The 55,894-nt window shown below is 62.5% G+C and carries 53 protein-coding genes and 2 pseudogenes (2 of these 55 running past the window's edge); 36 read left to right on the forward strand and 19 right to left on the reverse strand.

Annotated elements, in window-relative coordinates:
* Positions 1-110 (reverse strand): annotated as a pseudogene (gene folE2, locus ACZ3GY_RS20245) (GTP cyclohydrolase FolE2); it reaches 787 nt to the left of the window's first position.
* 82 nt (positions 111-192) lie between these two features.
* On the opposite strand from folE2, the gene dksA reads away from it, so the two are divergent.
* The 3 genes from dksA to ACZ3GY_RS20260 are packed head-to-tail and all read left to right on the forward strand — an operon-like array spanning position 193 to position 2,472.
* The gene (dksA, locus tag ACZ3GY_RS20250) at positions 193-597 is read left to right on the forward strand and encodes an RNA polymerase-binding protein DksA (RefSeq protein ID WP_463563071.1); all 405 of its coding nucleotides are present in this window, start codon (positions 193-195) and stop codon (positions 595-597) included.
* A 28-nt stretch (positions 598-625) separates the two neighbouring features.
* Positions 626-1,828, forward strand: coding sequence for a zinc metallochaperone GTPase ZigA (gene zigA, locus ACZ3GY_RS20255; protein ID WP_465911750.1), 1,203 nt, complete (start codon positions 626-628; stop codon positions 1,826-1,828).
* Positions 1,828-2,472 (forward strand): DUF1826 domain-containing protein, encoded by a 645-nt coding sequence (locus tag ACZ3GY_RS20260; protein WP_463565967.1) that lies wholly within the window; start codon positions 1,828-1,830, stop codon positions 2,470-2,472. The genes zigA and ACZ3GY_RS20260 overlap by 1 nt, the downstream gene beginning before the upstream one ends.
* A 203-nt stretch (positions 2,473-2,675) precedes the next feature.
* Here ACZ3GY_RS20260 and ACZ3GY_RS20265 read toward each other — a convergent pair whose 3' ends face one another.
* A complete protein-coding gene (locus ACZ3GY_RS20265; RefSeq protein WP_463563073.1) occupies positions 2,676-3,029 on the reverse strand; it encodes an NADH:ubiquinone oxidoreductase in 354 nt (117 codons plus the stop codon).
* 99 nt (positions 3,030-3,128) lie between these two features.
* Here ACZ3GY_RS20265 and ACZ3GY_RS20270 point away from each other — a divergent pair, with 99 nt between their 5' ends.
* Positions 3,129-4,088, forward strand: coding sequence for a CobW family GTP-binding protein (locus ACZ3GY_RS20270; protein ID WP_465911751.1), 960 nt, complete (start codon positions 3,129-3,131; stop codon positions 4,086-4,088).
* Between the two features lie 8 nt (positions 4,089-4,096).
* On the opposite strand, the gene ACZ3GY_RS20275 is transcribed toward ACZ3GY_RS20270, so the two are convergent.
* From ACZ3GY_RS20275 to ACZ3GY_RS20285, 3 genes are all read right to left on the reverse strand, one after another.
* Positions 4,097-4,528 (reverse strand): DUF3301 domain-containing protein, encoded by a 432-nt coding sequence (locus ACZ3GY_RS20275; RefSeq protein WP_465911752.1) that lies wholly within the window; start codon positions 4,526-4,528, stop codon positions 4,097-4,099.
* An 86-nt stretch (positions 4,529-4,614) separates the two neighbouring features.
* Entirely contained in the window at positions 4,615-6,309 is a 1,695-nt protein-coding gene (ybaL, locus tag ACZ3GY_RS20280; RefSeq protein ID WP_465911753.1) for a YbaL family putative K(+) efflux transporter, read from the reverse strand.
* A gap of 188 nt (positions 6,310-6,497) precedes the next feature.
* The gene (locus ACZ3GY_RS20285; RefSeq protein ID WP_463563077.1) at positions 6,498-6,980 is read right to left on the reverse strand and encodes an acyl-CoA thioesterase; all 483 of its coding nucleotides are present in this window, start codon (positions 6,978-6,980) and stop codon (positions 6,498-6,500) included.
* Between the two features lie 152 nt (positions 6,981-7,132).
* Between ACZ3GY_RS20285 and ACZ3GY_RS20290 the strand changes: the two genes are divergently transcribed.
* Entirely contained in the window at positions 7,133-7,864 is a 732-nt protein-coding gene (locus ACZ3GY_RS20290; protein ID WP_465911754.1) for a tetratricopeptide repeat protein, read from the forward strand.
* Positions 7,865-8,003: 139 nt separating this feature from the next.
* Here the strand turns inward: ACZ3GY_RS20290 and ACZ3GY_RS20295 are convergent.
* A pseudogene (locus ACZ3GY_RS20295) lies at positions 8,004-8,219 on the reverse strand (glutamine synthetase family protein); the annotation flags it as partial.
* Between the two features lie 292 nt (positions 8,220-8,511).
* Here ACZ3GY_RS20295 and ACZ3GY_RS20300 point away from each other — a divergent pair.
* Positions 8,512-10,275 (forward strand): cation:proton antiporter, encoded by a 1,764-nt coding sequence (locus ACZ3GY_RS20300; RefSeq protein ID WP_465911755.1) that lies wholly within the window; start codon positions 8,512-8,514, stop codon positions 10,273-10,275.
* Between the two features lie 146 nt (positions 10,276-10,421).
* Here ACZ3GY_RS20300 and ACZ3GY_RS20305 read toward each other — a convergent pair whose 3' ends face one another.
* From ACZ3GY_RS20305 to uvrD, 4 genes are all read right to left on the reverse strand, one after another.
* Complete coding sequence (locus tag ACZ3GY_RS20305; RefSeq protein ID WP_463563080.1) at positions 10,422-10,829, reverse strand: SMI1/KNR4 family protein; 408 nt, start codon at positions 10,827-10,829, stop codon at positions 10,422-10,424.
* Between the two features lie 289 nt (positions 10,830-11,118).
* A complete protein-coding gene (locus ACZ3GY_RS20310) occupies positions 11,119-11,976 on the reverse strand; it encodes a Tim44 domain-containing protein (RefSeq protein ID WP_463563081.1) in 858 nt (285 codons plus the stop codon).
* A 205-nt stretch (positions 11,977-12,181) separates the two neighbouring features.
* Positions 12,182-13,279: a TRAP transporter substrate-binding protein gene (locus ACZ3GY_RS20315; RefSeq protein WP_463563082.1), complete on the reverse strand. Its 1,098-nt coding sequence runs from the start codon at positions 13,277-13,279 to the stop codon at positions 12,182-12,184.
* Between the two features lie 144 nt (positions 13,280-13,423).
* On the reverse strand, positions 13,424-15,625 hold the full coding sequence (gene uvrD / locus ACZ3GY_RS20320) for a DNA helicase II (protein WP_465911756.1): 2,202 nt from the start codon (positions 15,623-15,625) through the stop codon (positions 13,424-13,426).
* 526 nt (positions 15,626-16,151) lie between these two features.
* Between uvrD and ACZ3GY_RS20325 the strand changes: the two genes are divergently transcribed.
* From ACZ3GY_RS20325 to ACZ3GY_RS20380, 12 genes are all read left to right on the forward strand, one after another.
* Positions 16,152-16,667: a MaoC family dehydratase gene (locus tag ACZ3GY_RS20325; RefSeq protein ID WP_465911757.1), complete on the forward strand. Its 516-nt coding sequence runs from the start codon at positions 16,152-16,154 to the stop codon at positions 16,665-16,667.
* Positions 16,668-16,745: 78 nt separating this feature from the next.
* On the forward strand, positions 16,746-17,741 hold the full coding sequence (gene dctP / locus ACZ3GY_RS20330; RefSeq protein ID WP_465911758.1) for a TRAP transporter substrate-binding protein DctP: 996 nt from the start codon (positions 16,746-16,748) through the stop codon (positions 17,739-17,741).
* Positions 17,741-18,316 (forward strand): TRAP transporter small permease, encoded by a 576-nt coding sequence (locus tag ACZ3GY_RS20335; protein ID WP_465911759.1) that lies wholly within the window; start codon positions 17,741-17,743, stop codon positions 18,314-18,316. Before dctP ends, ACZ3GY_RS20335 begins: the two co-directional genes overlap by 1 nt.
* Positions 18,317-18,325: 9 nt before the next feature.
* Positions 18,326-19,597 (forward strand): TRAP transporter large permease, encoded by a 1,272-nt coding sequence (locus tag ACZ3GY_RS20340; protein WP_465911760.1) that lies wholly within the window; start codon positions 18,326-18,328, stop codon positions 19,595-19,597.
* A gap of 11 nt (positions 19,598-19,608) precedes the next feature.
* On the forward strand, positions 19,609-21,000 hold the full coding sequence (locus tag ACZ3GY_RS20345; RefSeq protein WP_465911761.1) for an MmgE/PrpD family protein: 1,392 nt from the start codon (positions 19,609-19,611) through the stop codon (positions 20,998-21,000).
* A 32-nt stretch (positions 21,001-21,032) separates the two neighbouring features.
* The gene (locus ACZ3GY_RS20350; RefSeq protein WP_465911762.1) at positions 21,033-22,184 is read left to right on the forward strand and encodes an acyl-CoA dehydrogenase family protein; all 1,152 of its coding nucleotides are present in this window, start codon (positions 21,033-21,035) and stop codon (positions 22,182-22,184) included.
* Positions 22,181-23,350, forward strand: a complete 1,170-nt coding sequence (locus ACZ3GY_RS20355) for a CaiB/BaiF CoA transferase family protein (RefSeq protein ID WP_465911763.1) — start codon at positions 22,181-22,183, stop codon at positions 23,348-23,350. Before ACZ3GY_RS20350 ends, ACZ3GY_RS20355 begins: the two co-directional genes overlap by 4 nt.
* 1 nt (position 23,351) lies before the next feature.
* Positions 23,352-24,122 carry a GntR family transcriptional regulator gene (locus ACZ3GY_RS20360; RefSeq protein WP_465911764.1) on the forward strand — a complete coding sequence of 257 codons (771 nt, stop codon included), beginning with the start codon at positions 23,352-23,354 and terminating at the stop codon, positions 24,120-24,122.
* Positions 24,115-25,317 carry an MFS transporter gene (locus ACZ3GY_RS20365; RefSeq protein ID WP_465911765.1) on the forward strand — a complete coding sequence of 401 codons (1,203 nt, stop codon included), beginning with the start codon at positions 24,115-24,117 and terminating at the stop codon, positions 25,315-25,317. Before ACZ3GY_RS20360 ends, ACZ3GY_RS20365 begins: the two co-directional genes overlap by 8 nt.
* Positions 25,318-25,372: 55 nt before the next feature.
* On the forward strand, positions 25,373-26,170 hold the full coding sequence (locus tag ACZ3GY_RS20370; protein ID WP_465911766.1) for an HpcH/HpaI aldolase/citrate lyase family protein: 798 nt from the start codon (positions 25,373-25,375) through the stop codon (positions 26,168-26,170).
* A gap of 16 nt (positions 26,171-26,186) precedes the next feature.
* Entirely contained in the window at positions 26,187-26,765 is a 579-nt protein-coding gene (locus ACZ3GY_RS20375; RefSeq protein ID WP_465911767.1) for a TetR/AcrR family transcriptional regulator, read from the forward strand.
* A gap of 104 nt (positions 26,766-26,869) precedes the next feature.
* Entirely contained in the window at positions 26,870-28,072 is a 1,203-nt protein-coding gene (locus tag ACZ3GY_RS20380; protein ID WP_465911768.1) for an OprD family porin, read from the forward strand.
* An 85-nt stretch (positions 28,073-28,157) separates the two neighbouring features.
* Here ACZ3GY_RS20380 and ACZ3GY_RS20385 read toward each other — a convergent pair whose 3' ends face one another.
* Positions 28,158-28,805 carry a hypothetical protein gene (locus tag ACZ3GY_RS20385; protein WP_465911769.1) on the reverse strand — a complete coding sequence of 216 codons (648 nt, stop codon included), beginning with the start codon at positions 28,803-28,805 and terminating at the stop codon, positions 28,158-28,160.
* A 315-nt stretch (positions 28,806-29,120) separates the two neighbouring features.
* Here ACZ3GY_RS20385 and ACZ3GY_RS20390 point away from each other — a divergent pair, with 315 nt between their 5' ends.
* Both ACZ3GY_RS20390 and ACZ3GY_RS20395 read left to right on the forward strand, forming a co-directional pair.
* Positions 29,121-30,548 carry a hypothetical protein gene (locus ACZ3GY_RS20390; protein ID WP_465911770.1) on the forward strand — a complete coding sequence of 476 codons (1,428 nt, stop codon included), beginning with the start codon at positions 29,121-29,123 and terminating at the stop codon, positions 30,546-30,548.
* Between the two features lie 360 nt (positions 30,549-30,908).
* A complete protein-coding gene (locus ACZ3GY_RS20395; protein WP_465911771.1) occupies positions 30,909-31,283 on the forward strand; it encodes a hypothetical protein in 375 nt (124 codons plus the stop codon).
* 101 nt (positions 31,284-31,384) lie between these two features.
* Here ACZ3GY_RS20395 and ACZ3GY_RS20400 read toward each other — a convergent pair whose 3' ends face one another.
* Complete coding sequence (locus ACZ3GY_RS20400) at positions 31,385-32,287, reverse strand: alpha/beta hydrolase (RefSeq protein WP_465911772.1); 903 nt, start codon at positions 32,285-32,287, stop codon at positions 31,385-31,387.
* Positions 32,288-32,501: 214 nt separating this feature from the next.
* Between ACZ3GY_RS20400 and ACZ3GY_RS20405 the strand changes: the two genes are divergently transcribed.
* A complete protein-coding gene (locus tag ACZ3GY_RS20405) occupies positions 32,502-33,752 on the forward strand; it encodes an MFS transporter (RefSeq protein WP_465911773.1) in 1,251 nt (416 codons plus the stop codon).
* Positions 33,753-34,024: 272 nt separating this feature from the next.
* On the opposite strand, the gene ACZ3GY_RS20410 is transcribed toward ACZ3GY_RS20405, so the two are convergent.
* From ACZ3GY_RS20410 to betC, 3 genes are all read right to left on the reverse strand, one after another.
* Positions 34,025-35,590 (reverse strand): SulP family inorganic anion transporter, encoded by a 1,566-nt coding sequence (locus tag ACZ3GY_RS20410; RefSeq protein WP_465911774.1) that lies wholly within the window; start codon positions 35,588-35,590, stop codon positions 34,025-34,027.
* Positions 35,591-35,838: 248 nt separating this feature from the next.
* A complete protein-coding gene (gene choX / locus ACZ3GY_RS20415; protein WP_465911775.1) occupies positions 35,839-36,768 on the reverse strand; it encodes a choline ABC transporter substrate-binding protein in 930 nt (309 codons plus the stop codon).
* 100 nt (positions 36,769-36,868) lie between these two features.
* The gene (betC, locus tag ACZ3GY_RS20420) at positions 36,869-38,377 is read right to left on the reverse strand and encodes a choline-sulfatase (protein WP_465911776.1); all 1,509 of its coding nucleotides are present in this window, start codon (positions 38,375-38,377) and stop codon (positions 36,869-36,871) included.
* A gap of 112 nt (positions 38,378-38,489) precedes the next feature.
* On the opposite strand from betC, the gene ACZ3GY_RS20425 reads away from it, so the two are divergent.
* From ACZ3GY_RS20425 to pbpG, 3 genes are all read left to right on the forward strand, one after another.
* A complete protein-coding gene (locus ACZ3GY_RS20425; protein ID WP_465911777.1) occupies positions 38,490-39,443 on the forward strand; it encodes a choline sulfate utilization transcriptional regulator in 954 nt (317 codons plus the stop codon).
* Positions 39,444-39,526: 83 nt separating this feature from the next.
* Positions 39,527-40,390: a carboxylate/amino acid/amine transporter gene (locus tag ACZ3GY_RS20430; RefSeq protein WP_465911778.1), complete on the forward strand. Its 864-nt coding sequence runs from the start codon at positions 39,527-39,529 to the stop codon at positions 40,388-40,390.
* A gap of 174 nt (positions 40,391-40,564) precedes the next feature.
* Positions 40,565-41,470 carry a D-alanyl-D-alanine endopeptidase gene (gene pbpG / locus ACZ3GY_RS20435; RefSeq protein WP_465911779.1) on the forward strand — a complete coding sequence of 302 codons (906 nt, stop codon included), beginning with the start codon at positions 40,565-40,567 and terminating at the stop codon, positions 41,468-41,470.
* Positions 41,471-41,475: 5 nt separating this feature from the next.
* Here pbpG and ACZ3GY_RS20440 read toward each other — a convergent pair whose 3' ends face one another.
* On the reverse strand, positions 41,476-42,378 hold the full coding sequence (locus ACZ3GY_RS20440; RefSeq protein WP_225836492.1) for a LysR family transcriptional regulator: 903 nt from the start codon (positions 42,376-42,378) through the stop codon (positions 41,476-41,478).
* Positions 42,379-42,595: 217 nt separating this feature from the next.
* Here ACZ3GY_RS20440 and ACZ3GY_RS20445 point away from each other — a divergent pair, with 217 nt between their 5' ends.
* Entirely contained in the window at positions 42,596-43,207 is a 612-nt protein-coding gene (locus tag ACZ3GY_RS20445; RefSeq protein WP_465911780.1) for an NAD(P)-dependent oxidoreductase, read from the forward strand.
* 131 nt (positions 43,208-43,338) lie between these two features.
* Here ACZ3GY_RS20445 and ACZ3GY_RS20450 read toward each other — a convergent pair whose 3' ends face one another.
* On the reverse strand, positions 43,339-44,637 hold the full coding sequence (locus ACZ3GY_RS20450) for an Nramp family divalent metal transporter (RefSeq protein WP_465911781.1): 1,299 nt from the start codon (positions 44,635-44,637) through the stop codon (positions 43,339-43,341).
* Between the two features lie 353 nt (positions 44,638-44,990).
* On the opposite strand from ACZ3GY_RS20450, the gene ACZ3GY_RS20455 reads away from it, so the two are divergent.
* The gene (locus tag ACZ3GY_RS20455) at positions 44,991-45,941 is read left to right on the forward strand and encodes a 2-hydroxyacid dehydrogenase (RefSeq protein ID WP_465911782.1); all 951 of its coding nucleotides are present in this window, start codon (positions 44,991-44,993) and stop codon (positions 45,939-45,941) included.
* A gap of 69 nt (positions 45,942-46,010) precedes the next feature.
* Here ACZ3GY_RS20455 and trpA read toward each other — a convergent pair whose 3' ends face one another.
* Both trpA and trpB read right to left on the reverse strand, forming a co-directional pair.
* Positions 46,011-46,820, reverse strand: a complete 810-nt coding sequence (trpA, locus tag ACZ3GY_RS20460; protein WP_463563097.1) for a tryptophan synthase subunit alpha — start codon at positions 46,818-46,820, stop codon at positions 46,011-46,013.
* Positions 46,817-48,028 (reverse strand): tryptophan synthase subunit beta, encoded by a 1,212-nt coding sequence (gene trpB / locus ACZ3GY_RS20465; RefSeq protein WP_465911783.1) that lies wholly within the window; start codon positions 48,026-48,028, stop codon positions 46,817-46,819. The genes trpA and trpB overlap by 4 nt, the downstream gene beginning before the upstream one ends.
* 356 nt (positions 48,029-48,384) lie before the next feature.
* On the opposite strand from trpB, the gene ACZ3GY_RS20470 reads away from it, so the two are divergent.
* The 10 genes from ACZ3GY_RS20470 to ACZ3GY_RS20515 form a co-directional block, all read left to right on the forward strand.
* The gene (locus tag ACZ3GY_RS20470; RefSeq protein WP_465911784.1) at positions 48,385-49,230 is read left to right on the forward strand and encodes a transporter substrate-binding domain-containing protein; all 846 of its coding nucleotides are present in this window, start codon (positions 48,385-48,387) and stop codon (positions 49,228-49,230) included.
* A 10-nt stretch (positions 49,231-49,240) separates the two neighbouring features.
* Positions 49,241-49,897 (forward strand): amino acid ABC transporter permease, encoded by a 657-nt coding sequence (locus ACZ3GY_RS20475; protein ID WP_465911785.1) that lies wholly within the window; start codon positions 49,241-49,243, stop codon positions 49,895-49,897.
* 11 nt (positions 49,898-49,908) lie between these two features.
* A complete protein-coding gene (locus tag ACZ3GY_RS20480) occupies positions 49,909-50,544 on the forward strand; it encodes an amino acid ABC transporter permease (protein ID WP_225836476.1) in 636 nt (211 codons plus the stop codon).
* A gap of 4 nt (positions 50,545-50,548) precedes the next feature.
* Positions 50,549-51,355, forward strand: a complete 807-nt coding sequence (locus ACZ3GY_RS20485) for an amino acid ABC transporter ATP-binding protein (RefSeq protein WP_463563102.1) — start codon at positions 50,549-50,551, stop codon at positions 51,353-51,355.
* A complete protein-coding gene (locus ACZ3GY_RS20490; protein ID WP_465911786.1) occupies positions 51,352-52,584 on the forward strand; it encodes a M20 family metallo-hydrolase in 1,233 nt (410 codons plus the stop codon). Before ACZ3GY_RS20485 ends, ACZ3GY_RS20490 begins: the two co-directional genes overlap by 4 nt.
* A gap of 27 nt (positions 52,585-52,611) precedes the next feature.
* Entirely contained in the window at positions 52,612-53,322 is a 711-nt protein-coding gene (locus tag ACZ3GY_RS20495; RefSeq protein ID WP_465911787.1) for a DUF1989 domain-containing protein, read from the forward strand.
* A gap of 143 nt (positions 53,323-53,465) precedes the next feature.
* Entirely contained in the window at positions 53,466-54,074 is a 609-nt protein-coding gene (locus ACZ3GY_RS20500; RefSeq protein ID WP_172138482.1) for a cupin domain-containing protein, read from the forward strand.
* A gap of 97 nt (positions 54,075-54,171) precedes the next feature.
* Positions 54,172-54,840, forward strand: coding sequence for a DUF3592 domain-containing protein (locus ACZ3GY_RS20505; protein ID WP_465911788.1), 669 nt, complete (start codon positions 54,172-54,174; stop codon positions 54,838-54,840).
* Between the two features lies 1 nt (position 54,841).
* Positions 54,842-55,735, forward strand: a complete 894-nt coding sequence (locus ACZ3GY_RS20510) for a LysR family transcriptional regulator (protein ID WP_465911789.1) — start codon at positions 54,842-54,844, stop codon at positions 55,733-55,735.
* A 96-nt stretch (positions 55,736-55,831) separates the two neighbouring features.
* A protein-coding gene (locus tag ACZ3GY_RS20515; RefSeq protein WP_465911790.1) for a DUF3060 domain-containing protein crosses the window boundary here: on the forward strand, positions 55,832-55,894 show its start. The gene runs 438 nt beyond the window's last position; the window shows 63 of its 501 coding nt (coding positions 1-63); the start codon lies at positions 55,832-55,834; its stop codon lies off the right edge, out of view.

A 55,894-nucleotide genomic window follows, 5' to 3' on the forward strand; every position in this document is an offset into this window, starting at 1 on the left:
CCTATCCGCACGGGCAGAGCAATGCCGCGCATACCGACCCAGTCGAGGGTGGCGGCGGAGTTGGCGCTGCGCTGTGCGGCGATATCGGGCAGGTTGGTCTGGAGGCTCATTGATCACCTTTGCTTGGCGTGCATGACGATTTGGCTTTAAATGTTATATTATAACACTTAAAGTTAATCCAGTGAGCCCACCATGACCGCCGATGAACTGCTTGCCCTGCCGCCCCAGGACTACATGAACGAAGCCCAGCAGGGTTTCTTCCGGGATCTGCTGATCCGTCAGCGTGAGGAGTTGCAGCAACGCATCGACGATGAATTCGGCGCGCTGCGCGAACAGGAGCGGCCCGCCGACGAGGCCGACATCGCCAGCCGCGAAGAGCAGCACCAGTGGCAGATGCGCCTGCTGGAGCGGGAAAAGAAGTTGCTCGACAAGATCGATGAAGCCCTCGAGCGGCTAGCCCATGGTGAGTACGGCTGGTGCCGCGAAACCGTTGAGCCGATTGGCCTGCGTCGCCTGCTGCTGCGGCCCACGGCCAGCCTGTGTATCGAGGCGAAAGAGCGCGAAGAACAGCGCGAACGCCACAAACGCTCCGTGTAATGCCTGAAGCCCTGATGAGGAATCCGAGATGCCCAACCGTCTACCTGTAACCGTGCTGTCCGGCTTTCTTGGCGCCGGCAAGAGCACCCTGCTCAATCATGTGCTGAAGAATCGCGACGGCCTGCGCGTGGCGGTGATCGTCAACGACATGAGTGAAATCAATATCGATGGCAGCGAAGTGCAGCGCGATGTCAGCCTCAACCGCGCCGAAGAGAAGTTGGTGGAGATGAGCAATGGCTGTATCTGCTGCACCCTGCGAGAGGACTTGCTCGAGGAAGTGAGCAAGCTGGCTCGCGATGGCCGTTTCGACTACCTGCTGATCGAGTCCACCGGCATCTCCGAGCCGCTGCCGATCGCCGAAACCTTTACCTTCCGCGATGAACAGGGGCAGAGCCTGGCCGATCTGGCGCGGCTGGATACCCTGGTCACGGTTGTTGACGGAGTGAATTTCCTGCCCGACTTCCAGGCTGCCCAGAGCCTGGCCAGCCGTGGCGAAACCCTTGGCGAGGAAGACGAGCGCTCGATCAGTGACCTGCTGATCGAACAGATCGAGTTCGCCGACGTGCTGCTGATCAGCAAGATCGACCTGATCAGCCTGGCCGAGCGCGAAGAGCTGACTGCCATCCTGCGCGGCCTCAATACCCGCGCCAGGATCCTGCCGATGAGCATGGGCGCGGTGCCGCTGAAGGCGATTCTCGACACCGGCCTGTTCGACTTCGAACGTGCTGCCGAGTCGCCGGGCTGGCTCAAGGAAATGCGCGGCGAGCACGTGGCGGAAACCGAAGAATATGGCATCGCCTCCAGTGCCTATCGGGCGCGCCGGCCGTTCCATCCGCAGCGTTTCTTTGCCTTTCTCAACCGTGAATGGGTCAACGGCCGGCTGCTGCGCTCCAAGGGTTTCTTCTGGCTGGCCAGCAAGTATCAGGAGGCTGGCAGCTGGTCCCAGGCTGGTGGCCTGATGCGCCATGGTCTGGCCGGGCGCTGGTGGCGATTCGTGCCGAAGAACCAGTGGCCCCAGGATGAAGATGACCTCAAGGGCATCATCCGCCAGTGGGACACCGCCAGCGGTGATTGTCGCCAGGAGCTGGTGTTCATCGGCCAGCGCATCGACTTTGCGCTACTTCACTCGGAGCTGGACGGCTGTCTGCTCAGCGATGCGGAGATGGCCGCCGGCACCGAAGCCTGGAGCTTGCTGCCTGACCCGTTCGGCCCTTGGGTGGAGGCGGCATGATGCTCGCGTTCAAACCCCGAGTGATGCCGCAGCAGGTCAGCGGTGAAGGGATCGACGTGCTTGGCGAGGCGTTGCGTGACGAGGTCAATCTGGCGGTCTGGCAGCGCAGCCTGCCGGAGCATCTTTCGGCCTTCGCCAGCACCTTGCTGGCCCAGGGCGAGCCGCTGGCGCAATCGTTGAGCATCGACCTGAGCGACGTCGATGCCGAGCCTGCATTGCCCGGCCTGCTCGCCGAGTACAGCGACATCCCCGGCCAGGCAGCGTTTCTTGCCGACGTGGCCTGGCTGATTCGCGCTTATGCCTTTCTGCTCGACGCCCGCAGCATCGGTTTGCGCTTGCGCGCCCTGGACGGCGCCATGTGCCCGCGTTTCCACGTGGATCGCGTGCCGCTGCGGCTGATCACCAGCTATGCCGGCCCCGGCAGCCAATGGCTGCGCGAAGGCGCGGTATCACGCCAGCACCTCGGTGGGCCCCAGGCGCTGCCAACGGAAAATACTGTGGTCGAGCAGATCGGCTGCGGTCATGTCGCGCTGCTCAAGGGCGAACACTGGATCGGCAACGAAGGCCGAGGCCTGGTGCATCGTTCGCCCGCGTTGCCGGCGGGAGAGCGGCGCTTGTTGCTGACCCTGGACTGGCTGGCCTAAGAACCTGTTCAGGATCCGATGCGTGCCGGCCCTGCTGCGTTAAAGCAGGCTCTAGCTCGGCTAGACCGCGAGCAGGTTTTGAGCGCTGCCAATCTGCGGGCAAAAAAATGCTGCGCCTGGGCGCAGCGACATTGCAGCCGGGCCTGACCGACTGCGAAGAGAGGGTGTATTAACGCCGATAGAGATGACGATTGAGTGACGGCTCAGTAGGCCATCCAAACGCCTTTGCTTTGCTGTTCGCAGAACGGCTTGAGGTAGGCGGCGTCGTTGGCTACCCCGTAGTAGTGAACGTCCTGCTGGTAGGGCGTGCCGCCCACTTTGGCGTTGCGGCAAACGCCAAAGGCGCCGGTGGGGCACTGCTCGACGAAGCTGACGTCGACCTTCTGGCCTTTGAGCTGTGGCTGGCAGAAGCCAGTACGGAACAGGTTTGGCGGGATGCTGCGGTTCTGCTGACAAACCTTGACGTCCAGCCGCTCCGCCTGGCTGTGCACTACACATGCTTCGCCCCAGGCCAGGCCGGAGACACTACAGAACGCAAGCAGCAGCAAACGACGCATCGAACCAACTCCGGAAAATGTTGCGAAACTGTAGGGGTTCCGGCGAGCTTATCGCAAGCTGCGCTTTTCCCTAAGCCTCTAACGCTGCACCATAGCGCCATGTTGAAACAGATACCCACCTACCTGATCGCCGGCCCGCTGGGCGCCGGCAAGACCAGCTTGATCCGTCAGTTGTTGGCGCAGCGGCCTGCGGGTGAACGCTGGGCGGTGCTGATCAATGAGTTCGGGCAGATCGGCCTGGATGCTGCGTTACTGGCCCGTGACGAGGACGGCCTGAGCTTCAGCGAAGTCGCCGGTGGCTGCCTGTGTTGCGTCAATGGCGTGCCCTTTCAGGTCGGCCTGGGTCGTCTACTGCGCAAGGCCAAACCGGATCGGTTGTTCATCGAACCATCTGGGCTGGGTCATCCGCTGAGTCTGCTGGAGCAACTGAGTCAGGCGCCCTGGGAGGGCGTGCTGGCCGTACAGCCGCTGCTGATGGTACTCGACGCCGCCGCTCTGGCTGCCGATCAGCCGCTCGCCGCGAGCCAGCGCGACGTCTTGGCTCACGCTGCGCTGCTGGTGCTGAACAAAAGTGAAGGGTTGGATGACGTCGCGCGTGCTCGCATCGAAAAGCGGTTCCAGCGAACGGTGTGCTGGACGAGCCAGGGCGCATTGCCCTTCGACCGGCTGCCGGTGGCTCCAGTGACAGGCACTGCGGCCTATAGCGGCTCCCCACCGGATGGCCCGTTACCTCCCGTCGCCGTCTGGCGTAGTGCCAAGGAGCCGATCTGTCTGATCCAGGATCAGCCAGAGGGCTGGAGCATAGGCTGGCGCTGGCACCCCAGCCAGTGCTTCGATCTGCTGGCGATCCAGCAGTGGCTGACGCCGTTGCCATGGCGGCGCGCCAAGCTGGTGCTGCAGACCAATGCTGGCTGGCTGTCGGTCAATGCACTGGAGGGGCAGACACTGCACTGGCAGACCAGTGAGTGGCGCAAGGATTCGCGGCTGGAGCTGATCTTCAGCAGCCCCCAGGACGAAGCGTCGCTGCGCGCGGCAATGGCCGCCTGCCGAGTGGATTGAGGGCTGCTTCAATCCCGCGTGGACGGATGATCACGGCGCCATTGCTGCAACTCGATCACCTGACCAGACTGCCTGGGTGCGGGTGCGGGTGCGGGTGCGGGGTTAGGTATCGCCGTCGGAGGCGCACGGAACGGGTACGGATCCAGTTCGATACTGCCCAGGTGCGCGCCGAACATGACGATACGGCCAGCATGGCGCTGTTCGCCAGTGACCGTGAACTCGAAACCGTAGACCCGGGCAAAGCGTCGGTTACCGCGGCCATCACGCACGATGCCGAAACGCTGGAAGGCGACGTTGCCGTCGAGCAGTTCGATATCCAGCTTGCCGCAGTGCTGCTTGACCAATGTCAGCGCACGCTCACGAATGCCGTGGCCATGCCACAACCAGGCGGCAGCAGCGGCCAGCAGAATCAGGATGAATAGGTTGCCGAGGGTCAACATGGTGCATGGGCTCGGGACAGTGAGCGCTCAGCTTACCCGATCCGCCAGGCAATGGCGCTCTGGCGAATCGAGTACAACGAACCATTTTACTGTGCGATCGGTGCCGGTGCCTGCAACCCCAGGCGCTCGAACATCACCCGGGCGATTTCTCGCTCACCCATCACCACCAGGTCGGCGTTGTGTTCGCGCAGGTAATCGACTTCATCGTCGAAGTGAGCGCGAGCAATGATGTCCAGCCCGGCATTCGCCTGACGGCCATGCAGAGCGATCTGCCCGGCTTCCAGACTGTTGGGGATGGCGATCATCAGCCAGCGCGCCTGGGCGACGTTGGCCAGTTCCAGTACGTGGGTGCTGGCGGCGTTGCCGAGCACCACGCTGAAACCTTCCTCGCGCAGTTCCTGGGCGCGGGTACGGTTGTCGTCGATGATCACCAGCGGCACGCCTTCGCCACGCAGGCGTTTGCTGATCCGGCTGCCGACACGGCCGTGACCGATGAGGATGGCGTGGCCGACTTCGCTGATCGGGTGCAGGTCGTTGTCTTCACTGTCCGTTGCGCTGACCTGATCAGCCGGCGTGGTGTGCTCGCGGTGATCCAGCCACGGTTGCAGGCGGTCGATCAACAGGAACAGCAGCGGGTTGCAGAGGATCGACAGGATCGCGCCGGCCAGCACCAGATCGCGGCCCGCTTCCGGCACCAGATTCAGGCCGACGCCCAGGCCGATCAGGATGAACGAGAACTCACCGATCTGTGCCAGGCTCACCGAAATGGTCAGCGCTGTACTCAGCGGCTTGCGGAACGCCAGCACGATGAGCATCGCCGCCAGAGATTTACCGAACACGATGATCAGGAAGGTACCCAGCACCAGCAGTGGCTGCTCGAGCAGGATCGCCGGATTGAACAGCATGCCCACCGACACGAAGAACAGCACCGCGAAGGCATCACGCAGCGGTAGCGAGTCTTCGGCGGCTTTGTGGCTGTATTCCGACTCGTTGAGGATCATCCCGGCGAAGAAGGCGCCAAGGGCGAAGGACACCCCGAACAGCTGCGCCGAGCCGTAGGCGATACCCATGGCGATGGCCAGTACGGCCAGGGTGAACAATTCGCGCGAACCGGTACCGGCACTGCGCTCCAGCAGCCAGGGAATGACCCGGCGCCCGACCACGATCATCAGTGCGATGAAGGCAGTGACCTTGCCGAGGGTGATCAGCAACTGCATGCCGATGCTGCTGGAACCGTCGCCCTGGGGGATGCCGCCGAGCACGCCGGACAGCGCTGGCAGCAGTACCAAGGCCAGCACCATCACCAGGTCTTCGACGATCAGCCAGCCCACGGCGATCTTGCCACGGCGGGTGTCGATCAACTGGCGCTCTTCGAGGGCGCGCAGCAGTACCACAGTACTGGCCACCGACAGTGCCAGGCCGAACACCAGGCCGGCGCCCCAGCCCCAGCCCATCGCCCAGGACAAGCCCATGCCCATCACCGTGGCCACTGCGATCTGCACCACGGCGCCGGGAATGGCGATGTGTTTGACCGACATCAGGTCTTTCAGGGAGAAGTGCAGACCCACGCCAAACATCAGCAGGATCACGCCGATCTCGGAGATTTCGTGGGACAGTTCCTTGTCGGCAACGAATCCGGGTGTGAAGGGGCCGACGATGACGCCAGCGATTAGATAGCCTACCAGTGGCGACAGACGCAGGCGGTTGGCCAGGCTGCCGAACAGGTAGGCCAGCACGAAGCCGGCGGCGATTGTCGCAATCAGGGGGGTGTGGTGAGGCATGCGTTCTCCCTATGAACAGAAGGGCCTGGCATGCCTGCACTGCAGCGGGATACAGCGCAGAACAGCATAGCGGCCAAGGTCGGATTGCCCGACCGTAAAGACCGATATTTTATATTAAAATATTGTTTATAACTAAAGGGTCTTTATACAGGATGTGTCTGCAAGCTGCCTGGGCTCTGTAAGCCGCGTCATGCCTCGCCTTTGAGTGCGCGGTAGCGGCTTTCCAGCTCCTGGCGAATCTCGCGGCGTTGATGGCCCTGTTCGAAACGTCGCTGTTCTTCCGAGGTCTGCGGTTGACGGGGCGGTACTTCGGTGGATTTGCCGTTTTCGTCGACCGCCACCATGGTGAAGAAGCAGCTGTTGGTATGACGCACCGAGCGCTCGCGGATGTTTTCGGTGACTACCTTGATGCCGACTTCCATGGAGGTGCGCCCGGTGTAGTTGACGGAGGCCAGAAAGGTCACCAGCTCGCCGACGTGCACCGGTTCGCGAAACGTGACCTGATCCACCGATAAGGTCACTACGTAGCGACCGGCATAGCGGCTGGCGCAGGCATAGGCCACTTCGTCGAGATACTTGAGCAGTGTGCCGCCGTGTACATTGCCGGAAAAATTGGCCATGTCCGGGGTCATCAGAACGGTCATCGTCAGTTGGGCGTTTCCGGGTTCCATAGTGTCTGGCTCATCAGGTTGAGGGGGCGCGATTGTCCGCGATGCGTCAGGCGCCGGGTGGTCGATTGTGTCTATGTACTCGATTGCTGCAACGTATGTAAGGGCAATTCACTCTCAGAGCCATGCTCCTTATTCACCAACAAGGAAGACACATGAAGCTAACTCTCCTTTCCTGTGCCCTGCTGCCGCTGTTGGCCGCTGCCGCCCAAGCCGCACCGCAGCCCTGCGACAGCATCAGCCTGTGCAACTCGGCCGGTACCGCAGCCTATCAGGCCGGACATTACGATGATGCGGCAGACGCCTTCGAGCGCCAGTTGCGACGCGCCGAACAGGCTGACGACGCTGCCGCCCGCGAGCTGGCGCTGAACAATCTGGTCGTGACCAGTCTGCGTCTCCAGCAGCCGGGCCAGGCAAGGGCCTGGTTGAACCTGGCACTGGACGACGGCATGCAGGGCACGGCCACCCGCCACAACCTGCGTTCGGTGTCTGCCGCGCTAAATTACCAGGCCCTCGGCGCCAGCCTGGAGGGGCGCTATCTGCGCTATGCCGGAGCAGCGGTATGGAGCAGCCTGGACATCACCCGCCAGCCGGACGGCAGCTACCGTGCATCCTTCTCCCCGCTGCGTGCGGGCGGCAAGGTCGAAGAGTACGGCCCTGCTGCCATCGGTAATCTGCAGGGCGCGTTGCAAGGCGAGAAAGCCTATTTCCTGCTGACCGCAGCCGATCTGCCTAGGGGCTGCGCCGTGGAGCTGTTTCACGAAGGGCTGGATATGCGCGTACTGGAAGTCTTCGACCCGCAGTGCCAGCAATACGGCGGCGCCGGTATCAGCGTTGCCGGCGAATACCTGAAGGTCAGTGCCGACCCGCAGCAGCAAGAGCGCTGATCAGGCACTGCCTGGAATGTCTGCACATGTAGTCAAGGTTGAGCGCAGCTGGCTTTTCGGCGAACGATACTCGCCGCACCAGCATGGTTAGTACCGCCGCCTTCGCCAGCAAGCCGGCCCCTGCAGGGTCGTCTCGACGTCATGCGTGATTCAGATACCAGCGCCAATCCTGTTCGCCGACTTTGGCCATGCAATGGCGATATTCGTTCTGCTTGATCGCCGGGAACACCTTGAGGAAGTCCGCCCCCAGTGTGTTCTTCCCCATTGAGGCTGCTCCAGAGCGCACGGGGCGCCGAGCCAGTCGGCGGGCAGCATCTCTGGCCTGTGCATAACCGTTGCCGATAATGGCCCCGGGTCGATCTTCTGGCTGATTTCATGCTGGCGGATGTCCGCGAAGATCGCCGTGGTGACCTGCAAACGGCGTCGGGCGTCTTTTTGCGGCACCTGTGCAACCGTTTACGGCGTGCACTTGGTGGCAAATTGTTCTGAGTATTGCTGCGTCGCGCGAGTACGGCTCGGATGTTAATCTGCAGTCAAAGTGGCCCAGCAACGGGTCAATAACCCCATTCTTCAGCAGGCTCACGTGAGCCATCGAGCAGCCGCCCGAGCTCGCTTGTGCCTGCCCCAAAACAAGGAGCCGTTTCCTCATGCATGCCATCAGCTTCATCCAGGATCTAGCGGTGATCATGCTGGTGGCCGGCGTGGTCACCGTGCTGTTCCACCGCTTCAAGCAGCCAGTGGTTCTCGGTTATATCCTCGCCGGCTTCCTGATCGGCCCGCACACACCGCCGTTCGGCCTGATCCATGATGAAGAGACCATCCGCACCCTCGCCGAGCTGGGGGTGATCTTCCTGATGTTCTGCCTGGGGCTGGAGTTCAGCCTGCGCAAGCTGTTCAACGTCGGCGCCACGGCCTTCATCGCGGCGTTTCTGGAAATCATCCTGATGATCTGGATCGGTTTCGAGATTGGCCGCTATTTCGAATGGAGCACCATGGATTCGCTGTTCCTCGGCGCGATCCTGGCGATTTCTTCGACGACCATCATTATCAAGGCGCTCGGCGACCTGAAGATGAAGAACGAGCGCTTCGCACAGTTGATCTTCGGGGTGCTGATCGTCGAGGACATTCTCGGTATCGGCATCATCGCGCTGCTGTCCGGTATCGCCCTGAGCGGTAGCGTGGAAACCGGCGAGGTGTTCGCCACCGTTGGCAAGCTGTCGCTGTTCATGATCGTCGCCCTGGTCATCGGCATCATTCTGGTGCCGCGCATCCTCGCTTATGTGGCCAAGTTCGAAAGCAACGAGATGCTACTGGTGGCGGTGTTGGGCATGTGCTTTGGCTTCTGCCTGCTGGTGGTCAAGCTGGAATACAGCATGGTGCTGGGTGCCTTCCTGATCGGTGCGATCATGGCCGAGTCGCGCCAACTGGTGCAGATCGAGCGTCTGATCGAGCCGGTGCGTGACATGTTCAGCGCGATTTTCTTCGTTGCCATCGGCCTGCTGCTCGATCCCAACGTGCTGGTCGAATACGCCTGGCCGATCGCGGTGATCACTGTGGCCGTGATCGTCGGCAAGGTGTTCTCGTGCAGCATCGGCTCCTTCATCGCCGGTAACGACGGGCGCACCTCGCTACGCGTCGGCATGGGCCTGTCGCAGATCGGCGAGTTCTCTTTCATCATCGCCACCCTGGGCATGACCTTGCAGGTGACCAGCGACTTCCTCTACCCGGTAGCGGTTGCCGTATCGGTGATCACCACCCTGACCACGCCATACCTGATCCGCTCGGCCGATCCGCTGGCGGTGAGTCTTGGCAAGGTTATGCCGCAGCGCGTGTCGCGGGTGTTCTCGCTGTACGGCGAATGGCTGCGCAGCATCCAGCCGCAAGGCCAGGGCGCGATCCTGGCGGGGATGATCCGCAAGATCGTTATGCAGGTGCTGGTCAACCTGGCTTTCGTGGTGGCGATCTTCCTGGGAATCGCCTTCTTCGCCACGCAGTTCGGTGCCTGGCTGGCCCAGTGGCTGGATCAGGAGAACCTGCGCAAGGCGGTGATCTGGGGTACGGCCTTGCTGTTGTCGTTGCCGTGCCTGATTGCGGCGTACCGCAAGATCAAGGCGCTCTCCATGCTGCTCGCCGAGATGAGTGTGCGCCAGGAGAAGGCCGGTCGTCATACGGCGCGGGTGCGCAAGGTGATTTCCGAGGTCATTCCGCTGCTATCACTGGTCGGCATCATGCTGCTGCTGACGGCGCTGTCGTCGAGCATCCTGCCGTCCAATGACATGCTGCTGCTGGTCGGCGTCGTTGCCGCTGGTGTGGTGGCCGTGCTGTGGCGCTGGTTCATCCGCGTACACACACGCCTGCAGATCGCCCTGTTCGAAACGCTCGACAAGCCCGAGACACCCGGGCATCACTGAAACGACAAGGGCGCCAGATAGGCGCCCTTCTTGTATGTAAACCCGTAGCCTGGCGTTGAGCGAAGCGATACCCAGGGCTGTATTCCCCGCGTGTCGCAACGCTCAGCACGGGCTACGAAAGCAGCCGCTGCGCCCTAGGGGAATGATCATTCCTCCAGCCAGACTTCACGTACCCAGTGCCAGACCGAGTCCCAGCTGTCGTCGGTGAGGTCTTCTTCTTCGCCGTCCCACAGCAGCACGGTGCCGTCCTGCTCGACGCAGTAGTAGTTGCCCTGATCTTCGCAGATCGGCACCAGTTCTCGGGATACACCCAGCGACCAGGCAACCGAGGCCACTTCTGGCAGGTAGGTGTGCGACTGCGGGTCGGTGGCCGTGACCGGCTCCAGGCGGCCGTAGACCACATCGCTGACCTTGAGCAGGAATTCGCGCAGCTCGAACGGCAAGTTGATGAGGATCTGCTCCTCAATCTCCACGAGCAGTTCTTCTTCCGGCAGTTCCAGCGGTACCGGTACCGGTTCGTTCAGTTCACGCAGTTGTTCGATGACTTCTTCCACGGGCGGCTCCAGTAGAGGTCGGCGATTCTCATCAGGTTTTGGAAAGCACAAAACAGACGAGCGCTAGGTCAGCTGCCGTCTGGTTTGATATTTCTGTAATAGCGCAGCTTTTTACGCTGAATGGAAAATAGTCACAAGCCGCAAAAAGGCAAAATGCCATGTTGGTTGCGATATGACCATTCCATAGGTCTCGGTGCGAATGACCGAGAGATGCAGCACAGGTTCCAAAAGTTCAGGCCCGGAAAACACAAAACCCGGGCAAGCCCGGGTTTTGTCATCACGCGTGGGATCAGCCGTTTTGGCGGATACCGGCAACCAGCCAGGGCTGGTTGTCGCCCGTCGGGCGCTCGAGGCGCCAGCTTTCGCTGAACACTTCGCCCTGGTCGAAGCGCGAGGTCTTCGATACACCGCTGAAGGTCAGGGTGGCGATGGTCTTGTCGGCGTGGTCGTCGACACCGTCCAACTGCACGTCGAGGTTGTCGATGTAGGTGGACTGGAAGCCCTCACCCAGATCGGCGCGCTCGCGCTTGAGGAACTCCAGCAGTTGCGGGGTCACGAACTCGGCGATCTTGTCCATCTCGTTCGCGTCCCAGTGCTGCTGCAGGCTCAGGAAGTGCTCGCGACCAGCATTGATGAAGCTCTGCTCATTGAACCAGGCAGGTGCGTTGATCACCGGTTTGATCGCAGCAGCGCTGCTGCCACCGAAGATCGACTGCTGTGCGGGTTGCGGCTGGCCATGGGCTTCACGCTGGAAGGGAGCACCACCGGCGGCTGCGACGTTCGGCTGCTGCTTCTGGCGACGAGCGGCCAGGAAGCGGAACAGCAGGAAGGCGATCAGGCCGAAGATCAGCATGTCCATGATCTGCAGGCCTTCGAAGCCATCACCCATGAACATCGAAGCCAGCAGACCACCGGCGGCCAGGCCGGCCAGTGGGCCGAGCCAGCGCGAAGCACCGCTGGCGGCGGCAGGAGTACGGCCAGGCGCAGCGGCGTTGGCGTTAGGCTGGGAAGGAGGTGTGGCCTGACGGGTCTGGTGGCTCGGTGCGGAGCCAAAGGATTTTCCGCCGCCCATACGCTTGGCGTCGGCAGTCAAACTGAAGGACAGGCCCAGACAAACTACCAGGGCGATACTGAGGAAACGCTGCATTATCGGTTTTCTCTTGGTTATTGAAACACTGACGGGCATCTTGCCCGTGGCCGGTCGGCATGACCAGCAACAGAATGTTTCGAGCTTTTGCCCAACGCAACGGCTGGCGCTGTTTAGTCGTGTACTTGGGGTGGACGTAAAACGGAACCCGAGGGTTCCGTTTTATTAACGGCTACTGTCGATCCCTATTCGGGTCGACGGGTGCTTAGCGCCAGTTGTACAGCTCTTGTTCGGTCACTGCGCTCATCGGCGTGACTTCATCCTGGAAGGTCTTCATGGATTTCCAGATGCGGCCGTTGAGTTCGTTCTGGCCTGCGAGCTCTTCCAGAACCACCTGAGATTCACGCTTCATGGCGTCCAGCACTTCGTCGGGGAAGCGCTTGATCGGCACGCCCTGCTCTTTGAGCTGGGCCAGGGATTTGGCATTGTTGAAGATATAGTCGTCCATCATGTCCAGGGTCGCCGCACGGGCGGCCTCTACTACAATGGCTTGCAGGTCGGCAGGCAGGCTGTCGAAGGCCTTCTGGTTGACCATCGACTCGACCACCGCCTGTGGCTCCTGCCAGCCCGGGAAGTAGTAGTACTTGGCGGCTTTATGCAGACCGAAGGCAAGGTCGTTGTACGGGCTCACCCAGTCGGTAGCATCGATGGCGCGGGTTTGCAGGGCGGTGAAAATCTCCCCGCCAGGCAGGTTGACGGTGATCGCGCCGAGCTTGCTCCACACTTCGCCGCCCAGGCCTGGCATGCGAATCTTCAGGCCTTTGACGTCTTCCAGGGAGTTGATTTCCTTGTTGTACCAGCCGCCCATCTGCATGGTGGTGTTACCCGCCGACAGCGGTTTCACGCCGTAGGGCGCATAGGTCTCGTCCCACAGGGCCTGACCGCCACCCTTGCTCAGCCAGGCGTTCATTTCCAGGGTCGACAGGCCGAACGGCACCGAGGTGAAGAACTGTGCGGCCGGAACCTTGCCTTTCCAGTAGTAAGGCGTGCCGTGGCCCATTTCTGCAGTACCACGCGACACTGCATCGAACACTTCCAGCGCCGGTACCAGCTCACCAGCAGCGTAGACCTTGACGGTCAGCCGCCCGGCGCTCATGGCATTGATGCGTTCGGCCAGACGTTCGGCGGCAGTGCCCAGGCCCGGGTAGTTCTTCGGCCAGGAGGTGACCATCTTCCAGTGAAAGGTTTCCGCTTTTACAGGGGTGGCGCTTTGCTGGGCAGCAGGGGTTTCTTCCTTGCAGCCGGCCAAGCCGATGGCAGCGAGCAGCGCCACAGCGGCGCCGAACAGGTTACGGCGGTTCATCGTGATCTCCCTTAGGGGTGTTGAGCAGCGTGCCCAGGTTACTTTTATTATTGGCCGTCGGCTTGAAGCGCTCGATGCCCGTTGGTTTAACAAATTCTTATCAGCGCAGCAGGGGCGAGGCGCAGCCAGCTTTGAGCTGGCGCCTCAAAGTGCTTCCAGCTTGGCGTAGGCCAGCATCAGCCACTTGCTGCCCTCGTTTTCGAAATTCACCTGTACGCGTGCCTGCGGGCCGGAGCCCTCGAAATTGAGGATGGTGCCTTCACCGAACAGTGAATGCTGCACGCGTTGGCCAAGGTTGAACGGGGTGTCCGGCACGGCGCTGCCAGCGAACAGGCTGCTGCCGCTCATGCTGCGGCTGCCACTGCCGTAAGGTCGGCTGACGCTATTGGACAGGCGCACTTCCTGGAGCAGGTGCGGGGGAACCTCGCGCACGAAACGCGACACCTTGTTGTAGGTCTCGTTGCCGTACAGGCGGCGGGTTTCCGCGTAGCTGATCACCAGGTTGTGCATCGCCCGGGTGATCCCGACGTAAGCCAGACGCCGTTCCTCTTCCAGACGGCCGGGTTCTTCCAGGCTCATCTTGTGCGGGAACAGGCCTTCTTCCATGCCGACCAGGAACACCCGTGGGAACTCCAGGCCCTTGGCGCTGTGCAGGGTCATCAACTGGATGCTGTCTTCGTTTTCGGCGGCTTGGGTGTCGCCGGCTTCCAGCGAGGCGTGGCCGAGGAATGCGGCCAGCGGTGTCTGCTCTTCGTCGCCGTCTTCACCCTCGTAAGAGTCGAAAGCGCGTGCAGCAGAGACCAGCTCCTCGAGGTTTTCCACCCGTGCCTGGGCCTTCTCGCCCTTCTCGTCGCGGTGATAGGCGAGCAGGCCGGACTGTTCGATGACCAGCTGCGCCATGCTGTGCAACGACATCCCTTCGACCTTCAGGGCCAAGGTGTCGACCAGCTCGACGAAGGCATTCAGGGCGCTGGCGGCACGCCCACTGACGACCTTGGTGCCGACAGCTTCATGCAGTGCGGCCCACATCGACAGCTCGTTGGCCCGCGCGAACTGGCGCAGGGTTTCCACCGTCTTCTCGCCAATGCCACGGGCCGGTACGTTGATCACCCGCTCTAGTGCCGCGTCGTTGCCGCGCTGGTGGATCAGGCGCAGGTAGGCCATGGCGTTCTTGATTTCGGCGCGTTCGAAGAAGCGCTGGCCACCGTAGATGCGGTAGGGAATCTTCTCGCGCAGCAGCGCCTCTTCCAGCACCCGCGACTGGGCGTTGGAGCGATAGAGAATGGCGATATCGCTGCGCTTGAGGCCTTCCTTGCGCAGGGCATCCTCGATGGTTTCGACCACGTAGCGAGCTTCGTCGTGCTCGTTAAAGGCGGCGTACAGGCTGATCAGTTCGCCGTCACCGACGTCGGTGCGCAATTCCTTGCCCAGGCGTCCCTGGTTGTTGGCGATCAGCGCATTGGCGGCGTTGAGGATATTCGCCGTGGAGCGGTAGTTCTGCTCCAGGCGGATGATCTCGGCCCCGGAAAAATCACTGTCGAACTGCTGAATATTCTCGATCTTCGCCCCGCGCCAGCCGTAGATCGACTGGTCGTCGTCGCCCACCACCATGAGGCTTTCGCCGCCCTTGGCGAGAAAGCGCAGCCAGGCGTACTGAACGGCGTTGGTGTCCTGGAACTCGTCCACCAGAATATGCCGGAAGCGCCGATGGTAATGCTCCAGCAGACCGGGGTTGTTGCGCCACAGATCGAGAGCGCGTAACAGCAGCTCGGCGAAATCGATGACCCCGGCGCGCGCGCAGGCCGCCTCGTAGGCTTCATAGATGCTGCGCATGGTGGCCAGGAACAGGTCGCCGCTGGCCTGAATGCCCTGTGGGCGAATGCCTTCATCCTTTTGCCCGTTGATGAACCACTGCGCCTGTTTGGCCGGCCAGCGTTGCTCATCCAGGCCCAGCTCGCGGATCACCCGTTTGACCAGACGCTGCTGGTCGTCGGAGTCGAGGATCTGGAAGTTCTCGGCCAGGTTGGCCTCGCGCCAATGCGCGCGCAACAGGCGGTGTGCCAGGCCGTGGAAGGTACCCACCCACATGCCGGCCGGGCTCTGCCCAAGCACGTCTTCGATGCGATGACGCATCTCGGCGGCGGCCTTGTTGGTGAAAGTCACCGACAGGATGCTGTGGGGCGAGACGTCCAGCCGCTGGATCAGGAACGCGATGCGATGCACCAGCACGCGCGTCTTGCCGGAGCCGGCACCGGCCAGCACCAACTGATGACCAGGCGGTGTGGTAACCGCGTGGTGCTGGGCTGGGTTGAGGGAGGTGAGTCGCTGATCGAGGTCATTTTGCATCGCGGCATTCTAGGGAGGTAGACACGCCATCACAAGCGCTCTTGGCCGGATGGAGCGCGGCTTTGAGGGATGATCTGCAGGCCAGCTGGTTAACCTTCCGCGATCGCCAGGAGCGCTTGTTGTAGCAACTCCACCTACCCAGCCAGAGCCTGTATTACAGCCAGCTTTAAGGCCGGTGGTGACCAGCAGAGCCATAACCTTTTTCCAACCCCCTTTCCTAATGGCTCTGCCTCATGCTCGTCCTGATCATGGCCGCTGCCGTATCTGCCCCCAATGATCAGCAATCAAAGGCTTTATGGCGTTGTGCAGACCTCGCAATACACCAGCCGACGAACGGTATTTCACGACTGAAGCGCCCTGCGTAGAGCTTGCTCTTCTGACTCCGAGCATCCTGAAACACCCATTTTCCCTGCGATTGGCTAACGGCGGCTTGGCAAGAAAGTTTTTCGTCTCCTATCCTGTTGTCCGGACAACCTGATAACTACGGCGATCATAGATCGTCGAACAAAAAGAAGGAGTTCCATCCATGAGCGTCAAGCAAATTGGCGAGCAGCGTTACCGTGGACAGATTGGTCGCTATTTCGAGGATTTCGAGATCGGCGATGTCTATGAGCACCGCCCTGGTCGCACCATCACCGAGACCGACAATATCCAGTTTTCCCTGCTGACCATGAACCTACATCCGATGCACTGCGATGCGGCTTATGCGGCGAAGAGCGAGTTCGGCAAACCGTTGATCAACAGCGGTCTGACCGTGGCTATCGTGCTCGGCATGACAGTGCCGGATGTCAGCGGCAAGGCCATCGCTAACCTCGGCTGGACCGATATCAAGCTGACGGCACCCGTTTTTCCCGGCGACACCATCTACGCCACCTCCGAGCTGCTCGACAAGCGTGAATCCAAGTCGCGTCCCAACCAGGGAATCATCACCGTGAAGACCACCGGCACCAAGGCCGACGGTACGGTGTTCATGAGCTTCGAGCGCAAGGTGCTGATTCAGAAGAGAGAGGGCAACACCCTCGATGAAGCCGCGGGTTACTGACCTGCCGCGACTCTGATTCCCTCCCATCGCTAACGCTGTACTGCCGTTCCTCTACAACAAAAAATACGAGGAAATACCATGTCCATGCTAAAGCGCGTCATCGCGGTATCCGCCGCAGCCTGCACCCTGGCGGTCTTCGCTCCGGCCGCTCTGGCCGAAGAGCTGGTGCTGCCCAACGAGGTGGCTGCCAGCCACTGGAAGACCGGCTACATGAACCAGTTCGCCGAGCTGGTGGACAAGCGCACCAATGGCGAGATCGACGTCAAGGTCTTCCCCGCCTCCCAGCTGTACAACGATCAGGACGCTTTGGCTGCGCTCGGTACCGGTGCGGTGCAGATGGTCTGGCCGGTTTCGGTGCGTATCGAGACCATCGACCCGCGCCTGGGCGCCATTAATCTGCCGTTTACCCTGACCGACAAGCTGATGACCAATCAGTGCTACGCCAAGGGGCTGACCGAGCTGATGTCGTCTTATGTCGAGCCGCGCAATCTGAAAATTCTCGGTTTGCTGCGTGCCGCCGACCTGTTCTTCATCATGAGCAAGCGTGATGTGAAGCAGATGGCTGACTTCAAGGGCTCGAAGATCCGGGTTATTGGTGGCCGGGTGTTCCTCGACACCATCCGCGGCTTGCAGGCCAGCCCGATCTCGATGCCTGCCTCGGAGATGAGTACGGCACTCGGCCAGGGCGCTATCGATGGTGTGTTCACCTCAGCCGGAGGCTGGGCCGAGATGATCGGGCAGACTGGCAAGCACGCCTACTACGTGCCGAATTTCTCGCTGACCACCTATGCCGTGGTCGTCGACAAGGTCTGGTTCGATGCCCTCGCCAAGACCGAGCAGGATGCCGTCACCAGCAGCATGGACGAGATCACCGCCAAGCAATGGCAAGAGGTAGTGGTCGAGGATCAGAAGCTGATCGACAAGATGGTGGCGGGCGGTGCGACCTTCACCCAGACCACTGCGCAGGAAGCTGTGGGCTACGAGAAGATTGCCGAGAAGAACAAGAAGCTCTTCGCCGATGAGTATCCCGACGTGTTGCCGGCCATGGATGCGATCGAGAAGAGGTGTCTGTGATGGCCGTGCAGACCATGAAAACCACCCCAAGACCCGTGGACGACAGACGTACGCCCGTGCGCCGCAACCTGTGGATGCTGTTCGAGCGCAAGGTGCTGCTCAACGTGGCTACCGTGATGTTCCTGGTGGCCACCGCGATCATGCTGTTTGAGGGTGTCTCCCGGGCCGCCTTCGACAGCAGCTCGTTCTGGGCGGAGGAAGGGGTGCGCTACCTGATGATCTGGGCATTCTTTCTGACCCTCGGCGTGGCCGGCAATGCTGGTCATCACATCCGCACCGAACTGCTGGTCGAGCGCCTGGGGCCACGCCTGAAGACCTTCTGCCATGTGATGTCGAGCCTGGTCGGTGTGGCCTTCTGCGGCTTGTTGTTCTACGCCTCGCTACCACAGGTTCATCGCTACTACACGATGGGCATGATGACCGAGTCGAACCTCGATCTGCCGCTCTGGGTACTGTTTCTGGTCATGCCACTGGGTGCCCTGCTGTTCCTTACCTATTACCTGCGCTGCTTGGTACTTGCTCTCAAGGGCGAGGATCCGTTCGGTAATGGTGAGATCACCGGCTCACAGCTCTAGGAGGCCGCCATGCTGATGCTCACTGCTCTGCTGGTCATGCTGGCATTCCTTGCCATTGGTACCCACGTGGCGGTTGCCTTAGGGCTGGTCACTACCGGGCTGATCCTGTTCGTCGCCGGCGTACCGACCACGGTGATCGCGCAGACCGCGTTCAAGTCCATCAACAGCTACCCGCTGATGGCCATTCCGATGTTCGTGCTGGCCGGCAACCTGATGATGCGCGGCAACATCGCTGAGCTGCTGATTCAACTGGTCGGCAGTGTAGTGCAGGCGGTGCGTGGCGGCCTGGCGCTGACCGCGATGATCGCCAGCGTATTCTTCGCCGCGGTATCTGGCTCCAGTGTCGGCTCGGCCGCCGCCATCGGTGCATCCACCGTGGGTGGCCTGACCAAGGAAAACTATCCGCCGCGCTTCTCCGCCGCCATCGTTGCCGTGGGTGGCACGCTCGGCCTGATGATTCCGCCATCCCTGGGCTTCATTCTGATCGGCTCGATCGTCGGCTTGCCGGTGGATCAGCTGTTCATCGCCGGCGTATTGCCGGGGCTGATGGAGGCCTGCTTGCTGATGGTCGCGGTGATGTTCTTCTCGCGCCGCAACGGTTATGGCGCCAAGGTACAGCGCGCCGACTGGCGAGCGTTCAGCCGCAAGCTACCAGGGGCCGGCGCGGCGCTGATGATGCCGGTGCTGATCCTCGGCAGCATCTACACCGGCTACCTGACGCCCACCGAAGTATCGGCTTTCGCGGCTGCCTATGCGGCGATTCTCTGCCTGTTGGTGTACCGCAGTGTGAGCCTGGGTGGTGTCTGGGACGTGGCCCGTGACTCGCTGCTGCAGACCACCATGATCTTCGCCGTGGTGATGGGCGGCAGCCTGGTCGGCTTCGCCCTGGCCCGCATGGGCGTTTCGGCCAGCCTGGTCGCCGCGGTTGGAGCCATGGATCTGAGCCCCTGGCAGTTTCTGATTCTGGTCAACATCGTGCTGTTGATTCTCGGCATGTTTCTCGATGGTATCGCGCTGATCGTGCTCACTGCACCACTGCTGTTTCCCATCGCCACACACCTGGGCATCAACCCGATCCACTTCGCCGTGATCATGGTCGCCAACGTCGAGATCGCCACACTGACGCCGCCCATCGGTCTCAATCTGTTCGTCATGGCGGGTATTTCCAAGCAGCCGGTACATGAGGTCGCCCGTGGCGTGGCGCCTTTCTATGGCGTGCGTCTGCTGGGCCTGATGCTGATTACCTTCATTCCGGCGATCTCGCTGTCGCTGGTCAACTGAGGACAACAACAATGACGGCCTCTACTGCTACTCCCATCGCCGTGACGCTCGGCAGCTTTGCCGAAGAGCTGCACTATGACGCCATTCCCGAAGTGGCCCGAGAGCGCGCCAAGCACCTTATCCTCGATGCCGTGGGTATCGCCCTGGCCTCGACCCGCTACGAGTTCGCCCAGCGCACGCTGTCCGCTGCTCGCGAGCTGGGCGAGGGCGACAGCGACGTGATCGGCCTCGGCGCCAAGCTGTCGCTGCGTGATGCCATGCTGCTCAATGCGGTGCTGGTGCATGGCCTGGATTACGACGACACCCACGGTCGCGGGGTGATTCACGCCACGGCCAGTTGTTTCCCGGCCGCCCTGGGCATCGCCGCGAAGTACGGTACCAGTGGTCGCGATCTGCTCACCGCCTACATCCTCGGCATGGAAGTGGCGACTCGCCTTGGCGCAGTGGCCAAGGGCGGCTTCCACCAGGTCGGCTTTCACCCCACCGGGCTGATCGGCGCCTTCGGCTGTGCGCTGGTCGCCGGCAAGCTGCAGAGCCAGACCGCTGCACAACTGGCGATGACTCAGGGCATCGTGCTCAGCACCGCCTCGGGCAGCCTGGAGTTTCTTGAGGACGGTGCTTGGACCAAGCGCATGCACCCGGGGTGGGCCGGCGTTGCCGGGCTGACTGCGGCGACCCTGGCGCGGCATGGCTTTACCGGGCCGAATGCGGTCTACGAAGGGCGCTTCGGCCTGTTCAAGAGCCACTTGGGCGAGCGCGAAGCCGAATGCGATTACGCCCTGGCAACCGATAGCCTGGGCAGCACCTGGGAAGTCGGCGAGGTGGCGGTCAAGCCGGTACCGGCCTGCCACTTTACCCATGCGGTGGCCGACGCGGCGGTAACCCTCCACGGCCAGGGCGTGCGGGTCGAGGACATTGTCCGCGTCACTGCCCTGGTGCCGAAGGAAACCGTGGGCATCGTCTGCGAGCCACAGGCCAGTAAGCGCAAACCGGCGAGCAGCTACGAAGCGCAGTTCAGCGTGCCCTATGCCGTGGCCAGCGGATTGTTGCGCGGACGCTTCGGCCTGGCTGATCTCGAGCCCGCCGCCTTTGGCGATCCGGCCGCCCTGGCGCTGATGGAGAAGATCCACTACGAGGTCGACCCTGATTCCGGCTTCCCCCGCCATTACTCCGGCGAGGTGATCGTCACCCTGCGCGACGGTTGCGAGCTGCGCCACCGCGAAGCGATCAACCGCGGCGCTGCCGACCGACCGCTGTCCAGCGCAGACATCATCGCCAAGTACCGAGAGAACGCCCATACCGCCGTGGCGCCACAACGCGCCCAGGCGATTCTCGACGCGGTGCTCAACCTTGATAGCGGCAGCGCCCGGGAACTGTCCCGCGCGCTCGCCGCCGCTGCCTGACTTTCATACAAGAACAATCTGGAGACACTGCGATGAGTGAATATGACGAGCAGGAAAGCATGATCCTCGATGCCCTGGATCGCTTCCTGGAAACCGAGGCCAAGCCCTTCGTACACGAGCTGGAAAAGAATGACATCTACCCCGAGGAAATGGTCGAGAAGATGAAGGCCATGGGCCTGTTCGGCTGCATCATCGACCCGGAATACGGTGGCCTGGGCCTGTCCACCGCGACCTACGCGAAGATCGTCGAGCGCATCTCCTGCACTTGGATGTCGCTCTCCGGGATCATCAACTCGCACCTGATCATGGCCTCGGCCATTCAGCGTCACGGCACGCCGTCGCAGAAGGAGCGCTTCCTGCCACGCATGGCCAGCGGCGAACTGCGCGGAGCCGTCGGCTTCACCGAACCGGACGCCGGCACCGACCTGCAGGCGATTCGCACCACGGCGCGACGCGAGGGCGATCACTACGTGGTCAATGGTGCCAAGACCTGGATCACCAATAGCCTGCATGGCGGCGTGGTTGCCCTGCTGGTGAAGACCGACCCGACCGCCGAACCGCGGCACAAGGGCATGAGCTGGCTGATCGCCGAAAAGGGCCCCGGCTTCAAGGTCGCGCGCAAGCTGGAGAAGCTCGGCTATAAGGGCATCGACACTTGCGAGCTGGTCTTCGAGGACTTCAGGGTGCCGGTCGATTGCCTGATCGGCGGCGTCGAGGGCGTCGGCCTCAAACAGGTGCTCTCCGGCCTGGAGCTGGGGCGCATCAACGTTGCCGCCCGTGGTGTCGGCGTGGCGCGTGCGGCGCTGGGTGAGGCCACTGCCTACGCGCAGATCCGCAAGACCTTCGGCAAGCCGATCTGCGAACACCAGGCGATCCAGCTCAAACTCGGTGAAATGGCCACTCGCCTGGAAGCCGCACGGCTGCTTACCGAGTCCGCCGCCAAGGCCTATGACAAGGGCGAGCGCTGCGATATGGAAGCCGGCATGGCCAAGTACTTCGCCACTGAGGCGGCGCTGGAGAATGCCACCGACTGCATGCGCATTCACGGCGGCTACGGCTACTCCAAGGAATACAACGTCGAGCGTCTGTATCGCGATGCCCCGCTGCTGACCATCGGCGAAGGCACCAACGAAATGCAGCGCATCATCATCGCCAAGCAACTCGTGCAGAGGAATCCGGTATGACCTTGCCCCTTGCAGGCGTGCGCATTGTCGCCGTCGAACAGTATGGCGCCGGCCCGTTCGGTACCCAGCACCTGGCCGATCTTGGCGCGGAAGTGATCAAGATCGAGAACCCTGCCGATGGTGGCGAAATAGGTCGCCACGTCGGTCCGTATTTTTTCGAGGAAGGTGACAGCCACTTCTATCAATCCTTCAACCGCAACAAGAAGAGCGTCACCCTCAACCTGAAGAATCCCGAGGAGAAGGCGCAACTGATCGAGCTGCTGAAAAGTGCCGATGCGCTCTACGACAACCTGCGCGGCGACCTGCCTGAAAAGCTCGGGCTGACCTACGCGCAGCTCAAGGAGCACAATCCGAAGCTCGTGTGCTGCCACCTGTCCGCCTATGGCCGCGAGGGCGTGCGCAAGGCCTGGCCGGGCTACGACTATCTGATGCAGGCCGAGGCCGGCTACTGTTCGCTGACTGGCGAACCGGGTGGCCCACCGGCACGCTTCGGGCTGTCGATCATCGACATGATGACCGGCACCACAGCGGCCCTGGCGCTGGTGTCGGCGCTGGTGGGGGCACGCGCCACGGGTATCGGTCGCGATGTCGACGTGAGCCTGTACGATGTCGCGATGCACAACCTCAATTACCTGGGCACCTGGTACCTCAATGATGGTGTGAAGACCGAACGTACGCCCCGCTCAGCACACCCCTCGCTGACCCCCAGCCAGTTGTACAAGACCCAGGACGGTTGGATGTTCATCATGTGCAACAAGGAGAAGTTCTGGGCCGTGCTGGCCAACCTGATCGACAAGCCGCAATGGGCGAGCGATGAGCTCTATGGCAACTTCAAGGCGCGCCTGGCCAACCGTGACCAGCTCACCGCCGATCTCGATGCGGTGTTGATGCAGCAGCCCACGGCCTACTGGCTGAAACACTTCGGCGGACAGGTGCCGGCAGCGCCGGTCAATGATGTTGGCCAGGCACTGGATAACCCATTCGCTCACGAGCAAGGGCTGATTTTCAACGTCGAACACCCGGTGCGCGGTACGATCAGGACGCTTGCCTGCCCGATCCGTTGTCCAGGCGAGACGTTGCCCAACCAGCCGGCCCCTCGGCTGGGTGCGCACAACCAGTCGATACTGGGCGCGCTCGACAACAAGAAGTCTGCAGGAGTCAGTTGAGATGAACCAGGAATTGCCTTCCCTGCTGTCCGGTGGACAGCCCCGTTACCTGATCTTGGCGCAAGCGCTGATGGATGCGATCAAGGTAGGGCGTTACCCACTGCACAGCCTGCTGCCGACCGAGCATGAGCTGTGTAAGCAGTTCAACGTCAGCCGGCATACGGTGCGGGAGGCGATTCGCCGGCTCAACGAGCTAGGCCTGATCAGTAAGCAGCAGGGCGTCGGTACCCGGGTCAAGGCGACTCAGGCGGCCTCGCGCTACGTGCAGGCCAGCGAAGGCATTTCCGACCTGCACCAGTACGTTCGTGATGTGCGCATGGAGCTCGGCACGCTGGAGGATATCAGCGCCGACGAAGAGCTGGCCGAGCTGCTCGAATGCAAGCCTGGCCAGGCCTGGGTCATGGCCAGAGGGTTGCGCCACCGTGAAGGCGACAGCGCGCCGCTGGCCCGTACCCTGGTGTACGTGCCGCGGGCCTACGCGGCTGCACTGGAAGCCTTTGGCGATGGCCACACGCCGATCTACGAACTGTTGCAACGGCGCTTCGGCTTGCAGGTGGCCGAGGTACGCCAGACCATCAGTGCGGTGAATCTCGATGCCGACGCGGCCCACGCCCTGCAGGTACCGGCCGATTCGCCGGGGCTGCATATCGTGCGCAAGTATTACGGTAGCAATGACGAACTGCTGGAGGTGGCGGTCAACGTTCATCCCGGCGAACGCTTCAGCTACTCGATCACCCAGCGTCTGACCTGGCAGGGCGCCAACGGTGAATAACAGCTACGCGGCCCTGGCGATTACGCTGGCGATCCAGGCTCTGGTGTCCATGGCCTCGTTCACCGTACCGGTGCTGGCGCCAGCGGCGCTGAGCGACCTCGGCGGCAGTGTCGCCCTGGTCGGCCTGTTCGTGGCATTGATCTATCTGGGGGCGATGATTTCCAGCCTGCTCAGCGGCAACTGGATCCTGCGTTTCGGCGCGATTCGCGTCAGCCAGGCGTGCCTGCTGCTGTGCGGCGCCGGCCTGGCCATCGCCGCCGGTGGCCAGCTCTGGTGCCTGGGGCTCAGCGCCCTGGCCCTGGGCGCCGGTTACGGCCCGGTGACGCCGGCCAGTTCGCACATCCTGGCGCGCACCACGCCGCGCCATCTGATGGGCTTCATGTTTTCCCTGAAGCAGACTGGCGTGCCCATCGGTGGCGTGCTTGCCGGCATGTTGGTGCCGAGCCTGGTTGGTGCCGCTGGCTGGCGTGGCGCACTGCTGCTGGTGGCGGTGGCCTGTGTGCTGATGGCCGGCGTCGCCCAATGGGTGCGCAACAGCCTTGACGATGATCGCAACCCGCGCAGCGACCGGCCACGCAATGATCTGTTCAAACCGCTGAAAATGATCTTCGCCATGCCGCGCATGCGTAATCTGGCGCTGTGTTCGCTGCTTTTCGGCGCCATGCAGTTGTGCCTGACCACTTACCTGGTCAGCTACCTGACCGAGGATTACGGCCTGGCGCTGGTCAGCGCCGGTGTGATCCTCGCCCTGACCCAGGGCGCCGGCGTGGTCGGGCGCCTGCTCTGGGGCTGGGTCGCCGACCGCTGGCTGGAGCCGCGCCGCCTGCTGCCCCTGCTGGCGCTGTTGATGGCGATTTCCTCGCTGCTTACGGCGGCTTTCACCCAGAGCTGGCCGCTGTCACTGGTGGCGGCCGTGAGCATGCTGTTCGGTGCCACGGCCATCGGCTGGAACGGTGTGTATCTGGCCGAAGTGGCGCGCCTGGCACCTACTGGTACGGCTGGCCTGTACACCGGCGGTACGCTGTTCTTCACCTACTTCGGCGTGGTCGCCGGGCCACCGCTGTTCGCCGCAGTAACCCATTTCAGCGCTTCGCTGGCCAGCGGTTATGCGCTGTTCGGCGGGCTGATGCTGATCATCGCCGCCACGCTGCATCGTTTTGCCCGAGCCGCCACGGTGCGTGGCGACCCTGGCTGAAGCCACCCTCGCAATCCCCTCAATTTTTCTGCAATCGCTCACGTGGAGACCTGCCATGGCTGCCCGTTCGTACCTGTTTGTCCCCGGAGATCGTCCGGAACGCTTCGACAAAGCCTGCGCCGCTGGCGCCGATGTGGTCATTCTCGACCTTGAGGATGCCGTAACGCCCGACCGCAAGGCCGAGGCCCGCGAGTCCATCCGCACCTGGCTGCAAGCCGGCGGCAAAGCCTGGGTGCGCCTCAATGGCAGCGATACCGAATGGCATGCCGAGGACTGCTCGTTGCTCGATTGCGCCGGGCTGCTCGGTGTGTCGCTGCCCAAGGCGGAGAGCGCCGCACAGATCGCCGCGCTGGCTGCACGCCTGCCGGAAACCCTATGCATCCTGCCGATCGTCGAGAGCGCCCGCGGCATCTGCAATGCCGAGGAAATCGCGGCGGCGCCCAAGGTGCAGTGCCTGGCCTTCGGTTCGGTGGACTTCCAGGTCGACACCGGCATCCTCGGCGATGGCGAGGAGTTGCTGTTCGCCCGCTCGCGCCTGGTGATCGCCTCGGCCCTGGCGCGCATTGGCGCACCGGTGGATGGCGTGACCATTGACCTGGCCGATCTCGATCTGCTCGCCCGCGATGTGCACCGCGCCCGCCAGCAAGGCTTCGCCGGCAAGCTCTGCGTGCACCCCAAGCAGGTGACGCCGATCAACGATGGCTTCCGTTCCACCGAGCATGAGGTGCAGTGGGCACGCCAGGTTCTGGATACCGTTGCCGCGCATGACGGCGTCGGGGCGCTCAGCCTGAACGGCAAGTTGATCGACCTGCCGGTGATGCTGCGCGCCCAGCGCATTGTGGAAAACGCCTGAGGCGTCGGAGCCGATCATGACCGCAGCCCTGAAACGCGAACCCCGCATTAGCCGCGCGCGCCAGCACCTGCTCGATAACGCTCGCCAGCTGTTCGCCGCACGCGGCTTCCATGCCGTGAGCCTGCGCGAGCTGGCGCAGGCCGTGGGGCTGCAGGCCGGTTCGCTGTACACCCATATCGACAGCAAGGACGCGCTGCTGCAGGAGCTGATCGAAGACGGTTTTGAACGCCTGATCGACAGCGTGCAAGTGCAGGTGCGCGCCGTGGCGGCGAACCGGCGGCTGGCAGTGTTCCTGCGTCACCACCTGGCGTTCCAGCTGGCCAATCCGGATTGGTACGTGCTGGCGCTGGTCGAGTCCCGGCACCTCTCGGCCGAGGCGCAGGAAGAAGTGTGCAGCCTGGAGGTCGATTATGCGCTGCTACTCGAGGGCCTGCTGCAGATCCACCTTGGCGGTCGTGGCGACCCTTGGCGCAGCGCCACCGTGGCGCGCCAGGCACTGCGCCTGCTGGATGGCCCGCCTGGCGGCGAGGGCGCGGCGCTGGACGACTGTGTCGACGACCTCGAACGGCTGATTCTCAATCGCCTGCATACCTGACGTGCAGCACGCAACACCAAAACAGGAAATGGGAGAACAACAATGTACAAACACTCCACGACCCACTCGTTGTCTCTGGCTCTGCTGGGCCTACGACCCACTCGTTGTCTCTGGCTCTGCTGGGCCTACCGCTGATTGCCCAGGCGGATTTCATCGGCGACAGCAAGGCCAGCCTCGGAATTACCAACTACTACTTCAACAGCGACTACCGACAGAGCGGTGCCAGCCAGTCTAAGCGCGACGAATGGGCCCATGGCTTTCTGCTGCAGTACGAATCCGGTTTCACTGACGGCCCTGTCGGCTTTGGTGTGGATGCCATCGGCATGCTCGGTATCAAGCTCGATTCCAGCGCGGATCGCATCAACACTGGCCTGCTCTCGGCGGACAACGCCGGTAACCCGCAGGACGAATACAGCGAGTTGGGGCTGACCGCCAAGGCGCGAGTATCGAAAAGCACCCTGCGAATCGGTACGCTGATTCCCAAGATGCCCACCGTGCTGGCCAACGAATCGCGGCTGCTGCCGCAGACCTTTCGCGGCGCCTATGTAGAGTCCAGAGAGATCGACGGGCTGACCCTCGACGGCGGCCGCCTGACCGAGAACAGCCTGCGTAATGACAGCAGCAGTGAGGACATGATCGTCAGCGGTCAGGCGATCAGTGGCGGGCGCTTCACCGACCAGTTCGACTTCGCTGGCGCGCGCTATGCGTGGAGCAAGAGCCTGACCACCTCCTATAACTACGGTCATCTGGACGACAACTACAAGCAGCACCTGCTCAACCTGGTGCACACCCTGGCGATTGGTAGTGGCTCGCTGAAGAGCGACCTGCGCTACGCGCGCTCCACCGACGACGGCGCCAGCAATGTCGACAACCGTGTGCTCGGCGCCATGTTCACCTACAGCCTCAGCGGCCATGCCGTGAGCCTGGCGTATCAGAAAGTCAGTGGCGATACCGGCTTTCCGACCATCAATGGCACCGATGCCTTTCTGGTCAACTTCGTGATGCTCTCCCCGGACTTCGCCAACCCCGGCGAGAAATCCTGGCAGGCGCGCTACAGCTACGACTTCGCCGCCCTCGGCATTCCCGGTCTGACCTTCATGACCCGCTACGTCCGCGGCGACGGCTTCGAGCGCGCCTGGCGCAGCGCCAGCGAATGGGAGCGCAATAGCGAGATCGGCTACGCTTTCCAGAACGGCGCGCTGAAGAACGTCGCGGTCAAATGGCGCAACGGCACTTATCGCAGCGCGGGCGGCAACGACATCGATCAGAACCGGCTGATCCTCAGCTATACGCTGCCGCTGATGTAAGGCAGGTCAGGCGCTTATTAAAGAGCGCTGGCAGGGACGGGGATCTCATCGTGACCCGGGGCTGCAGAGGCAAAGCTGAACCTGCTTAGCGCAGGTGTCCGGACAGTACGCCCTTGAAGATCAGGATGTCCTTGCCTTTGTCGTCCAAGACTATCGGATAGGCGCTATCCAGGCGCTGCAGCTCGAGTTGTTGCAGCGCCGGGAGGTCGGGATACTTCGCGCGGGTCAACGCCTGATCACGCTGCAGTTCATAACTGTGGATGAACGAGCAACTGACGTCGAGATTGGCGCAGGCCGCACGGAAATCGCCAATGTAGTAAGCCTTGCCCGGTTCCAAGTCGAGTGGGATAGAGAAATCCTCGCGCTTCCAGAATGTGTCCGCCTTGCGCCGGAACAGCACGTTGTACAGCTCATAGCGCCCCGGTTTGAGGGGCATCACGAACAGGCTGCCAATGCCACGTTCACCATCGCGAATATCGCGGGGTGTGCGCAGGTGCACGTTGTTGCGCAAGCGCGCCGATGCAGTGCCGCTGCCGTCTTTCTGACGTAGCAGGATGCTCTGCTCATGAAGCGGGTACTTGGCGTCCGGCCAGACACCCACCACGCCGACCAGATAACTGGTGGCGCCCTGGTCAGGGCGGATTTTCTTGTCGATGTCGACTGTTGACAGGCTGTAGCAGCCAGCCAGGTTAAGAAGCAGTAGTGAACAGCAGATAGCGCGTAGCAGGCTCATCGTCACACTCGGGCAATTGAGGGCAGGCCGGCTGCGGTGAGCGGTCATGCCGGTAGCAAACAAAGACCGTCGATACGGGGGAGCGTGAGGGGCCAATCCGTGGCGGCAGTCTTTCAAGAAAGCGGAGCACAATTATAGGTCGAGCACCGAGGTGTCGGGTTCTCGGTAGCATGAACCGGTTCTCAGCGATGGTATGTCGGGCTGGGAAAAGTCACTTTGATCCTTGGCTGCCTTAACAATTTGCGCAGTGGTCTACTGCAACAGGGGATCGGTTCGGGAGAAAATTGGTCTTTTCATCACTTGAGCCACACGCACATGGACGTTCGCTTCAGCTTCACCACGCTGCCTTTGACTTTGGCGCTCTCATGGGCACTCGTCGGCTGCAGTTCCACAGCCAAGGAACCACAAGTTCACCCCGGTCTGGCGGTGTTCAATGAAGCGGTTACCCTGCCGGTCGTCACCGACTCCATCGTGCGCGAAGGCGATGAGGTGAGTTACATGGTCATGCGCCAGGAGGGGCAAGGCTTGCTGGCTCATTTTCGCGCTTCCTGTAGCCAGGCCAGCGCCAGCATGGCGTACCCCACTCGCCGCGGGATGGCAGCGTTCTCGGATACACCCATGAGCAGCAACCTGTTACCGCAGACACAGCGTCAGCAGTTGCTCGATAGCGCACAGCTACAGCAGGTCTGCGCTCAACGGCCTGCCCCGGATTGGCGAGTGCTGGGGGCTGCCGGGGATCAGGATTGGCTCTTGCTCGATAACAACAGCCTGCAGAGCCAGGATGGTCTGCTGCATGTCTGGGGGGGCGAGAGCTTTCTGCGTTATCGGATCATTGATCGTGGTGAAAGCCTGGCAGCACAGAGCCGCGAACGCCTGGTACTGAATTGCGCGCAAGGTAGCTTCAGACGTACGAGCCAGTTCTTCCTCGATGCCGGTGGCCGCCTGCACAGCGGCAAGCTGGAGCTTGAGTCGATAGCTTCGCCGGTCAGCGGGGCGCCTGCCTACCAGCAGCAATTGTTCAAGGCTGCATGCCTGCCCAAACACGAGCGCAAGGCGCTGCCGGTTTTCCAACCGAGAGCACCGTTACCGCCGCTGATGAAACAGCCTGTGGCTGCTGCCAAGGTTCTCGCGGCCATCGAGGCGCTGGCGTTGCCGCACCCACCGCACGCCCTGCAACGGCTCGGCTATCGCTATGACGTAAGGGTGTTCAACGGCCTGGAAGCCAAGAGCATGGGCCGCAAGGTGTTTATCAGCTCCGATAGTTCTGGGCAGATGCTGCAGCAGACACTGGACGATAGTCTGCGGCCAAAAATAGCCCTGACGTTCCGGGGCTTGTTCGAACTCGCGAGTGGTTCCATCGACAAGCAGACCGGCGAGGAAGTCGGTGATGAGCGCCCCGTGGTGGACGTGACCTTTCATGGCGATTGGCGAGCCTTGCCGGTTGGCGAACAGGTCAGTTACACGCTGATCCGCGCGACGCCGGCTGCGGCCGACGGGCAACCATCGGGCAAAATCAGTGCGCCTCAAGTCATAACCTGTCAGGTTGGCCAGGAGCGGGCCGCCAATACGCTCAATAGCGCGCTCAGCGGTACGGCCAAAGCACTTTCCTGTACCCGCATGAGAACCCGCAAGATGCTCTGGGAAGAAGCGTACTGGTATTTAAAGGACTACGGCCTGTTCGTCAGCGCTAGTGAGAACACCCCCTTGGGCAAATGGGATTGGCGTCTCGAGTCGGTGGAGTAGTGCCGATGGATGCAGACGCCGCGTTTCTCTAAATGTGTGGGCTCCGGCTTGCCTGTTGAAAAGACCGGCCTTGGTTTCTCCCATCCAGGCCTCTGTCGTTTCTTGGGGCCAATCGCATCTGTGACGCGAGTCCTGAAAGCGCTGCCGACTTTCGAGTTGTCGATAAGTGGTCCTCTGGATTGCGACGTATGGCGATTGCTGTTGCGATCCATGGCACATAATCGAAAGCAGGCTACGATTATCATCCGCTAATATGGTGGTCTAGCCGGTGTTTCGCGGCCACTGCATCTCGGCTTGCTGGGACTGTATGCATATCAAGCCGCAACGCGGCATGGACTGATCGACTTAAGGATATCCATCATGAACAAGACAACACTCATCGCTGCATCTTTCCTCTCCCTGACCATGCTGGTGGGTTGCGGTGGCCGTACCCCACTGGACTATGAAACTGGCACCTACATCGCCCCCGAGACGGTTCAACAGCTGAAATCCTCCAGCGCCACTCAGGATCAGGTCGTCAAGCAGATCGGCTACCCGAACACCAAGTCCGAGCTGAGTGGCAAGGAAGTCTGGAAGTACGATTACACCCTGATCAGCGCACTGCCTGGTGCACCGAACAAGAACGAGTCGACCGTGTTCGAGTGGAGCAAGGCTGGCAAGCTGCTGGACGCTTACAAAACTAATGGTGGTGCCGGCTCGAACGGCAACCCGCTGTTGAAAGCGGCCGGTATGTAAGCGACATCTGTTGCTGAAACCAAAACGCCCGACATTCTGCATGTCGGGCGTTTTTGTATGTGGCGAAAAACGTTGGCGGGTTTTATCAGCTCAGAAACTGGCTACCCCCGGCTTACGGCCTTCGGCGCGAACAGGGTGCGGATCGCTTCCCGGTACTCGCTGCTGCCGGTGCGTAGGCTGTTGTTGTGGTTGCCGCCATCTATCAGCAGCAGGCGTTTGGGTTCGTTGGCGGCCTGGTAGAGGCTTTCGCTGAAACGCTGCGGGATATAGCGGTCATTGGTGCCGTGGGCGATCAGCACGGGTACCTTGACGTCGCCAATCTTGCTCAGCGAGTCGAACTTCTGTGACAGCAGCCAGTGCACCGGCAGCGATGTGTACTCGGCGGCTACTTCGGTCGCAGCGTCGGCCAGGTTGGTGAAGGTCGACTCGATGATCAGCCCTGCCAGCGGCGGCGTGTGGCGATCGCGGCCCAGTGATTCGGTGAGGTTGACCGCTACTGCGCCGCCCAACGAGTGGCCGTAGACGAAGCGCTTGGCAGGGTCGGGCTGCAGTTCGGTGAGGCGCTGCCAGGCGATCTCGGCGTCTTCGTAAATGGTGCGCTCGGAGGGCAGTTCGCCGAGGCTCTCGCCAAAACCGCGGTAGTCGATGGCCAGTACCGAGAAGCCCATGGCGTGCAGCTGTTCGATGCGGAACATCTGGCCAGTGAGATTCCAGCGCGAGCCATGCAGGTACAGCAGGGTGGGGGCGTCAGCCTTTTGCGCGGGCCACCACCAGGCGTGAATGTTCTGTTTGTCGCCAAACTGCGGCGCGCTGAGGGTCATTTCCTCGACGCCGGCGGGCAGGCCACTGAACCAGCTGGCGGTGCCCGGTTCGATGCGGAACACCAGTTCGCGCTCCTTCTGTTCCAGCTTGGCGCAGCCGACCGGCAGGCCGACGGCCAGGCACAGCAGCAGGCTCAGGCTGAACCAGCGGCGGCGCAGGGTGTGGATAAGTGATGTGGTCATGGATCTCCGCATTGCTCGAAACGTGACGCCGCGGCCCCTGCACAGGGGCGGCAGCGTGGCGTGAAAGGGTGATAGGCGAGTAGACAGGAGCGCAGCGGCGATGTTCGTCTGGCGCGCGCTTTTCGGGTATCGAGTTGTTACCGGATCATGACATGGCTGCTGCCGCTTTCAAGCCTGCGCTATGCTGCGCCGCTCACATGCTGCGGACTCGTTCATGTTGTCCACGTCTTCCGATCTGCGCCGCCCGGCGGGTGCCACGCTGGTGCTGCTGGCGTCGTTGTACTGCGCTCAGGGTTTACCATCCGGGTTGATCGCCCATGCGCTGCCGGTGCTGCTGCGTCAGCACGGCGTGGATCTGGCGCTGATCGGCCTGCTCAAGCTGCTGGCATTGCCCTGGTTGCTCAAGGTGCTGTGGGCGCCCTGGGTGGATCGTCTGTCGTCGCGCCGTCTGGGCCATCACCGTGGCTGGATCCTGCCGCTGCAGAGCGGCGTGCTGCTGATTCTGCTGGCGTTGGCGCTGCTCTCGCCCGATGCCTTGTTCGGCGGACATCTGCCGTTGCTGCTCGGCCTGCTGGTGCTGGTCAATCTGGCGGCGGCGACCCAGGACATCGCCACCGACGGCCTGACCGTGCGCCTGCTGCCGGAGCGCTGGCGCGGGCTGGGCAACAGCCTGCAGGTCGGTGGCTACAAGGTGGGCATGATCATCAGTGGCAGCGGCCTGTTGCTGGTCATCGACCGCGTCGGCTGGAACCTCTCGCTGCTCTGGCTGGCGGGTCTGCTGGCGCTGACGCTGGTGCCGATCTGGCGCTTCGCCGAAGCGCGCCATCTGCCCCCTCGGGTTGCCGCCGTCGAACCGGTTGGGCCGAGCCTGTTGCTGCACCATTACCGTGGGCTGTTGGCGCTACCGGGCATGGGACTGTGGCTGGCTGTGGTGCTGACCTTCAAGCTCGGTGACGCTCTGGGGTCGCCGATGATCAAGCCGATGCTGGTGGATCAGGGCTGGAGCAACGCCGAACTGGGTCAATTGACACTGATCAGCAGCCTGGTCGGCATCGGCGGCGCGCTGCTGGGTGGGCTGCTGTATGCGCGTCTGGGCGTGCTGCGCGCGTTGCTGATCTTCGGCGCGCTGCAGGCGCTGAGCCTTGTCACGTTGGCGCTGCTGGTGAGCCGTGGCGGTGATGCAACCCTGGTGTATACGTTGACGCTGTTCGAGCAGGCGGCCGATGGTTTGTCCACGGTGGCACTGTTTGCCGCGATGATGCGCCAGTGCCGCGCCGGCTACGAGGGGGCGGATTTCACCCTGCAGGCTTCCACGCAGATTCTGCTCGGCGGCTTCGTCGGTGCAACCAGTGGTGTGCTGGCCAAGGCGCTCGGCTATGACGGCCTGTTCATCTGCGCCGGCGCTCTCGGCCTGGCGGCGCTGTTGCTGGTATGGCGTTATTTTCGCCGCCACGGCTGGCGCTAGCAGCGCTCGCCTTCCGTAGCCCGATGGAGTTCCGGATTTTGTAGGAGCCCCGACCCCGGGGCGATGAAATCGTGGCCATCCTGCAAAACGGCGTTGTGGCCACCATTCGCCGCGAGGGCGCGGCTCCTACAGGATCGTTGGTGTTAGGCGAGCACGGGTTGAGGCGAATATCGCTTCCTGGGTATCGCTGCGCTCAACGCCAGGCTACCGGGTTCGCGGGGATTGTTTTTCGTAGCCTGGGTCGAGCGCAGCGACACCCGGGGATGTTTCGCTCAATCCTCGAACTGCACGGGGCAGGTGGGGCCTTCGAGTTTGTGGATTTCTTCGATCACGTGGGGGCGGGCGTGGCGCAGAACCAGTTGGCGGTTCTGCGCCTGCAGGCGGCGCGCTTCCAGATGGAGCATTTCCACGCCGGCGTAATCAATGAAGTTGATATGCCGGGCATCGACCACTACCCGCTCGCCACGGCTGAGTTGCAGCACCTGCTGCACGTAGTGGCAGGCGCCGAAGAAGATCGAGCCTTCCAGGCGCAGCAATTCGTCGTCGCCGTCGCGGGTGTATTTGAAGCGCGGCTGCGAGGTGCGCTTGAGGTAGAAGAACAGCGAAGCCAGCACGCCGGCATAGATCGCCGTTTGCAGCTCCAGCACCAGGGTGGCCAGCAGGGTCAGCAGCATCACCACGAACTCCGCACGGCTGACCCGCAGCAACGCGCGTACGCCGGCGACATCCACCAGCCCCCAGCAGATCAGCAGGATCGCCGCGGCCATGCTGGGTAGGGCGATATGCGCGATCAACCCCGCACAGAGCAGCGCGAAAGCGGCCACCAGCAAGGCGGAGAACACCCCGGCCATGGGGGAGGTAGCGCCCGCTTGCAGATTCAGCGCCGAGCGAGTGAAAGAGCCCGCCGACAACGAGCCGGAGAACCAGGGGCCGATCAGGTTGGAAAGGCCCTGGGCACGCACTTCCTGATTGGCGTCCAGTACCTGCTGGGACTTGCTTGCCAGGGAGCGGGCGATGGACAGGCTGGTGACCAGGCCGAGCATGCCGCAGGCGATGGCGGCGGGCAGCAGTTGCAGCAGGCTGTTGACCTCGACGTGCAGGGTGGTGAGCGGTGGCAGCGTGCCTTCGAAGGCATTAACCAGGGTGATGCTGGCGAAGAACCCTGGCAGCGCGGCGACCAGCAGGCTACCGGCGACCACGCCAATCAGCAGCGCCGGCAAGCGTGGCCACAGACGACGGCACAGCAGGCTTACCGTCAAGGTGAAAATTGCTACCAGCACGGCGTGCCAGTCGGCCTGGTCGAGGTGCTGGAAGAGATTGAGCAGGGTCGCTACCGCGGTGCGCTGGCTGTCGACCTGCAGGCCCAGCAGGTTGGGTAGCTGACCGAGGGCGATCACCACCGCGGCGCCGAGGGTGAAGCCAAGTACTACCGAGGGCGAGACGAAGTTGACCAGATTGCCGAAGCGCAGCAGCCCCAGCAGCCACTGGAAAAGCCCGGCGAGAAAGGTCAGCACCAGAACCAGCGCGACGAACTCCTCGCTACCGGGCCTGGCCATGGGGCTGACGCTGGTGAACAGGACGATGGAAATGGCCGCCGTCGGCCCGCCAATCAAGTGCCACGACGAGCCCCACAGGCAGGCGATGATCACCGGCACGATGGCCGCATACAGCCCGTACTCGGCGGGCAAGCCGGCGATCAGTGCGTAGGCGATCGATTGCGGCAAGGCCAGAATGGCGCCGCTCAGCCCGACCAGCAGATCCGTACCCAGGGCGCGCCGGGTGACACTCGGCCACCAGAGCAGGAAGGGCAACAGGCTGTAACGGCTGGGTAAGCGCATGCGTTCGCTCGGCGGCGGGTGATCAGGTGGCAAGCAGAGTAACAGAGGCTTTAGTCATGTTTTCCCGGAGTGTCCGAGTGCATCGCGTGTATGACGTTGGAAAGGCGAAAGCGGACGGTGGATGCAGAGCTTTCTTTTTGTAGGAGGGGCTTTAGCCGCGAGCTCTTTACGCCTAGCTAGGCAAAATCGAGGCTAAAGCCTCTCCCACAAAAGCTCTGCTCACCGTCCGCTATCGCCTTTTAACTGCCTTACAGTTTGGCCTTCACCGCCGCAAGCGCATCGCCGCCATCGCGCGTGGTGACGCCCTGCAGCCAGCCGTCGATCACCTCGGGGTTGGCCTTCAGCCAGTCCTTCACGGCCTGGTCGTTGCTGGCCTGCTTGCTCAGCACCTTGTCCATGATGGCGTTCTCCATCTCCTGGGTGAACGTCAGGTTGCTCAGCAGTTTGCCCACGTTCGGGCACTGCGCCGCGTAGCCTTTGCGGGCCAGGGTGTTGACGCTGCCGCTCTCGCCAAAGTACTTCTCGCCGCCCTTGAGGTACTTCATGTCGTACTGCACGTTCATCGGGTGTGGCGTCCAGCCGAGGAAGGCGACGAATTCGTCACGTCGCACCGCACGGCCGACCTGCACCAGCATGGCCTGTTCGCTGGACTCGACCAGCGTCCAGTCCTTGAGACCGAATTCATTGGCGGCGATGATTTCCTTGATCGACTCGTTGGCCGGTGCGCCGGACGCGATGCCGTAGATCTTGCTGCCGAACTTGTCGGCGTGCTTTTCCAGATCGGCGAAGGTCTTCACCCCGGCGTCATAAGCGTAGGTCGGCACGGCCAGGGTGTACTCGGTGCCGCTGAGGTTTTCGGCAACCTTGTCGACCTTGCCGTTGGCGACGAACTTGTCGTAGTTGGCCTGCTGCGCGGGCATCCAGTTGCCGAGGAACACGTCGACCTGACCCTTCTGCAGGCCGGCGAAGATGATCGGCACGCCGAGTGTCTGGGTCTGCACTTTGTAGCCCAGCCCTTCGAGTACCAGGCTGGCGATGCCGTTCGTCACGGCGATGTCGCTCCAGCCTGGATCGCCGAGCTTCACCGTGGCACAGCTGGCGTCTTCGGCGTGGGCTTGGGAGGCGAGGGCGGTGGCCATGAACAGGCTGCCGGTGACAGCCGTCTTGAATGTCTTCATGCCTATTTCCTTATGTTGGTTTTTAGAGTGGCAGGCTATGCGACGCAGGCCAGCGTGCCGGGTTCCCACGGTTTTCCGCTGGGTCACCCGGCGCGCTGCATCACGGTTGGGGGAAGCGAGCGCGGCGCTCCAGATCGTCGAGGTCGATGTGGTTGCGCATGTACTGCTCGCTGGCGTCGACGATCGGCTGGTGATCCCAGCTTTTCAGCGCGCCTTTGGTCAGCGCTTCGGCGACCAGGCGGCGGCGGCGCTGGCTGGCCAGGGTCGCCTGGTGAATGACGGGAATGTCCCAACGGCCGCGTGCCTCCTCGAGGAAGGACTCGACCTGCTTGCGATGATCCCACGACTGGGCCAGGTTCTCGCGCTCCAGCGGATCGTTCGCCACGTTGAACAGCAGCAACGGGTCTTCTTCGGAGTAGATGAATTTCCACTCGCCGCGGCGAATCATCATTAGCGGGCTGGTGGTGCCTTCGGCCATGTATTCGCCGAGCACTTCATCGTGGCCGCCAGTGCCCTGCAGGTGCGGCAGCAGCGAGCGGCCGTCGAGCACCAAGCCAGGCTCGACCTGGCCGCCGGCCAGCTCCACCAGGGTCGGCAACAGGTCAACGGTGGACACCGACTGGCTGACCCGGTGCGCCGCGAAGCGCGCTGGAGCGTGAACCAGCAGCGGTACCCGGGCGGCCATCTCGAACCAGTGCATTTTGTACCAGAGGCCGCGCTCGCCAAGCATGTCGCCGTGGTCGCCGGAGAATACGATGATGGTGTCGTCGGCCAGCTTGCAGTCCTTGAGGGTCTTGAGCAGCTTGCCGATGTTGTCGTCGATGTAGCTGCAGGCGCCGAAGTAGGCGCGCCGCGCATCGCGGATCTTGTGCTCGGGCAGCGGCTTGTCCCACAGGTCGATGACCTTGAGCAGACGCTGGGAATGAGGATCCTGCTCGGCCTGGTCGATCAGCTGGCGGGGCAGGGGGATGTCGTCATCGCTGTAGCGATCCCAGTATTCCTCGGGGATGGTGTACGGGTCGTGCGGATGGGTCATCGACACGGTCAGGCAGAACGGCTGATCCGGCGTTACCCGCACGTGGTCGTAGAGATACTGCTGAGCCTTGAACACCACCTCTTCGTCGAAGTCGAGCTGGTTGGTACGCACGCAAGGCCCGGCCTGCAGCACCGAAGACATGTTGTGGTACCAACTGGCGCGCACCTCTGGCTCGTCCCAGTTCACCGCCCAGCCGTAGTCGGCGGGGTAGATGTCGCTGGTCAGGCGTTCTTCGTAACCGTGCAACTGATCGGGGCCGCAGAAGTGCATCTTGCCGGACAGCGCCGTGCGATAGCCGAGGCGGCGCAGGTAATGGGCGTAGGTCGGCACGTCGGCTGGGAAGTCGGCGGCGTTGTCGTAGGCGCCGATCTGGCTGGGCAACTGGCCGCTGACTAGAGTGAAGCGCGACGGTGCGCACAGCGGGCTGTTGCAGTAGGCGGAGTCGAACAGCACGCCCTCGGCGGCCAGGCGCTGCAGGTTGGGCACCTTGATCGGCGAGGCCGGGTCGTGCAGTGGCAACAGTGGTGCGGCCATCTGGTCGGCCATGATGAAGAGGATATTCGGGCGTTTCATGGCGGTTGGTGTTCCATATAGTTGTTTTATGCGAGAGTGCTGTTTCGATCATCCAGCCTAGCCAGGCATGGGTAAACCCGGATCAGGTACATGACTAGGATAAGCACAGCTTATGCTTAAGCCGCTCGATGGCGTTTCTCTGGACGTGCTGCGGGTGTTTGAGTCCGCAGCGCGCCACCTGAGCTTCACGGCTGCGGCAGCCGAGCTCGGTAGCAGCCAGCCGGCCATCAGCCAGCAGATCAAGCGCCTGGAAGAACAGTTGGCGACCCGCCTGTTCGACCGCGTGTACCGTGGAATCGTGCTGACCGAAGCCGGCGAAACCCTGCTGGGCCCGGTACAGGAGGGCCTGGCCGCGCTGGATGCCGGTCTGGAGGCGGTGGTCGGCCGGCAGCAGCATGAGGTGCTGCAGGTGGCCACCGACTTCGCCTTCGCCGCCTATTGGCTGATGCCACGGCTGCAGCGTTTTCATCAGCTGTATCCGGAGGTCGATGTCAGCCTGGTCACCAGCGAGCGCGACATGACCAGCCTGCCTGCGGAGATCGATGTCGCCATCTCCTTCGGGGACGGGCGCTTGAAGAACGGCCAGGTGCACCTGCTGTTCAAGGAGGAGGTGTTTGCGGTGTGCAGCCCGCAGTTGCTCAATGGCCAGAGCGCCTCGGCCAATCAACTGCTGGCGAGCCTGCCGCTGCTACACCTGCGCCCAGAGAGCCGCTCGCGCTGGTTCGACTGGAACGGCCTGTTCCGCGCCCTGGGAATCGCCGAAACGCCTAGCCCCGGCAGCCTGCGCTTCGACAACTACACCCTGCTGATCCAGGCCGCAATCGCCGGCCAGGGCGTCGCCATCGGCTGGCGGCATCTGGTCGACGAGCTGCTTGCCCAGGGGTTGCTCAGTCGCGTCGACGGGCGCACGGTAACCTCCGAGTTCGGCTATTACGTGGTGCTGCCCGAGCGCAAACGGCGGGTGCGCCTGGTGCACAATTTCGTCGACTGGCTGCGGGACGAACTGCTGCGCGAGACGCTACCGCCACTGCAGGGCCCTATCGATCCACGGGGAATAGCTATCTGAGCGATTTGCGCAGGCGCCGAGTGCTCTGACGCGCGCCCTCTGGCACTGTATGATCCGCGCCTGATTTTCCAAGAGCCCGCGCCATGCCTTACCTGCTCGCCGTCACCGTCCTCTGGGCGTTTTCCTTCAGCCTTATCGGCGAATACCTGGCGGGCCGGGTGGACAGCGATTTCGCCGTGTTGGCGCGGGTGGCCGTAGCGGCGCTGGTGTTCCTGCCGTTCACCCTCTGGCGCGGCTTGCCGCGGCGCTTGCTGGCCGGCTTCTGGCTGGCCGGGGCGCTGCAGTTCGGGGTGACCTACCTGTGTCTGTACCGCAGTTTCCAGGTGCTGACGGTACCCGAGGTGCTGCTGTTTACCGTGCTCACGCCGATCTACGTGACATTGCTCGACGATGCCCTGTCCCGCCGCTTCAATCCCTGGGCTCTGGTGGCTGCGCTGGTGGCGGTGGGCGGCGGGGTGATCATTCGCTTCGATCGTCTCGAGGGCGAATACCTGATCGGTTTCCTGCTGCTGCAGCTGGCCAACGTCACCTTCGCCGCCGGCCAGGTGCTGTGCCGTCAGTTGCTGATGCGCTACCCCACAGAGCAGCCGCTGCATCGCTTTTTCGGCCACTTCTTCCTGGGCGCCATGGTGCTGGTGCTGCCGTCGTTCCTGCTCTTCGGCAACCCGGACAAGCTGCCGCAGACCGCGTTGCAGTGGGGCATCCTGCTGTGGATGGGGCTGTTCGCCACGGCCCTGGGACTGTTCTGGTGGGTCAAGGGCAGTATCAAGGTGGATGCCGGCACCCTGGCGGTGATGAACGAGCTGCATGTGCCAGCTGGTCTGGTGGTGAATCTGCTGATCTGGAACCGCGATGCAGATATTCCGCGCCTGGCCCTGGGCGGCGCGATCATCCTCGCTTCGCTGTGGCTGAATCGTTTGGGGCGCAGGCGCACTATCGCTGCCTGATCCATTTATCGGAGAATGGGAACCCTGCTTGACGGGTGCTAACATCGCACCTTCAATTGCATACGCAATCAGCTGTTTTTCAAACCCTATTTGCCTCTAATAGGGTCACGGATGACGTTCTTTCCACCGGCATGGATCGCCTCTTCAGCCATCTCTTGCCCAGTGAATGCCATCGTGAATATTCGTCGCCCTTTTGCCAGCCTCGCCCTGGCCTGCCTGTTCATCGTTTCCCCGCTGGCCGCCGACGCTGCCGCCCCCGCCAAGCAGGAGCTCGCTTCCGGCAGCGCGCTGCTGGTCGACCTGACCACCGACAAGGTGCTGTATTCCAGCAACCCTGACATGGTGGTACCGATCGCCTCGGTCACCAAGCTGATGACCGCCATGGTCACCCTCGATGCCAAGCTGGCGCTCAACGAGCAGCTGCCGGTGATCATCCGCGACGTGCATGATATGCGTGGTGTGTATTCCCGCGTGCGCATCGGCAGCGAAATCAGCCGCCGGGAAATGCTCCTGCTGACCCTGATGTCGTCCGAAAACCGCGCTGCCTCCAGCCTCGCCCATCACTATCCGGGTGGCGTCACCGCTTTCGTTGCCGCCATGAATGCTAAGGCCCGCGCCCTGGGTATGACTCAGACCCGTTACGTCGAGCCGACCGGCCTGTCCGAGCACAACGTATCCAGCGCCAACGACTTGGTGAAGCTGCTCAAGGCGACGCGCAAGTACCCGCTGATCGGCGAGCTCAGCTCGACCGGCGAAAAGACCGTGGCTTTCCACAAGCCCAATTACACCCTGGGTTTCCGCAATACCAACGCACTGACGCGCAAGGCCGGCTGGGATGTGCAACTGACCAAGACCGGTTTTACCAACAGCGCCGGTCATTGCCTGGTGATGCGTACCACCATGGGCGGCAAGCCCGTGGCATTCGTAGTACTCGACGCCTTCGGCAAGTACACCCACATGGCCGACGCCAACCGCCTGCGCAAGTGGGTGGAAACCGGCAAGGTCACGCCAGTGGCACCTGCTGCTCTGGCCTATAAACAGCAACGCGCCTCGCAGCGCCAGTTGCAGGCTGCGCAGTAAGTCGCCTAGCGCTTCTGCCAGAGCGGGTCGCTGGCCAGACGCTGGGCGATGAAATCCAGCAGGGTACGCAGCGCCGGCAGCATCTGCCGGCGTGATGCATAGATGGCGTGGATGCCCAGTGACTGCGGTTGCCAGTCCGGCAGCAGGCGCACCAGGCGACCGTCTTCCAGCATGGCTGCGGTTGCGTACAGCGGCTGCATGCAGATGCCCCCATCGTTGAGGGCCGCTTCCAGCAGCACTGCGGTGTCATTGCTGCTGAGGTTGCCGTCCACCGCCACTTCCTCCTCGCTATCGGCCTGTTCGAAACGCCAGACGCTGCGCCCGAAGTAGCTGTAGGTCAGGCAATTGTGTTGGGCCAGATCCTGCGGTTGCTGCGGCACCCCGGCGCGCGCCAGGTAGCCTGGTGACGCGCACACCACCGAATGGCAGGTGCCCAGGTGGCGCGCCACCTGGTTGGGCTCCAGCTGATTGGTGATGCGCAGCGCTAGGTCGATGCGCTCCTCCACCAGATTCACCGCCTGGCTGTTGACCAGCAGATCGATCGAGGTATTCGGGTAGCGCGCCAGGTAGTCGACCAGCATCGGGCTCAGCCACAGCTGCGCGAACGACTGGCTGCTGGCGATGCGCAGGTTGCCGCTGGGCCCGTCAGTGGCCTTGATGCCGGTGGTGCGCATCATCTCGGCGGTGTGCAGCATCTCCCGGCAGTGCGGCAACAGCTCGTTGCCCACCTGCGTCAGGCTCAGCTTGCGCGTGGTGCGGTGCAGCAGGCGTGCGCCGACCCAGCCTTCGAGGGCCGCCAGGTAGCGCGACACCATGGCCCGGGAGAGATCCAGATGTTCCGCGGCGGCGGTCTGGCTGCCGCGATCCACCACTTCGACGAAAACGCGGGTTGCCGTGAGTCTGTCCATGATTCGCTCGATTCATGCAACTGAGTTGGGTCGATTATGCGGCTTTTTATGGCTTTTGCAGCGAGTAAGCTCAGGGCTCACTCATCGGCGGCGCTTAACCATGAATCGCTCAGCCCAATTACTCGGCGTTTTATCACTGTTGGTGTTTGCCGCGTTCGCCGCTGCCAGCAGTGAGCCGGCTGCCGATCGCTCATCACTCGTCAAATCGGAGAATTCCATGAAAGTCGTCGTACTTGGTGTCAGTGGGCGTGCAGGTTCGCGTCTGCGTCATGAACTGTTGCAACGTGGTCATCAAGTCACCGGGATCGCCCGTGACGTCAGTGCAGTGCCTGCGCAGGAAGGCCTTACCCTGGCCAGCGCCGACGTGGCCGATGTCGCGCGTCTGGTGCCGTTGCTCAAGGGCCACGACGCAGTCATCAGTTCCACCCGATTCGTCGGCAGCGATGCCGCCAGCCTGATCGAAGCAGTGAAGACTGCGGGCGTGCCGCGTCTGCTCGTCGTGGGTGGTGCCGGGAGCCTGGAGGTGGCACCAGGTGTCGCGCTGATCGACACGCCTCAATTCCCAGCGGCCTATAAGGAGGAAGCGGGGGCCGGGCGTGACTTCCTCAACGTGCTGCGTGGCGAGAAAGAGCTGGACTGGACATTCCTGTCGCCATCGGCGCTGTTCGAGCCAGGTCAGCGCACCGGCAAATTCCGTGTCGGCAAGGACAGCTTGCTGGTCGATGCACAAGGCAACAGCTCGATCTCCATGGAAGACTTCGCCATCGCCCTGGTCGATGAGCTGGAGCAGCCCAAGCACTCGCGTCAGCGCTTCACCGTCGGCTACTGAGGCTTGTCCTGGCTGCAGACTGAATAAAAAAACGCGGCTCAAGCACGTCCACATTCGGCAATAGTGGAGGTGACTTGGCCGCGTTGCAGGGCCTTGGCTTCATTCAAGGCAAGTTGCTAGGGAGTCCTGTATCAGGCCAGCAGTTGCATACCCAGCTGGATGGCCACCCAGACTGCCAGGATGGTGGCAGCGCCTAGCGCGATGTTTTCGAACCAGTTGTTGCAGTACTTGCCGAGCAGTTTCTTCTGGTTGGACATGATCAGCAGGCCCAGAGAAATCACCGGTAGGCCGACGATGTTCAAGGCATTCACCGCAATGGTCAGGGTCACGAAGTCCGGCATGCCCGGCAGCGACCAGACCAGCGGAGTGATCAGTACGAACAGCAGGAACCACTTGTGCAGCGGGTCTTTGTGGAACGTGCTGCCATATTTCTCGCGGCGCTTGGGCACGATGTGGTGCAGGGCATCGGTGATCAGCATCGGAAACGCGGTGGTCTTGCCAGCGACGCTGGCGAACAGCGTGGCGAACGCGCCGACGAAGAACAGGTACCAACCGGTTGGGCCAAAGAACATCTGCAAGGCTGCACCCAGATCACCCAGCGTATCGACCTGCAGGCCGTTAGGACGCAGGATTTCCGCACCCACTACCCAGATCGCCAGGTTGATGATGATGCCGACGAACACGGCGAACAGCAGATCGTTGCGCTGCATGCGCTTGTGTTCCGGGCCCGTCCAGCCTTTCTCCTTCATCACATAGGGCAGCACGAAGTTGGCGATGGAGCCGGCGACCGCGCCGATCACCGATACGGCGACGATCAGTGCACCGTGTACTCCCTGATCTGGCGGAATGCTGAAACCGATAGTGCCAGCCGCGATGCCGCCCCAGTCTGGGCCGGCCATCAGCGCCAGGGCGATGAACGCCAGGGTCATCAGGCACAGCAGGCCTTTCATCACCCCTTCGATCAGCGAGTAGATGCTACGCCCGACCAGCAGCCAGACCGCGATGGCGACGGCAATCGAGCACAGCAGTGGCGCGTTCCAGCCGATCAGGGTGGCCAGTGCTTCACCGGCGCCCTTGAGCATGTAGGCGTTGGTCAGATGGCCCATCAGCAGGGCGTAACCGAACATGAACCAGGCGAAGCTCGGATGCAGTTGTGCGTAACCACCGAGGATGCTCATCCCCTGGTTATTGCACAGCTGGAAGCGCGCCATGATGTTGACGATGAGGAAGCGCAGCAGGAGAGAGACGGCCAGTACCCACATCATGGCGTAGCCATAGTTGGCACCCGCCACCGAGGAGGTGATCAGGTCGCCAGCGCCTAGCCATGAGAGCACGGCAATGATGCCGGGGCCGAGCATCTTGAGCAGTTTGCCGAGGGTGGAGCCGGAACTGTTTACAGCTGTCTTGTCGATGACATCAGTGTGGGCCATGCGTGGGCCTCCGATTATTTTTGTTGGAATGACACCAGCTGGGTATTACGACATCACACAACTTGAATGGGTTCAAGAGCGCCTAAATTTTTCAGTGACTGTGTTTTGGTAGCGCTATCTATTTTTTATGTATTTAAAATCAGATAGTTATGTTGTTGAAAAGTAGCTGTGACGGAATTCGTTATTCCGATAAGCGGTCTTCTGGCGTTGCCATATCGCTTCAGTCGTAATACAACTTGATGAGATCAAGGCGTTCGCCTTGCCTGGCAGCGTCGAAAAAACGGGCTATCAGGTACCGCGTCATGCGCTCCAGAGGCCGATCACGGCGCTCTATACGTTCAGAGGAGAAACCGATGACTGATTCAAATGCGCGTCCACAATTACTGATGATTGGGCCGTTGTTACCGAGTCTGGTTGAGCGAATCGCCGAACAGTACGAGATCCACCGCTACTGGGAGTTGGCAGATGCCGATGCCTGGGTTCGCGAGAACGCGGGGCGTATCGACGGGATCGCCACCAGTGGTGTATTCGGTGCCAAGGCCGAGCTGATCGAAGCCTTGCCCAACCTCAAGGCCATCATCAGTTTTGGTGTCGGATATGACGCGATCGCCGTCGATACGGCAAAGAAACGTGGCGTAACCGTCACCAATACCCCCGGCGTTCTAGATAACTGCGTGGCCGATACGGCGGTGTCGATTCTGCTCGCGCTGGGTCGTCGAATCAGCGAGGCGGATCGCTTCGTGCGCAACGGTGAGTGGGAGAAGGGGCGCTTCCCGCTTTCCGGCAGCATCGGTGGCAAGGTGTGCGGCATCGTCGGTATGGGCAATATCGGCCGGGCGATCGCCAAGCGAGTCGAGGCGTTCGGCATGACCGTCGCCTATCACAACCGCCGTCGCCGCGATGATGTCGACTATGCCTATCACGAAACCTTGGAAGGCCTGCTCGAAGCCGCTGACTACGCCGTGCTGGTCGTGCCAGGCGGCAGCTCCACCGACAAGCTGATCGGCGCCGAGCAATTGCGCGCGCTTGGCCAGAAAGGCTATCTGGTGAATATCGCCCGCGGCACCGTGGTAGACGAGCAGGCTCTGGTCGAAGCGCTGCAGAACGGCACCATCGCCGGCGCCGCTCTCGACGTGTTCGCCGAAGAACCCAAGGTGCCTGCAGCGCTGCTGGCATTGGACAACGTGGTGCTCACCCCGCATATCGGCAGCGGCACCCACGAGACCCGCCAGGCCATGGCGGATCTGTTCTTCGCCAACCTCGAAGGTGTATTCAAACAGGGCAAGGCCGTTACGGCGGTTTGATTGCGTGAGTGACAAAAAAGCCGCTGTCCCGTAACCGGGGCAGCGGCTTTTTGTTGTGGCGCGGAGTGCTTAGCGACGAGCGCTGCGCACGCCCTCGGCCAGCTGGCTGCACAGGTTGAGCACGCCGTCGATGGCCTGCTGGTCGTTGTCGGCCTTGGCAATCTGGTCGATCAGTGCCGAGCCGACCACCACGCCGTCGGCCAGGCGGGCGATGGTCGCCGCGTGTTCCGGGGTGCGGATGCCGAAGCCGATGCTGATCGGCAGGTCGGTGTGACGGCGCAGGCGGGTGACGGCTTCCTGCACGTGTTCCAGGGTCGCCGAACCGGCACCGGTGACGCCGGCCACGGAGACGTAGTAGACGAAACCCGAGCTGCCGTTGAGTACCGTGGGCAGGCGCTTGTCGTCGGTGGTCGGGGTGGTCAGGCGGATGAAATCGATACCTGCAGCCTGAGCCGGGTCGCACAGGTCGGCGTTATGTTCCGGTGGCAGATCGACCACGATCAGGCCGTCGACGCCGGCGTCCTTGGCATCGGCGATGAAGCGCTCAACGCCGTACTTGTGAATCGGGTTGAAGTAGCCCATCAGCACCAGCGGCGTAGCCTGTTCGGTTTCGCGGAATTCACGAACCAGCTGCAGGGTCTTGGCCAGGTTCTGCTTGGCGGCCAGGGCGCGGATGTTGGCGAGCTGGATCGCCGGGCCGTCGGCCATCGGGTCGGTGAACGGCATGCCCAGTTCGATCACGTCGGCGCCGGCTTTCGGCAAGCCCTTGAGAATCGCCAGGGACGCATCGTAGTTCGGGTCGCCAGCGGTAACGAAGGTCACCAGGGCGGCACGGTTCTGCTCTTTGAGTTCGGCGAAGCGCGTCTGCAGGCGGCTCATATATGTTCTTCCTGTTCGTCGAAGTGGTGCATGACGGTCTGCATGTCTTTGTCGCCGCGGCCCGAGAGGTTGACCACCATCAGGTGATCCTTGGGCAGCGTTGGCGCGCGTTTGAATACTTCGGCCAGGGCGTGGGAGGTTTCCAAGGCCGGGATGATGCCCTCCAGGCGGCAGCACTGGTGGAAGGCAGCAAGCGCCTCCTTGTCGGTGATCGAGGTGTACTCGACGCGACCGATATCGAACAACCAGGCGTGTTCCGGGCCGATGCCCGGGTAGTCGAGGCCGGCGGAAATCGAGTGGGCGTCGATGATCTGGCCATCGTCGTCCTGCAGCAGGAAGGTGCGGTTGCCGTGCAGTACGCCGGGTACGCCGCCATTCAGGCTGGCGGCATGCTTGCCGGTTTCCACGCCATGGCCGGCCGCTTCGACGCCGATGATCTGTACAGATGCGTCATCGAGGAACGGGTGGAACAGGCCCATGGCATTCGAGCCGCCACCGATGCAGGCGACCAGGCTGTCCGGCAGGCGGCCTTCCTGGGCGTGCATCTGGTCGCGGGTTTCCTTGCCGATGACGGCCTGGAAGTCGCGCACCATCGCCGGGTAAGGGTGTGGGCCGGCCACGGTGCCGATGATGTAGAAGGTGCTGTCGACGTTGGTCACCCAGTCGCGCAGGGCTTCGTTCATCGCATCCTTCAGGGTACCGGTGCCGGCGGTGACCGGAATCACTTCGGCGCCGAGCAGTTTCATGCGGAAGACGTTGGCCTGCTGGCGGTCGATGTCGGTGGTGCCCATGTAGATCACGCACTGCAGGCCGAAGCGCGCAGCCACGGTGGCGGTAGCCACGCCATGCATGCCGGCGCCGGTCTCGGCGATGATGCGCTGCTTGCCCATGCGCTTGGCCAGCAGGATCTGGCCTATGCAGTTGTTGATCTTGTGCGCGCCGGTGTGATTGAGCTCTTCGCGTTTGAGGTAGATCTTCGCGCCGCCGCAGTACTCGGTCAGGCGTTCGGCGTAGTACAGCGGGCTCGGACGGCCAACGTAGTCGCGCTGGAAATAGGCCAGCTCCTTGGCGAACTCGGGATCTTCCTTGGCCTTTTCGTACTCGGCGGCCAGGTCATGGATCAGCGGCATCAGCGTCTCGGCGACGTACTGCCCGCCAAAGCTACCGAACAAGCCGGTGGCGTCTGGGCCGTTGCGTAGTGAAGTCATGGGGTTCTCCTGTGAATTCTGGAGGCCTTGAGCGGCCTGCCTGCGCCGGGTGGAATTGGCGTCGATGGTGGGCAGACTAACGCCGAGACCGCTCAGAATAAAGCGATTAGTTTGCTCGGATATGTGAGTAAAGCTCACGTGATGACGGCGTGCGGGTGAGGGCAAGGTTCTGATTACCAGTGCGCCGTTACGAGACGCTGCGGCCGTTTATGCACGCAAACGGTGCAAGGGTTCTGCTGAGTATCTCTTGCGCTCCCCGGCTCCTATAGGGAGTGGCGGCTGGCATGCATCATGCTTATGTACTTTTATTCAAGTAACTTGAATAAATATCCATAGCTTCAAGAAGAGGCCTCGCCATGAACCGTCGTGCCGTGAAAAACCTGTCACTCGCTTTGGCCACATTGCTCGTCAGCTCGCTGGCTCAGGCTGACGATCTGCTGCAACGCATCCAGCAGGAAAAACAGATCACCATCGCTACCGAAGCACGCTTCGCACCGTTCGAGTCGGTAGAGAACGGCAAGATAGTGGGCTATGGCGTGGATCTGATGAATTACGTATTGGCCGACCTGCCGGGCGTCAAGGTCAAGCAGCTGGATCTGCCGTTCCAGGGCATTCTGCCGGGCCTGGATACCGGCAAGTTCGACTTCGTGGTGACCTCGGTGACTGTCAACAAGGCGCGTTTCGAACAGTTCGCCTTCACCGTACCGATCGCCGAGTCCACCGTGGCGCTGCTCAAGCGTGACAATGATGACTCGATAAAAAGCCTGAGCGATCTCAACGGCAAGGTGGTCGGCTCGCAGAGCGGATCCGGTCAGCTGCAGATTCTTCAGGCCTATGATCAGAAACTCAAGGATGCCGGCCAGCCAGGCCTCAAGGCCATTCGTCAGTACGTCAGCTTCGACGAAGCGTACGCCGATCTCGCGCTGGGGCGCCTGGATGGCGTTGCCCAGTCGCTGTCCAACCTCGGCCCACTGATCAAGTCGCGCCCTGGTGTGTTCACCACGCTTAGCGACATGCTCGGCCCGCAGACCTACTACGGTTGGGTAGGCCGCAAGGATGCCGACAGCGCCAGCCTGGTCAAACTGTTCAGCGACGGCATCGCCCGCGCCAACCGTGACGGCACCATGAAGACGCTGCAGGAAAAATGGTTCGGCTTCACCATGGATGTGCCGGCCGACGCCATGCCTGAGCCGAGCATCTGAGTTGCTGACCATGGATGACTTCGGCGTTCGCTTCGCACTTTACTGGCCCGCTCTGCTCGACGGCGCGCTCACCACCTTGTGGCTGTGCCTGGCCGGGATGCTGCTGGGCTTCGTTCTCGGCGTGCTGATCTATCTGCTGGGCAGCAGTCACAGCCGAGGGTGCGTAGCGTTCGCCAGGGTCTACGTGAGCTTCTTCCGTGGCACGCCGATGCTGGCGCAGTTGCTGCTGCTCTTCTATTTGCCTGCAGGGCTGGGCATGGACGTGCCGGCGCTGGTCGCTGCCGGTCTGGCATTGGCCCTGAATACTGCGGCCTACCAGTCGCAGATCCTGCGCAGCGGTTTCGCTGCCATCCCGGCAGGGCAACTCGAGGCCGCTGCGGTATTCAGCATCGGTCGCTGGCGCACGCTGCTGCATATCCAGTTGCCGCAAGTGGTACGTCTGACCCTGCCGGCGCTGATTTCCGAACTGATCGATGTGATCAAGGTGTCGGCGGTGGTCTCGGTGATCTCCATCACTGACCTGATGCGGGTCAGCCAGCAACTGGTTTCGCAGACTTACCGTCCGCTGGAGGTCTATCTGGTCGCCGCACTGTTCTACCTGGCGCTGACCAGCCTGTTGGCGCTGCTTGGGCGCCAGCTTGAGCGTCGCTGGCAGGCGCGCAGCTGATGGAGAACTGGATGAATTACCTTCCCGATTTCGGTCAGGCGCTGCTGGTCACCCTGGGCATCAGTTTTGCCGGCGCGGCGCTGGGCCTGCTTCTGGGCTTTGCCCTCAATGCCCTGCGCCTGGCGGTACCGGGCTTCATTGGCCTGTATCGGCTGTATGTCTGGCTGGTGCGCGGTACGCCGTTCCTCGCGCAGCTGTTGCTGATCTATTTCGGTTTGCCGGTGCTTGGCCTGACCCTGGACGCCATCGAGGCGAGCATTCTCGCCCTGTGCCTCTACAGCGCCGCTTATTTTGCCGAGCTGCTGCGTTCGGCCTGGGCCAGTGTGCCGATCGGCCAGCTGGAGGCCGCGCGCGTGCATGGCCTGAACGGCATCCAGACCTTCTGGCACATCCAGGCGCCCCAGGCGCTGGCGTTCGCGCTGCCGTTGCTGGGCAACCAGGTGATCCTGACCATCAAGGAAAGCGCGGTGACATCGATCATCACCGTGCCGGAGCTGACCATGACCGCCGGACAGATCGTCTCCAATACCTTTTCCTATGTCGTGCCCTACGTGCTGCTGGTGCTCTCGTACTGGCTGCTGACGCTGCTGGTCGGTTTCGCCGCAGCTGCGCTCGGCCGTCGCGCAACGCGCTACCTGCGAGGATGACCCGATGAGCAATCTTCCCCTTCTTGAACTGCGCGGCGTGGGCAAGTCCTACGGTGCCAATACCGTGTTGCAAGGTTTTGACCTGAGTGTGCGAGCCGGCGAGATCGTCTCGCTGATCGGCCCCTCCGGCTCCGGCAAGACCACTGCCCTGCGCTGCATGAATTTCCTCGAAGCCTATGACCAGGGCGAGGTATGGATCGATGGCCAACTGCTCGGCTACAGCGGCCCTGGGCGGCGCCCAGCCGACCAGGACAGCGCCGCCAGCGTCGCCGAGGTACGTCGACCGCTGGCCATGGTGTTTCAGCAATTCAATCTGTGGCCGCACATGACCGTGCTGGAGAACGTCATGGCGCCTCTGCTGCTGGGCAAGCGCCTGAACCGAACCGAAGCTCGCGCGCTGGCCGAGGCGGCGCTGCAACGGGTTGGCCTGGCAGCCAAGATGGGCGCTTATCCAGCACGCCTGTCTGGTGGGCAGCAACAGCGCGTCGGTATCGCCCGGGCGCTGGCGGTGAAGCCGCGCCTGATGCTGCTCGACGAGCCGACGTCGGCGCTCGATCCGGAACTGGTAGAAGAGGTGCTGCAGGTGATTCGCAGCCTGGCCAGCGACGGCATGACCATGGTCATGGTGACCCACGAGATGAGTTTCGCCGCACAGATATCCAGCCAAGTGGTGTTCATGGAGGCCGGGCAGATCGTCGAAACCGGTGCGCCGGCGACGATGTTCCAGGCGCCCGCCACCGACCGCCTGCGACAATTCCTCAAACCCTGGTTCAACCGCAGCCTGACGCCACGCCAGGAGGTGTGCCAATGAATGCCGAGCGGGTGATGGGGGGGGTGCGTGCCGAGCGTCTGCATGGCCTGCTCGATACCCTGGCCGGGTTCGGCGCGCTGCCGGCCGGCGGGATGAATCGTCAGGCGCTATCTGCAGAGGATTTCGATGCACGTGCCTGGCTGATCGGCGAGGCGCAGCGTATCGGTTGCCGTGTGTGGACAGATGCTTGCGCCAACCTGTTCATCCGTCGCGACGGCCTGGAGGATCTGCCGCCGGTGATGACCGGCAGCCACATCGATACCCAGCCCAGCGGCGGCCATCTGGATGGCTGTTACGGTGTGATGGCCGGCCTGGAATGCCTGCTGGCGCTGCACGATCAGGGCCTGCGCACGCGCCGACCAATTGAGCTGGTGGTGTGGACGAACGAGGAGGGCAGTCGTTTCAGCCCCGGCGCCATGGGTTCCAGCGCCTTCGTCGAACCCACCCGCATGGCTGCCTATCGAGACAGCCTGGATGCTTCGGGCGTTAGTGTCGGTGAGGCGCTGGACGAGCATGGCCGCCGTTTCTCCGGGCTACCGCTGCGCGAAAGGATCGCCGCGCATGCCTTCGTCGAACTGCACATCGAACAGGGGCCGGTGCTGGAGCGCGCGGGTATGCCGCTCGGCGTGGTCTCAGGCATCCAAGGCGTGCGCTGGTATCAGGTGCGCTGCCGCGGTGCTTCCGCCCATGCCGGCACTACGCCGATGGACATGCGCCAGGACGCACTGCTGCTGGCTACCGGCTGCCTGCCAGCCATCGACACTCTGGCCGAACGCCTGGCGGGCGCCGACAAACGCCTGACCTTCGGGCGCTGGCACGTGCTGCCCAATTCGATCAATACGGTGGCCGGTGAGGTGACCTTCAGCATCGACTTTCGACACGCCGACAATGCCGTGCTGAACGCTTTCGATACGGCGCTGGCCGATTGCCTGCCGGTAGATGCCGAGCTGCAGATGCTCTTCAGTCATCCGCCAGTGGCCTTCGATGCAGCCGTCGTCGATGTGCTCCAGCAGGCGGTCGACGCCACTGGCGAAGCCTCCCTGAGCCTGCGCTCGGGCGCCTTCCACGACGCCATGTACCTGGCGACGCATTGCCCGACCGGCATGCTGTTCGTGCCAAGCCGCGACGGCATCAGCCACAACCCGCTGGAATACACCGAACCTTCCCAGCTCGAAGCCGGCGCCCGTGCGCTGGCCTGGAGCCTCGTCCAACTGGCTGAACAAGCCTGACCTGTCCTTGCCCAACTAGGAGCGACCATGAGCCATTCGAACCACGCCCACGATTATCCCGCCTGCTGCCAGCCCGACAACGGAGCCTCGCTGGGCACTAACGCCACCCTCAACGAGCCGCTGTCCGCCGACGGCACGCCGGAACTCGGCAAGACCTACACCGTGCCCGCACGCTGCGGCCGTGCCGTGCGCCTGAAGGCGGGTGAGGTCATCAAGATCATCAACACCCACGGCACCCAGGTGTGCGACACCTGGCTGTTCAATGCCGAAGACCTGAGCGAATTCCTCTCCATGGAGCATGCTCGCGCGCACATCGACCGCATCATTCCCAAGGCGGGTGACGAGCTGTTCAGCAACCGCCGCCGTACCATCGGTACCTTGCTGACCGACACCTCGCCGGGCGTGCACGACACCCTGATCGCGGCCTGCGATCTGCATCGCTACACCAACCTCGGTGTCGAGGGTTACCACGACAGCTGCGCCGACAACATGCGCCTGGCCCTGCAGGCCATCGGTCTGCGCGCCCGCGAAGTGCCCCAGCCGTTCAACCTGTGGATGAACATCCCGGTCAAGCCGGACTACAGCATCGAGTGGCTGCCACCGGTCTCCAAGGCGGGTGACTACGTGGAAATCCAGGCAGCCGTGGATTGCGTGGTGGTGATGTCGGCTTGTCCACAGGACATCGTGCCGATCAACGACCTCAATCCGGTGGAAGTGCACTTCTCGGTTAATGCCTGAGGTCGCCCTGGACACCAGAGCCGGTTTGGTTGGTGTCAGGGGATTAATTACCCGTGTGCCTTCGGCGATACTGTGCGGCCAGCGGGAGAATTCGCTGCCGCACGTTTGCCTTCAATACGGGTTATCCATTCATCGAGAAACGCATGCTCAAACCTAGCCATACACCGCCGTCGAAGGCCAATCACACCGATGGCCTGCCCAGTCTGGGAGTGCGTCTGCGCCATGCCCGCAAGGTCGCCGGCCTGACCCTCAAGCAGGTGGCTACCGTCGCCGGGTGTTCGGAAAGCCTGATTTCCAAACTGGAAAACGACGCCGCTTCTCCGTCGCTGGCCATGCTCCACCGTTTGGCAGGCGCCTTGGGCAGCAACGTATCCACTCTGACGTCCGAGGAGTGGGTATCCGATGAGCCGGTGCTGCGTGCGGGTGAGCGCCCGGTCAAGCGCTTCGTCAAGCGCAACAAGGACGGCGACATCGGCCTGGAGCGCATCACCCACCTGCAAAAGGGCGGGCTGCTGCAGGGCAATATCCATATCGTCGCGCCAGGCGTGGCCAGTGATGGCTTGATCGAGCATCCCGGCGAAGAAATGGGTTATGTGCTCGAGGGCAGCATCGAGCTGACCATTGGTGAGCAGTGCTACAGCCTGGCGACGGGAGATGCCTTTCACTTCCCCAGCAACCTGCCCCACGGTTATCGCAACAGCGGCTCTACCGAGGCGCGCATTCTCTGGGTGAATACACCTGTGACGTTCTGATGATCGCTCTGATGTGATTCATTCGACTGGACTGCGCCGTTCGATGCCGGATAATCCTCGCCCTTGATGTGATGTATACGCACAGGTCGGAGGCGGGATGAAAACAGGATGGTTGTGGCTGTTCCCAGGTATCGGGGCGCTTCTGCTGGTGATCGCCATCGGCATTCAAATCGCTCGCATCAGCGCTGAGGCGCAGATGACCCTGATCGAGGGTTCGATCGTCGATCTCGAGGACGGCTGCCCGACGGTATCGTTCATGACCCTGGACGGCACCCTTGGCGAGTATCACAGCAGCACCTGCAGCACGCCGCCGTCCTTCGATATCGGTGAGCGGGTTGCACTCTATTACGACCCGCAAAGCCCTGAGCGGGCGCACATCGACAGCTTCGGCCAGAACTGGCTGGGTAGCCTGATCGTCGGTGGCATCGGCAGCGTATTCCTGGCGATCGGTCTGCTTTTCGTGCTGCCGCCGCTGTTCGCCAAGCGCCGCGCCGCTGAGTTGCGGGTCAGCGGCACAGCGGTGCAGGCCGAAGTGGTGGATGTCGAACTCAATGGCTCACTGAGCATCAACGGCCGCAACCCATACCGCATCGTCGCCCAGTGGCTGAACCCGCAGACCAACAAGCTGCATGTGTTTCGCAGTGAAAACCTGTGGTTCGATCCAGGCCCCTACATAAACGAGTCGCTGGTCACCGTGATGATCGACCGGAGCAACCCCAAGCGCTACAGCATGGACACCCGGTTTCTGCCTGAGCTGGTGGACTGAGATGGCCCAGGAGCTGCCCTCCCTGAATGCCCTGCATGCCTTCGAAGCAGCAGCACGGCTCGGCAGCGTAAGCCGTGCTGCGGTCGAACTGCACGTCACCCACGGCGCGGTGAGCCGGCAGATCCGCACCCTGGAAGAGCAGCTCGGGGTGGCGCTGTTCGTCAAGGACGGGCGCGGACTCAAACTGACCGAAGCCGGCATGCGCTTGCGTGATGTCAGCGGCGAGACGTTCACCCGGCTGCGTCAGGTGTGTGGTGAGATCCGCCAGCGGGAAGTCGACACACCCTTCGTGCTCGGTTGTCCCGGCAGCCTGCTGGCGCGCTGGTTCATTCCGCGACTGGATCGGCTCAACCAGGCCTTGCCCGAGCTGCGGCTGCAACTGTCCACCAGCCAGGGCGAACTGGATCCGCGCAGCCCCCAGGTGGATGCCACCCTGCTTTACGCCGAGCCGCCCTGGCCCGCGGACATGCAGGTCTTCGAGCTGGCGCGCGAATCCATCGGCCCCGTGGTTAGCCCAAGGCATGCGCGGTTTGCCGAATTGCGTGAGGCCGCGCCAGGCGCTTTGCTGCGCGAGGCCCTGCTGCACACCACCTCGCGACCGCAAGCCTGGCCGCAGTGGGCTGCAGCCATGGGGCTGGAACCGACGCAGATGCGTTTGGGCCAGGGCTTCGAACACCTCTATTACCTGCTCGAAGCGGCGTCAGCGGGGCTCGGTGTGGCCATCGCGCCCCTGCAACTGGTGGCCGATGACCTCGCGGCTGGGCGGCTTGCCGCGCCCTGGGGCTTCGTCGAAACCGAGGCGCGCCTGTCGCTCTGGGTGCCGGAGCGACGCAGCGGCCGCCGCGCCGAGCAGCTCGCTCAGTGGTTGAGAACCGAGTTGCAACCAGCGAACTGAGGCGTTTGCAGGCGAGAACCTTCCCCGCTGTGCGCCGGTCATAGCATCGGCCCCGCGGCATGTTCAGGGCCATCATCGATCAAGAGGGATGTATCCATGAACAATATGCTGACGGCGGCTTGCCTGCTGAGCGGTATGGTGGCGAGTGCGGCTGCTCTG

The organism is Pseudomonas sp. PME37.24/006, from assembly GCF_055556635.1.

Coding starts and splice junctions, on each gene's coding strand:
- ACZ3GY_RS20400 (WP_465911772.1), bottom strand. CDS start 32,287: ATGACCACATCACTTATCCACACCCTGCGCCGCCGCTGGTTCAGCCTG.
- dctP (WP_465911758.1), top strand. CDS start 16,746: ATGTCCATGCTAAAGCGCGTCATCGCGGTATCCGCCGCAGCCTGCACC.
- ACZ3GY_RS20450 (WP_465911781.1), bottom strand. CDS start 44,637: ATGGCCCACACTGATGTCATCGACAAGACAGCTGTAAACAGTTCCGGC.
- ACZ3GY_RS20275 (WP_465911752.1), bottom strand. CDS start 4,528: ATGTTGACCCTCGGCAACCTATTCATCCTGATTCTGCTGGCCGCTGCT.
- choX (WP_465911775.1), bottom strand. CDS start 36,768: ATGAAGACATTCAAGACGGCTGTCACCGGCAGCCTGTTCATGGCCACC.
- ACZ3GY_RS20310 (WP_463563081.1), bottom strand. CDS start 11,976: ATGCAGCGTTTCCTCAGTATCGCCCTGGTAGTTTGTCTGGGCCTGTCC.
- ACZ3GY_RS20350 (WP_465911762.1), top strand. CDS start 21,033: ATGAGTGAATATGACGAGCAGGAAAGCATGATCCTCGATGCCCTGGAT.
- ACZ3GY_RS20510 (WP_465911789.1), top strand. CDS start 54,842: ATGGCCCAGGAGCTGCCCTCCCTGAATGCCCTGCATGCCTTCGAAGCA.
- ACZ3GY_RS20495 (WP_465911787.1), top strand. CDS start 52,612: ATGAGCCATTCGAACCACGCCCACGATTATCCCGCCTGCTGCCAGCCC.
- ACZ3GY_RS20410 (WP_465911774.1), bottom strand. CDS start 35,590: ATGCGCTTACCCAGCCGTTACAGCCTGTTGCCCTTCCTGCTCTGGTGG.
- ACZ3GY_RS20445 (WP_465911780.1), top strand. CDS start 42,596: ATGAAAGTCGTCGTACTTGGTGTCAGTGGGCGTGCAGGTTCGCGTCTG.
- ACZ3GY_RS20500 (WP_172138482.1), top strand. CDS start 53,466: ATGCTCAAACCTAGCCATACACCGCCGTCGAAGGCCAATCACACCGAT.
- ACZ3GY_RS20485 (WP_463563102.1), top strand. CDS start 50,549: ATGAGCAATCTTCCCCTTCTTGAACTGCGCGGCGTGGGCAAGTCCTAC.
- ACZ3GY_RS20475 (WP_465911785.1), top strand. CDS start 49,241: ATGGATGACTTCGGCGTTCGCTTCGCACTTTACTGGCCCGCTCTGCTC.
- ACZ3GY_RS20505 (WP_465911788.1), top strand. CDS start 54,172: ATGAAAACAGGATGGTTGTGGCTGTTCCCAGGTATCGGGGCGCTTCTG.
- ACZ3GY_RS20390 (WP_465911770.1), top strand. CDS start 29,121: ATGGACGTTCGCTTCAGCTTCACCACGCTGCCTTTGACTTTGGCGCTC.
- ACZ3GY_RS20370 (WP_465911766.1), top strand. CDS start 25,373: ATGGCTGCCCGTTCGTACCTGTTTGTCCCCGGAGATCGTCCGGAACGC.
- ybaL (WP_465911753.1), bottom strand. CDS start 6,309: ATGCCTCACCACACCCCCCTGATTGCGACAATCGCCGCCGGCTTCGTG.
- uvrD (WP_465911756.1), bottom strand. CDS start 15,625: ATGCAAAATGACCTCGATCAGCGACTCACCTCCCTCAACCCAGCCCAG.
- ACZ3GY_RS20375 (WP_465911767.1), top strand. CDS start 26,187: ATGACCGCAGCCCTGAAACGCGAACCCCGCATTAGCCGCGCGCGCCAG.
- trpA (WP_463563097.1), bottom strand. CDS start 46,820: ATGAGCCGCCTGCAGACGCGCTTCGCCGAACTCAAAGAGCAGAACCGT.
- ACZ3GY_RS20260 (WP_463565967.1), top strand. CDS start 1,828: ATGCTCGCGTTCAAACCCCGAGTGATGCCGCAGCAGGTCAGCGGTGAA.
- ACZ3GY_RS20405 (WP_465911773.1), top strand. CDS start 32,502: ATGTTGTCCACGTCTTCCGATCTGCGCCGCCCGGCGGGTGCCACGCTG.
- ACZ3GY_RS20270 (WP_465911751.1), top strand. CDS start 3,129: ATGTTGAAACAGATACCCACCTACCTGATCGCCGGCCCGCTGGGCGCC.
- ACZ3GY_RS20300 (WP_465911755.1), top strand. CDS start 8,512: ATGCATGCCATCAGCTTCATCCAGGATCTAGCGGTGATCATGCTGGTG.
- ACZ3GY_RS20490 (WP_465911786.1), top strand. CDS start 51,352: ATGAATGCCGAGCGGGTGATGGGGGGGGTGCGTGCCGAGCGTCTGCAT.
- ACZ3GY_RS20480 (WP_225836476.1), top strand. CDS start 49,909: ATGAATTACCTTCCCGATTTCGGTCAGGCGCTGCTGGTCACCCTGGGC.
- zigA (WP_465911750.1), top strand. CDS start 626: ATGCCCAACCGTCTACCTGTAACCGTGCTGTCCGGCTTTCTTGGCGCC.
- ACZ3GY_RS20345 (WP_465911761.1), top strand. CDS start 19,609: ATGACGGCCTCTACTGCTACTCCCATCGCCGTGACGCTCGGCAGCTTT.
- ACZ3GY_RS20355 (WP_465911763.1), top strand. CDS start 22,181: ATGACCTTGCCCCTTGCAGGCGTGCGCATTGTCGCCGTCGAACAGTAT.
- ACZ3GY_RS20395 (WP_465911771.1), top strand. CDS start 30,909: ATGAACAAGACAACACTCATCGCTGCATCTTTCCTCTCCCTGACCATG.
- ACZ3GY_RS20290 (WP_465911754.1), top strand. CDS start 7,133: ATGAAGCTAACTCTCCTTTCCTGTGCCCTGCTGCCGCTGTTGGCCGCT.
- ACZ3GY_RS20315 (WP_463563082.1), bottom strand. CDS start 13,279: ATGAACCGCCGTAACCTGTTCGGCGCCGCTGTGGCGCTGCTCGCTGCC.
- ACZ3GY_RS20430 (WP_465911778.1), top strand. CDS start 39,527: ATGCCTTACCTGCTCGCCGTCACCGTCCTCTGGGCGTTTTCCTTCAGC.
- betC (WP_465911776.1), bottom strand. CDS start 38,377: ATGAAACGCCCGAATATCCTCTTCATCATGGCCGACCAGATGGCCGCA.
- ACZ3GY_RS20335 (WP_465911759.1), top strand. CDS start 17,741: ATGGCCGTGCAGACCATGAAAACCACCCCAAGACCCGTGGACGACAGA.
- ACZ3GY_RS20325 (WP_465911757.1), top strand. CDS start 16,152: ATGAGCGTCAAGCAAATTGGCGAGCAGCGTTACCGTGGACAGATTGGT.
- ACZ3GY_RS20340 (WP_465911760.1), top strand. CDS start 18,326: ATGCTGATGCTCACTGCTCTGCTGGTCATGCTGGCATTCCTTGCCATT.
- ACZ3GY_RS20265 (WP_463563073.1), bottom strand. CDS start 3,029: ATGCGTCGTTTGCTGCTGCTTGCGTTCTGTAGTGTCTCCGGCCTGGCC.
- ACZ3GY_RS20455 (WP_465911782.1), top strand. CDS start 44,991: ATGACTGATTCAAATGCGCGTCCACAATTACTGATGATTGGGCCGTTG.
- ACZ3GY_RS20425 (WP_465911777.1), top strand. CDS start 38,490: ATGCTTAAGCCGCTCGATGGCGTTTCTCTGGACGTGCTGCGGGTGTTT.
- trpB (WP_465911783.1), bottom strand. CDS start 48,028: ATGACTTCACTACGCAACGGCCCAGACGCCACCGGCTTGTTCGGTAGC.
- ACZ3GY_RS20385 (WP_465911769.1), bottom strand. CDS start 28,805: ATGAGCCTGCTACGCGCTATCTGCTGTTCACTACTGCTTCTTAACCTG.
- ACZ3GY_RS20440 (WP_225836492.1), bottom strand. CDS start 42,378: ATGGACAGACTCACGGCAACCCGCGTTTTCGTCGAAGTGGTGGATCGC.
- ACZ3GY_RS20470 (WP_465911784.1), top strand. CDS start 48,385: ATGAACCGTCGTGCCGTGAAAAACCTGTCACTCGCTTTGGCCACATTG.
- ACZ3GY_RS20285 (WP_463563077.1), bottom strand. CDS start 6,980: ATGGAACCCGGAAACGCCCAACTGACGATGACCGTTCTGATGACCCCG.
- dksA (WP_463563071.1), top strand. CDS start 193: ATGACCGCCGATGAACTGCTTGCCCTGCCGCCCCAGGACTACATGAAC.
- ACZ3GY_RS20360 (WP_465911764.1), top strand. CDS start 23,352: ATGAACCAGGAATTGCCTTCCCTGCTGTCCGGTGGACAGCCCCGTTAC.